At 55.6% G+C, this 57671-nt stretch carries 48 protein-coding genes (1 of these 48 running past the window's edge); 7 read left to right on the top strand and 41 right to left on the bottom strand.

Annotation, left to right across the window (positions count from 1 at the left end):
• From Q0915_RS30200 to lexA, 3 genes are all read left to right on the top strand, one after another.
• On the top strand, positions 1-1574 hold the 3' portion of the coding sequence (locus Q0915_RS30200; protein WP_299484056.1) for an acyl-CoA synthetase. Its footprint begins 7 nt before the window's first position; only the last 1574 of its 1581 coding nucleotides appear in the window; its start codon lies off the left edge, out of view; it ends in the stop codon at positions 1572-1574.
• The gene (locus Q0915_RS30195) at positions 1571-2434 is read left to right on the top strand and encodes a hypothetical protein (RefSeq protein ID WP_299484055.1); all 864 of its coding nucleotides are present in this window, start codon (positions 1571-1573) and stop codon (positions 2432-2434) included. The genes Q0915_RS30200 and Q0915_RS30195 overlap by 4 nt, the downstream gene beginning before the upstream one ends.
• 144 nt (positions 2435-2578) lie before the next feature.
• Positions 2579-3289 carry a transcriptional repressor LexA gene (gene lexA / locus Q0915_RS30190; RefSeq protein WP_299484054.1) on the top strand — a complete coding sequence of 237 codons (711 nt, stop codon included), beginning with the start codon at positions 2579-2581 and terminating at the stop codon, positions 3287-3289.
• Positions 3290-3380: 91 nt separating this feature from the next.
• Here lexA and Q0915_RS30185 read toward each other — a convergent pair whose 3' ends face one another.
• Positions 3381-5741 carry a ComEC/Rec2 family competence protein gene (locus tag Q0915_RS30185; protein ID WP_299484053.1) on the bottom strand — a complete coding sequence of 787 codons (2361 nt, stop codon included), beginning with the start codon at positions 5739-5741 and terminating at the stop codon, positions 3381-3383.
• Positions 5742-5898: 157 nt separating this feature from the next.
• Here Q0915_RS30185 and gltX point away from each other — a divergent pair, with 157 nt between their 5' ends.
• A complete protein-coding gene (gene gltX, locus Q0915_RS30180) occupies positions 5899-7323 on the top strand; it encodes a glutamate--tRNA ligase (protein ID WP_299484052.1) in 1425 nt (474 codons plus the stop codon).
• Between the two features lie 120 nt (positions 7324-7443).
• Here gltX and Q0915_RS30175 read toward each other — a convergent pair whose 3' ends face one another.
• Positions 7444-8175 carry a LuxR C-terminal-related transcriptional regulator gene (locus tag Q0915_RS30175; protein ID WP_299484051.1) on the bottom strand — a complete coding sequence of 244 codons (732 nt, stop codon included), beginning with the start codon at positions 8173-8175 and terminating at the stop codon, positions 7444-7446.
• 538 nt (positions 8176-8713) lie between these two features.
• On the opposite strand from Q0915_RS30175, the gene gltA reads away from it, so the two are divergent.
• Both gltA and Q0915_RS30165 read left to right on the top strand, forming a co-directional pair.
• A complete protein-coding gene (gene gltA, locus Q0915_RS30170; protein WP_299484050.1) occupies positions 8714-10006 on the top strand; it encodes a citrate synthase in 1293 nt (430 codons plus the stop codon).
• Between the two features lie 399 nt (positions 10007-10405).
• Positions 10406-12832: a methyl-accepting chemotaxis protein gene (locus Q0915_RS30165; RefSeq protein ID WP_299484049.1), complete on the top strand. Its 2427-nt coding sequence runs from the start codon at positions 10406-10408 to the stop codon at positions 12830-12832.
• Between the two features lie 92 nt (positions 12833-12924).
• Here the strand turns inward: Q0915_RS30165 and lpxB are convergent, their stop codons facing one another.
• The 19 genes from lpxB to proS form a co-directional block, all read right to left on the bottom strand.
• Positions 12925-14109, bottom strand: a complete 1185-nt coding sequence (gene lpxB, locus Q0915_RS30160; protein WP_299484048.1) for a lipid-A-disaccharide synthase — start codon at positions 14107-14109, stop codon at positions 12925-12927.
• Complete coding sequence (lpxI, locus tag Q0915_RS30155) at positions 14106-14990, bottom strand: UDP-2,3-diacylglucosamine diphosphatase LpxI (protein WP_299484047.1); 885 nt, start codon at positions 14988-14990, stop codon at positions 14106-14108. The genes lpxB and lpxI overlap by 4 nt, the downstream gene beginning before the upstream one ends.
• Positions 14991-14994: 4 nt before the next feature.
• Entirely contained in the window at positions 14995-15792 is a 798-nt protein-coding gene (lpxA, locus tag Q0915_RS30150; RefSeq protein ID WP_299484046.1) for an acyl-ACP--UDP-N-acetylglucosamine O-acyltransferase, read from the bottom strand.
• Between the two features lie 6 nt (positions 15793-15798).
• A complete protein-coding gene (fabZ, locus tag Q0915_RS30145; RefSeq protein WP_299484045.1) occupies positions 15799-16263 on the bottom strand; it encodes a 3-hydroxyacyl-ACP dehydratase FabZ in 465 nt (154 codons plus the stop codon).
• A 51-nt stretch (positions 16264-16314) separates the two neighbouring features.
• Positions 16315-17352, bottom strand: coding sequence for a UDP-3-O-(3-hydroxymyristoyl)glucosamine N-acyltransferase (gene lpxD, locus Q0915_RS30140; protein WP_299484044.1), 1038 nt, complete (start codon positions 17350-17352; stop codon positions 16315-16317).
• An 80-nt stretch (positions 17353-17432) separates the two neighbouring features.
• Positions 17433-19814, bottom strand: coding sequence for an outer membrane protein assembly factor BamA (gene bamA, locus Q0915_RS30135; protein ID WP_299484043.1), 2382 nt, complete (start codon positions 19812-19814; stop codon positions 17433-17435).
• Between the two features lie 163 nt (positions 19815-19977).
• The gene (gene rseP / locus Q0915_RS30130) at positions 19978-21120 is read right to left on the bottom strand and encodes an RIP metalloprotease RseP (protein ID WP_299484042.1); all 1143 of its coding nucleotides are present in this window, start codon (positions 21118-21120) and stop codon (positions 19978-19980) included.
• A 100-nt stretch (positions 21121-21220) separates the two neighbouring features.
• Complete coding sequence (locus Q0915_RS30125; protein ID WP_299484041.1) at positions 21221-22432, bottom strand: 1-deoxy-D-xylulose-5-phosphate reductoisomerase; 1212 nt, start codon at positions 22430-22432, stop codon at positions 21221-21223.
• 16 nt (positions 22433-22448) lie between these two features.
• Positions 22449-23291 carry a phosphatidate cytidylyltransferase gene (locus tag Q0915_RS30120; protein WP_299484040.1) on the bottom strand — a complete coding sequence of 281 codons (843 nt, stop codon included), beginning with the start codon at positions 23289-23291 and terminating at the stop codon, positions 22449-22451.
• 15 nt (positions 23292-23306) lie between these two features.
• Positions 23307-24074: an isoprenyl transferase gene (locus tag Q0915_RS30115; RefSeq protein ID WP_299484039.1), complete on the bottom strand. Its 768-nt coding sequence runs from the start codon at positions 24072-24074 to the stop codon at positions 23307-23309.
• Positions 24075-24106: 32 nt separating this feature from the next.
• Complete coding sequence (gene frr, locus Q0915_RS30110; RefSeq protein WP_299484038.1) at positions 24107-24670, bottom strand: ribosome recycling factor; 564 nt, start codon at positions 24668-24670, stop codon at positions 24107-24109.
• Positions 24671-24781: 111 nt separating this feature from the next.
• Positions 24782-25501 (bottom strand): UMP kinase, encoded by a 720-nt coding sequence (gene pyrH / locus Q0915_RS30105; RefSeq protein WP_299484037.1) that lies wholly within the window; start codon positions 25499-25501, stop codon positions 24782-24784.
• Between the two features lie 68 nt (positions 25502-25569).
• On the bottom strand, positions 25570-26487 hold the full coding sequence (gene tsf, locus Q0915_RS30100; RefSeq protein WP_299484036.1) for a translation elongation factor Ts: 918 nt from the start codon (positions 26485-26487) through the stop codon (positions 25570-25572).
• Positions 26488-26631: 144 nt separating this feature from the next.
• Positions 26632-27504: a 30S ribosomal protein S2 gene (rpsB, locus tag Q0915_RS30095; RefSeq protein WP_299484035.1), complete on the bottom strand. Its 873-nt coding sequence runs from the start codon at positions 27502-27504 to the stop codon at positions 26632-26634.
• A gap of 328 nt (positions 27505-27832) precedes the next feature.
• Positions 27833-28642 carry a Flp pilus assembly protein CpaB gene (gene cpaB / locus Q0915_RS30090; RefSeq protein WP_299484034.1) on the bottom strand — a complete coding sequence of 270 codons (810 nt, stop codon included), beginning with the start codon at positions 28640-28642 and terminating at the stop codon, positions 27833-27835.
• A 305-nt stretch (positions 28643-28947) separates the two neighbouring features.
• On the bottom strand, positions 28948-32406 hold the full coding sequence (gene dnaE / locus Q0915_RS30085; protein WP_299484142.1) for a DNA polymerase III subunit alpha: 3459 nt from the start codon (positions 32404-32406) through the stop codon (positions 28948-28950).
• A 502-nt stretch (positions 32407-32908) separates the two neighbouring features.
• Positions 32909-33637: an ABC transporter ATP-binding protein gene (locus tag Q0915_RS30080; RefSeq protein ID WP_299484033.1), complete on the bottom strand. Its 729-nt coding sequence runs from the start codon at positions 33635-33637 to the stop codon at positions 32909-32911.
• Positions 33638-33648: 11 nt separating this feature from the next.
• On the bottom strand, positions 33649-34953 hold the full coding sequence (locus tag Q0915_RS30075; protein ID WP_299484032.1) for a lipoprotein-releasing ABC transporter permease subunit: 1305 nt from the start codon (positions 34951-34953) through the stop codon (positions 33649-33651).
• Between the two features lie 79 nt (positions 34954-35032).
• Complete coding sequence (proS, locus tag Q0915_RS30070) at positions 35033-36361, bottom strand: proline--tRNA ligase (protein ID WP_299484031.1); 1329 nt, start codon at positions 36359-36361, stop codon at positions 35033-35035.
• Between the two features lie 684 nt (positions 36362-37045).
• Between proS and Q0915_RS30065 the strand changes: the two genes are divergently transcribed.
• Complete coding sequence (locus Q0915_RS30065) at positions 37046-37822, top strand: VPLPA-CTERM sorting domain-containing protein (protein ID WP_299484030.1); 777 nt, start codon at positions 37046-37048, stop codon at positions 37820-37822.
• Positions 37823-37925: 103 nt separating this feature from the next.
• On the opposite strand, the gene Q0915_RS30060 is transcribed toward Q0915_RS30065, so the two are convergent.
• From Q0915_RS30060 to Q0915_RS29965, 20 genes are all read right to left on the bottom strand, one after another.
• Positions 37926-38207, bottom strand: coding sequence for a DUF1467 family protein (locus Q0915_RS30060; protein ID WP_299484029.1), 282 nt, complete (start codon positions 38205-38207; stop codon positions 37926-37928).
• Positions 38208-38210: 3 nt separating this feature from the next.
• The gene (mce, locus tag Q0915_RS30055; protein WP_299484028.1) at positions 38211-38615 is read right to left on the bottom strand and encodes a methylmalonyl-CoA epimerase; all 405 of its coding nucleotides are present in this window, start codon (positions 38613-38615) and stop codon (positions 38211-38213) included.
• 43 nt (positions 38616-38658) lie between these two features.
• Positions 38659-40338 carry a ribonuclease J gene (locus Q0915_RS30050; RefSeq protein WP_299484027.1) on the bottom strand — a complete coding sequence of 560 codons (1680 nt, stop codon included), beginning with the start codon at positions 40336-40338 and terminating at the stop codon, positions 38659-38661.
• 41 nt (positions 40339-40379) lie between these two features.
• On the bottom strand, positions 40380-41153 hold the full coding sequence (locus Q0915_RS30045; RefSeq protein WP_299484026.1) for a biotin--[acetyl-CoA-carboxylase] ligase: 774 nt from the start codon (positions 41151-41153) through the stop codon (positions 40380-40382).
• Between the two features lie 8 nt (positions 41154-41161).
• Positions 41162-42601: an NADH-quinone oxidoreductase subunit NuoN gene (gene nuoN, locus Q0915_RS30040; protein WP_299484025.1), complete on the bottom strand. Its 1440-nt coding sequence runs from the start codon at positions 42599-42601 to the stop codon at positions 41162-41164.
• A gap of 23 nt (positions 42602-42624) precedes the next feature.
• The gene (locus Q0915_RS30035) at positions 42625-44151 is read right to left on the bottom strand and encodes an NADH-quinone oxidoreductase subunit M (RefSeq protein WP_299484024.1); all 1527 of its coding nucleotides are present in this window, start codon (positions 44149-44151) and stop codon (positions 42625-42627) included.
• Positions 44151-46160, bottom strand: a complete 2010-nt coding sequence (gene nuoL / locus Q0915_RS30030; protein ID WP_299484023.1) for an NADH-quinone oxidoreductase subunit L — start codon at positions 46158-46160, stop codon at positions 44151-44153. Before nuoL ends, Q0915_RS30035 begins: the two co-directional genes overlap by 1 nt.
• A 6-nt stretch (positions 46161-46166) precedes the next feature.
• Positions 46167-46475, bottom strand: coding sequence for an NADH-quinone oxidoreductase subunit NuoK (nuoK, locus tag Q0915_RS30025; RefSeq protein ID WP_029063407.1), 309 nt, complete (start codon positions 46473-46475; stop codon positions 46167-46169).
• A gap of 99 nt (positions 46476-46574) precedes the next feature.
• Complete coding sequence (locus tag Q0915_RS30020) at positions 46575-47189, bottom strand: NADH-quinone oxidoreductase subunit J (RefSeq protein WP_299484022.1); 615 nt, start codon at positions 47187-47189, stop codon at positions 46575-46577.
• Between the two features lie 92 nt (positions 47190-47281).
• Positions 47282-47770, bottom strand: a complete 489-nt coding sequence (nuoI, locus tag Q0915_RS30015) for an NADH-quinone oxidoreductase subunit NuoI (protein WP_299484021.1) — start codon at positions 47768-47770, stop codon at positions 47282-47284.
• Positions 47771-47790: 20 nt separating this feature from the next.
• A complete protein-coding gene (locus tag Q0915_RS30010) occupies positions 47791-48027 on the bottom strand; it encodes a hypothetical protein (protein WP_299484020.1) in 237 nt (78 codons plus the stop codon).
• Positions 48024-49085, bottom strand: coding sequence for an NADH-quinone oxidoreductase subunit NuoH (gene nuoH / locus Q0915_RS30005; RefSeq protein WP_299484019.1), 1062 nt, complete (start codon positions 49083-49085; stop codon positions 48024-48026). The genes Q0915_RS30010 and nuoH overlap by 4 nt, the downstream gene beginning before the upstream one ends.
• A gap of 15 nt (positions 49086-49100) precedes the next feature.
• Positions 49101-51164, bottom strand: a complete 2064-nt coding sequence (nuoG, locus tag Q0915_RS30000) for an NADH-quinone oxidoreductase subunit NuoG (protein ID WP_299484018.1) — start codon at positions 51162-51164, stop codon at positions 49101-49103.
• A gap of 26 nt (positions 51165-51190) precedes the next feature.
• Positions 51191-52492: an NADH-quinone oxidoreductase subunit NuoF gene (gene nuoF, locus Q0915_RS29995; RefSeq protein ID WP_299484017.1), complete on the bottom strand. Its 1302-nt coding sequence runs from the start codon at positions 52490-52492 to the stop codon at positions 51191-51193.
• Positions 52493-52501: 9 nt separating this feature from the next.
• Entirely contained in the window at positions 52502-53761 is a 1260-nt protein-coding gene (locus tag Q0915_RS29990) for an NADH-quinone oxidoreductase subunit E (RefSeq protein WP_299484016.1), read from the bottom strand.
• Positions 53762-53842: 81 nt separating this feature from the next.
• Complete coding sequence (locus Q0915_RS29985; RefSeq protein ID WP_299484015.1) at positions 53843-55027, bottom strand: NADH-quinone oxidoreductase subunit D; 1185 nt, start codon at positions 55025-55027, stop codon at positions 53843-53845.
• A complete protein-coding gene (locus Q0915_RS29980; RefSeq protein WP_299484014.1) occupies positions 55020-55451 on the bottom strand; it encodes a GFA family protein in 432 nt (143 codons plus the stop codon). The genes Q0915_RS29985 and Q0915_RS29980 overlap by 8 nt, the downstream gene beginning before the upstream one ends.
• Before the next feature lie 12 nt (positions 55452-55463).
• Complete coding sequence (locus Q0915_RS29975) at positions 55464-56069, bottom strand: NADH-quinone oxidoreductase subunit C (protein WP_299484013.1); 606 nt, start codon at positions 56067-56069, stop codon at positions 55464-55466.
• A gap of 88 nt (positions 56070-56157) precedes the next feature.
• Positions 56158-56736 (bottom strand): NADH-quinone oxidoreductase subunit B, encoded by a 579-nt coding sequence (locus tag Q0915_RS29970; RefSeq protein WP_299484012.1) that lies wholly within the window; start codon positions 56734-56736, stop codon positions 56158-56160.
• Positions 56727-57092 (bottom strand): NADH-quinone oxidoreductase subunit A, encoded by a 366-nt coding sequence (locus tag Q0915_RS29965; RefSeq protein ID WP_299484141.1) that lies wholly within the window; start codon positions 57090-57092, stop codon positions 56727-56729. Before Q0915_RS29965 ends, Q0915_RS29970 begins: the two co-directional genes overlap by 10 nt.
• Positions 57093-57671 lie beyond the last annotated feature (579 nt).

Below are 57671 nucleotides of genomic sequence, written 5' to 3'. Positions count from 1 at the left end.
AGCGCTGTTCGAATCGAGTTCCCAACCTGGCGCACTACCTGACGAAGAATGCCCGGCGTTGGCCGGCGCATTCCTCGATCGTCTGGGAAGACAGGACCTGGACCTGGGATGATCTCGATCAAAGAGTGAGCGCACTCTGCCATGTCCTCGAGCGCAAATTCGGCATTGCAAAAGGCGACAGTATTCTGGTTCAGGCGCAAAACTCCAATCAGATGTGCGAAACCATGCTCGCAGCCTTTCGCCTCGGTGCGGTCTGGGTACCCTGCAATTTTCGTCAGGCACCGGGTGAAACCGCATTTGCTGCGCGCAAGGCCGGAGCGAAGATCTTCGTGTGCGATGCGGACTTTGAGGATCAGGCGAACGCCGTGCATGCCGAAATCCCTGATCTCGCCGGTACAATCAGCATTGGAACCAGCACATTCGGTGCATCGTACGAAGACCTCATTTCTGAACACCTCGGTGAACCGTTTGCCGATGAAGCAGTCGACTACAACGATCCCTGCTGGCTTTTCTTCACGTCCGGCTCGACAGGCAAACCCAAGGCAGTTGTTCTCACGCATGGCCAGATCGGCTTTGTGACCGTCAATTACCTGGCAGATCTCATTCCCGGCACGAGCGAACAGGACGCCTCGCTCGTGATCGCTCCCCTATCCCATGGCGCGGGCCTGCAACAGATCGCCCAGCTTCCTTTGGGAACAACGCATGTTTTGATTCCAAGGGGTGGTTTCAATCCCGCAGTCGCATTTGAGCTGATCGAAAAGCACCGTGTCAGCAACATGTTTACGGTTCCAACAATCGTGAAGCGGCTGGTCGAGGATCCATCGGTCGACCGATACGATCATTCAAGCCTCCGGCACGTGATTTATGCTGGAGCGCCGATGTATCGGGAAGACCAGAAACACGCGCTTGAAAAGCTCGGACACGTTCTGGTTCAGTACTACGGCTTGGGCGAAGTCACCGGAAACATTACCGTCCTGCGCCCGCAGGATCATTTTCTGGAAGATGGCCCCGAAACCAGGATCGGGACATGCGGTACAGAACGCACGGGAATCGAGGTCAGCATCCAGGATGACGAAGGCAACATGCTACCGCCAGGCGAGACCGGTGAAGTGTGCGTGATCGGACCAGCGGTCTGCGCCGGTTATCTTGAAGACGTTGCAGCGAACGAAGCATCGTTTCGAAACGGCTGGTTCCGCACGGGAGATATCGGACACCTTGACGAGAAACGCTATCTCTATCTGACCGGGCGCGCTTCCGACATGTACATCTCCGGTGGCTCGAACGTGTATCCGAAGGAAATCGAAGAAGTTCTTCTGACGCACCCAGGTATTTCTGAGGTGGCCATACTTGGAATCCCGGACCCGCAATGGGGAGAAATCGGACTGGCAGTTTGTGTTGCGGCAGGTGAAAATCGCGACTTGGCAGAGGAGCTGACGAACTATCTCGCCGGAAAGATTGCCCGCTACAAGATGCCGGCCAAATACCTATTCATTGAAACGATGCCGACAAGTGCCTACGGCAAGATCACCAAAAAGCTCGTGCGTGAGTTTCTCGCCGAAGAAGGCTTACTATGAGACGGCCCCCACCAACCAACCTTGCTCAGATCAGGCATCCAGGGCCGGTGAACAGCACCAGACGGCCCTTCGCGCTTTGCAGTGCAAAGCGGATCGATCTGCAAATTCCAGCCGGGGAACCGTTGCTCGACAAATTAGGAGAATGGGCTGAACGCGAAAACTTTTCTTCGGCGGTGTTGGATTTGTCGGGCGTGAAACTCAAGTCCTTTGAGTATGTGATGCCGGACTGCGCGATCGATGACCGGCATGTTGCATGGTACAGCGACACTCAAAATTGCAGATCTGCAACCATACGAGAAGGCGTTGCGATACTTGGCTGGCGAGACGGTCGCTGGTTCACCCATGCTCATGCATACTGGCCTCACAACAATGCCAACCATCTCGGTCACCTGCTGCCGCATACCCTGGTTGCGGAGGATACAAGCAGGATCACCGGCTGGGGGCTAAGCAGTGCGTCCTTTGTAGCTAAAGAAGATCCGGAGACGGAATTCACTCTGTATAGGACTGTACAGAATACCGGCGCTAAGACGGATACCGCGAATGCTCTGATCACAACATTGGCGCCATTTGAGGATCTGACTGCAAGCATAGCCGATCTGGCAAAGCAGCTTGATACCGAAACATATGAAGTGCTCGGTCTCGGCAGTCTAGCAGGAGCGGCTTTCATCGATGGCAAACCCATGACAGGCCTGATTTCCGAGATCCTTCTCCAACCTGGAGCGGTGGGCCGGCGCGACGGGGACGTGAAGATACCGATTCGGTGCGTCGATCTTGATGGAGGCCTCCACAGTGGATACGTCCTTGAAGGTGGAGCGCCGACCCTCGTCACTTGCGAACTGCTTCTCGTGTCAACCAGCTAATTCCCGCAAATTTCAGCGGATTTCGGGACTACCTGACTCTCATAGAGAACAGTAAGAGAACATTTACCCTTGCAGAACACAATAGGAACAGGTAGATTGTTCTTGATTTGTACCAGCCCATTCTGTGGTCAGGGGAAGCTAAAAATGCTCACGCGCAAGCAGTACGAACTGCTCATGTTCATTCACGAAAGACTCAAGGAAACGGGTGTTCCGCCGTCTTTTGATGAAATGAAGGATGCTTTGGACCTTCGTTCCAAGTCCGGTATCCATCGACTGATTACAGCGCTCGAGGAACGGGGCTTCATAAGACGGCTTCCCAACCGTGCGCGCGCGATGGAGGTAGTACGCCTTCCCGACTCCATAGCGCCTGGATTGGGCGCTCCACGGCCCCGGGGCAGTTTTTCGCCCGAGGTCATTGAGGGTTCGCTCGGGAAATTGGAGCCCCCGCGCCCCGCTCCTGAACCGGTGGTACAGGGAACGGAGATTCCGGTCATGGGCCGCATCGCGGCAGGCGTCCCGATAGAAGCAATCCAGACCCACAGTCATTCGATTTCCGTGCCGCCGGAACTTCTGGGAAAAGGCGAGCACTACGCTCTTGAAGTGCGCGGCGATTCCATGATTGAAGCTGGAATTCTGGACGGTGACACGGTTCTGATACGCAGAACCGACAGTGCGGACAGTGGTGATATCGTCGTGGCACTGGTTGACGAGGAAGAAGCCACGCTCAAGCGTCTGCGCAAGAAGGGCGCATCCATCGCCCTTGAAGCGGCCAATCCAGCTTATGAAACGCGCATCTTCGGCCCTGGCAGAGTGCGTGTCCAAGGTCGTTTGGTTGCCCTTTTCCGCCAATACTAACGGTGAGTGTGCGGCACCTGTGAGCCTTTGCGGTAAACGGGTCGGGCCGATGGTCGAATGTAAAGTGGGTGAGCCCTGCTGTTGATTGCGGTCATCGCAAGCTTGCGCGCGTTACCTCACCTTTCCTGTGCCAGGGTCTCGGTATGATCGGGATTGCGTATTGGATCGCGTCAATCTGCAATCGCCCGGTGTCTTTTTCGCGAAGGAATGTGAGTTGACTGTTTTCATCGGCACTGGGATCGGACCCTGCCTGACGGGATAGCCACAAGGATATCGCGCCTCGGCGCTCACGTATGTCGCGATCGATGACAAGTCCTGCCTCACACGTACCGGGCACGATCAAGTCGCTTACGATGAGATCGGCATACCGGCAATCCATGACAAGCGCATCCAGCGACTTTGGCAAGGCGATGTAAAAGGGCCTGTCTGGAGTCGCGGCTTCTGTTTCGACTGGGCTTTTTTCAAAGGCTTTTATGACACATCCAAGCGGATCGCATTCTCTTTGAGGCGATTGCATCTTGCGCGACATGATCGCTTCGCCGGTCAGTCCTTCTGCCTGATACCAGATGTCGGTCTGGAACGACCCCCGCACGCCATTCCAGTTAAGATTTCCACTAATGTCACGTGCCGCAATACGACTGCCGGTAGCGGATATTTGGATATCGGGCGCGGGCGACAAATACACCAGAATACTTCCTGCCAGAAGTGGAAGAACCGCGCCGAGCCGCCACTTTCCCCGCAGCAGCAGAACCGCGAAAAGAGCCGATGTAAATGCAAGTGTTTCGGCCATCGTCAACTGACCGATCGCACCGATGCCGCCATCGAGTTCGGCAACGAACGCGGCAATCTCGAGCAGGAGTGTCAACCCAAACGACATGACAGCGAGTGGAACTGCTGACAGTCCAAGTGGCATGAGCAGCAGCGAAAGAACGCCCATCGGCATGACAAGCAGCGTGAAAACGGGCATCCCGAGCATGTTTCCGATAAGCCCGTATGGTGCAATACGGCCAAAGTGATGCGCAGCGATAATTCCGGTCGCCACTCCGGCAACGAGCGCCGTCACCAGGAGCCCGGCCATCCACCGGGCTGCCGATAGCGTGATCTTGTCAAGAAGCGATTTGCGATACCGCCGGCCAGCTGCGAGCGGTGCAACGCGTTCCCGCCACGTTTCGTAGACGGCAACAAGACAGATCACCGCTGCAAATGACATCTGAAAACCGGGATAGAACAAGCGCTCCGGCGCCAGCACCAGAAGCAAGAGACCGGCAAACGCGACACTGCGTACCGTAAGGCCGCGGCGTCCGACAAGAATTCCCAGAAAGACGAGTGAGATCATCAGGAAAGATCGCTGCGTTGCAACGGAAGCGCCAGAAACGAGCAAGTAGAAGAAAGCCGCCGCCATGGCAGCGCCGGCGGCGAACTTGTGAATGGGAAACCGCAACGCCAAAGGCGGAAACAACGCAAAAATGAAGAGCGCTGCAGCATATGTCCCGCCAGCAAACAGAGCCATGTGCAGACCCGATATTGCGAGAATATGAGCAAGCCCTGCGGCTCTCAGGTTTTCCTGCTGAGTTTCGTTTATGCTGCTGCGATCGCCTACAAGCAGTGCAACGACGAGTGCAGCTTCCTGACTATCAGGTAAACTGGCGCGTATCCTTGAGGCTATGCGATCTCTTAACGCCTGGATCCAGACGCCCGTATTCTGAAACGAAGCTGCATTCTTGGCCGGTAAAACATCTGGCTGCCCGAAACTGAAACCGGTTGCTCCAAGCTCCAAGAAATAAGCGCGAAAAGAAAAGTCATATCCGCCAGGCACGACCGGACCGGCAGGTGGAAAAACGCGTGCCCTGGTGTTTATCCTGTCGCCAACGCCGGCTTGTGTTTCCCCTGGAACACGCAGCCGAACTTTAGCGGGAAACACGATCTCTGAAAGTGCGCGATCATTGACCGTTTCAACCTCGATAACCAATCTTTTTCCATTGGGCCTGTTGGTTGCCTCAAGAACTTTGCCCGTCAGACTGACGTTCATGTCTTCGCCGATCCGCGGGCTGTCTACATACGCTGTTCTAAGGCTCGCTGACGTCAAACCTGCAAAACATGCGAGAACCAGCAGCATCACCGGCGAAAGATGCCGCCGGCGTGCGTGCCAAACGGTAAAGATTACAATTCCGGTGAACAGACATGACAGCAGGAACCAGGATGGTTCTTCCGGCAGAGCCGCGTAAATTCCGATCCCGGCCGCATAAGAAAAACTGATCCAGAGTAAGGCCCGATTTTCCCATTGCGAGTTCGCGGCACTTGCTTTGCCACCTTCTGCAGCGTTTGAATTCGTCGACCAGAGCTGCTTCCGGCCAGACAGGCGGCGTGTTTTGACTGCGGGATCGTCAGACGTCGGATGTCCAATATAGTCTTCGGAATTCGCACCGTTCTTGCGACCGACTTCTTTTTGCAATGTGTCCTGGCGATAAACCAACGCGCATTACTTTCCGTGCCGAAACAAGAAACGGGCAAGGCACTGTTTTGCCCTGACGATGCCTGTGCTAAGACCGCGCCACACGACCGGCGCAGCACGCGCCTTCATTCCAGATGAGACTTTCAAATAAAGCACCATGACACAAGAGATCGTCACGCGCTTCGCACCTTCTCCGACCGGATTCCTGCATATTGGCGGCGCCCGAACCGCCTTGTTCAACTGGCTTTTTGCCAGGCACAGCGGTGGAAGGATGCTGCTCCGCATTGAAGACACCGACCGCGCCCGCTCCACCCAGGAGGCGGTTGATGCCTTGATAGACGGCCTTTCATGGTTGGGTCTTGACTGGGCTGGTGATCCTATTTCCCAGTTCTCGCGCGTGGAAAGACACAAGGAAGCCGTCGATCAGATGCTTGCCGACGGTGCGGCCTACAAGTGTTACTGTTCACCGGAAGAAGTTGAGGCAATGCGCGAAAAAGCGCGCGCGGAAGGACGACCGCCGCGCTATGACGGCACGTGGAGGGACAGGGATCCCTCGGAAGCCCCTTCCGGGATTGATCCCGTCATTAGGCTCAGGGCACCGCAAGAGGGTGAAACCGTTATCGAAGACCTGGTTCAGGGCCGGGTCGTGATTCCCAACAAGGATCTCGATGATCTTGTTCTTCTGCGGTCCGACGGAACGCCGACCTATATGCTTGCCGTCGTCGTGGACGACCATGACATGGGTGTCACACACATCATTCGCGGGGTCGACCACCTCACGAACGCCGCAAGACAGACACTCATCTTTCAGGGACTTGGCTGGGACGTGCCTGCAATGGCACACATTCCACTGATCCATGGCCCGGACGGTGCAAAACTCTCAAAGCGTCATGGAGCAACAGGCGCGGAGGCCTATAGGGCATTGGGTTATCTCCCACAGGCCATGCGAAATTATCTGGCCCGTCTGGGTTGGAGCCACGGAGACGAAGAAATCATGTCGTTAAATGACATGATCGACTGGTTCGGACTTGACGCCGTCGGGCAATCCCCTGCCCGTTTCGATTTCAAGAAACTGGAAAATCTCAATGGACATTATATGCGTTCGACCGAGGACGCGGAGTTGCTCGAGCATTGGAAAGTCTATCTTCAAGCCGCTGAACACGGGGAGAAGGTCCTTTCCTGGCTTTCGCAAGGGGAAAACGAAAAGACGGCATTGAACGCCCTTCCCGGCCTCAAGGAGCGCGCAAAAACTCTGGTCGAACTGACCGAGAGCGCGTCATACCTCTGGCGCGAGCGGCCGCTGGATACGGACGAAAAGGCTCAGAAAATTCTCTCTGAAGACGCCAGGGTAATCCTGGGCGAACTCTCAGGTGTTCTGGAAGCCACTCAGCAATGGACGGCTGAACCTCTGGAAACTGCAGTCAGGGATTACGCGGAACAGAAGGATCTGAAACTTGGAAAAGTCGCCCAACCGCTGCGCGCCGCACTGACCGGACGCGGAACATCGCCGGGGATTTACGACGTGCTGATAGCGCTTGGCCGTGAAGAGTCGCTGGCCCGCATCAACGATCAGGCATCCTGAGAGATCCCGCAACTGTGTGTGAAATAACGACTTTAAGTCACAAGAGGTGGCTTCCGGGCTTTCCGGGAGCCGCAGGTATTCGCAAATCGAGCCAAGCCAACCTGGGTGCCCTCGCTTGCGTCAAGGCTTGATAAGTCCCTCATGAATGGCGATCGCAAGGGCCTGCTCACGCGTCTTGGCGCCCAACCGGTGGCGTGCGTTGCGAACATGCATGTCCACTGTAACGGGTCTGATACCAAGCTTGTAGGCGATCTGATCGGTGCGCATGCCATTGGCCAGCCACAAAAGGCATTCAGCTTCCCGTTTGGTCAACCGAAGGCCCCGATGTTGCGTGCCAACCGAGACCATTTTCTGGTCCGCAAGTGCAGCACATACCTGAAAGAGAGAGCCGGATCTTTGTCTGAGATCTTCCATCTGCTTCCGGTTCAGATCGGAAAGCAAATTCCAGCCTCGGCGCATTTGCGGATCTTCGCTCGGCATCTTCATTGCCAAGCCACTGATCAAACCGAAATCGGACGCGCGATGGATTACGGCTTTTTCTTTAGGTCTCAAAAACGGATAGTCGCAAAGAAACTCAAGACCGGTTGTAAACATCTCGGGCGTATGCTCGCTTCGCGTAAACAGAGGATCTATGAGGTCATCTTCTTCGGAAAAATACGCCGCCTGCCAATCGGAAACCGAGGTTGATAGCCGTGTATCGTCTTCGGTGAGCCTCCCCCCTCCGTTCCTCACGCCGTGCTGTACGCCAATGAACCCCTGGTTCTCGAAAAACTCGCACGTCGCGCTCCAGACAATGTCCATATCTTTGGCAAAAACGATCTTCGTGGCAAAATCTTCGAGCACTCGATTCATTCAAAATTCCTGAGAGACGGCTAAGGTTCGCTCAAAAGCGTATCAGCTAACTTTAGGGAAATCGATAACGCGGCAAAGCCAACTGTTTCTGATACTTGCAGGCAATTCCCTACGTCCAGACACCACGCGAGCATAAGGATTTATTGGTATTTTTAATCCGATTCACTTCACTCGGAGGCGTGCTACGGCAAGATCAGCCGGTACTTTTTCCATGAGATCCATTACCGGAGAATGCTCAAACCTTAATCGGCTTAGGCGGTCAAAGCGGGCTAGCAACAAAGGCGGCTTGACGGAGGGTTATAGCAACCTGAAACGATTTGCGGGCGTCGTACCTGCTCATTCGAACCCAGGCGAGCTGAACCTGGACCGGTAATTCTCGCCTTTGACCAAAGCGTTATATTGGCCAGCTTGCGGCACTGCGGTAAATGGGCTACGCAAGACCCGAAAATTTCTCAGGTGCGGACCGGGATTGAGCACGTAAGCGTGACGGGCAGTCAAAACCGGACAGCACATCAGGATAAACAAAAGGGGTTTCTGTATGGCCGACAACAACGCCAAGCTCAACGTCGGTGGCGCCGACCACGATTTCGACGTTCTTGACGGATCCATCGGACCGTCAGTCGTGAACATTTCGTCCTTGTACAAGGACACCGGCATGTTCACATATGACCCTGGCTTTACGTCAACTGCATCCTGTGAATCCAAGATCACATATATCGACGGTGACGAGGGTACGCTGCTGTACCGCGGATACCCGATCGACCAGCTTGCCGATCATGGCGACTTTCTTGAGTCCTGCTATTTGCTCCTTTATGGCGAACTGCCGACCAAGGTGCAAAAGGATGACTTTGTGAATCGCGTGACCTATCACACGATGATTCATGAACAGATGAACCGTTTCTTCTCTGGCTTCCGCCGCGACGCTCACCCTATGGCCATCATGGTGGGAACTGTAGGCGCGCTGTCGGCGTTCTATCACGACTCGACGGACATCACCGATCCGCACCAGCGCATGGTCGCTTCGCTTCGCATGATAGCGAAAATGCCGACGATTGCCGCGATGGCCTATAAGTACCATGTCGGTCAGCCTTTTGTGTATCCGCGCAACGATCTCGGATATGCAGCAAACTTCCTTCATATGTGTTTCGCTGTTCCCTGTGAGGAGTACAAAGTCAATCCGGTCCTCGCGCGCGCCATGGACCGTATTTTCATTCTCCACGCAGACCACGAACAGAATGCCTCAACCTCGACAGTGCGGCTTGCCGGTTCATCAGGCGCGAACCCGTTTGCCTGCATTGCCGCGGGTATTGCATGTCTTTGGGGCCCGGCTCACGGCGGCGCAAACGAAGCCGCACTGAACATGCTCTCTGAAATCGGGTCCGTGGATAACATCCCCGAGTACATTGAGCGGGCCAAGGACAAGGATGACCCGTTCCGCCTGATGGGCTTTGGCCACAGGGTCTATAAGAATTATGATCCCCGCGCCCGAATCATGCAGAAGACGACACATGAAGTTCTGGGCGAGTTGGGTATCAAGGACGATCCGCTGCTCGATGTTGCAATCGAGCTGGAAAAAATCGCTTTGAACGACGAATATTTCATCGACAAGAAGCTCTATCCCAACATCGACTTCTACTCAGGTATCACGCTGCGGGCTCTCGGCTTCCCGACAACGATGTTCACTGTTCTGTTCGCACTGGCGCGAACAGTCGGCTGGATCGCTCAGTGGAAAGAAATGGTGGAAGACCCTTCTCAGCGGATCGGGCGCCCGCGTCAGATCTATACTGGCGCCACCAAACGGGATTACACGCCGATCGATCAACGGCGTTAAAGTCGAAAAACCTAACGTTCGTACGAAGCACAAGAAAAGATGCCTCCGGTTTGCCGGGGGCATTTTTTTAACGCAACGTTCTCCCGGCATTGTCAATGAACATGCGCAGAGAGAACACGCACCAACGGCTAGTTTTACTTAAAATCCCACAACGAATCTCCAAATTTTAAGTCAAAAATACAACTAATACGAAATTTTTTTCTATGTACTATTTTTTACAGATTCTCTAAAGAATCTTAGCGCGATCTCTCCAATGAAATACGATAAGTGAATTAGGTTATCTGTAATAATACATAGATTCATTCAATAAGCTTGCTTTATACAAAAGTAAGGAATCCCCAACTACCTTCGCTTGAATTTATCAGATGAATCAATCGTTGGCGACTTCGAGGGGGCAAAATGAAAATTCTGAAATTTGCTACCGATCTTAAATTCGGTGTAAAGGTCGGTGGAAGCTTCGCGGCAGTTGTCGCTTTGACGGGCCTTGTTGGCGGTGTCGGCGCCTACAGCGTCATGACTCTTTCAGACAGAATGGAAATTGCCAGACAATCGACCTCCGCGATCGCACAGCTGCAAAACCTGGCAAGCAAACGCGAAGACTTTCTTGCGTCTCAGAACATCGAGGCAGCCAATGCTGCACTCGTTGATATCGACGGACTTGGAAGCGAACTTGCTACGTTGGAAAAGCAGCTTGCCGGTGAGACACTGGCAAAAAATCAGGTGGAGGAAGCAGCTGCGGCAGTCACCGAGTTTCACACCGCCTTCGAAAACGTCGTGGCACTCACGCAGTCGCAATCTGAAAAAAGGACCCGGCTCGAAGAGGCCGTCCGCGAGCTTGAGGCCGCCGCTGCCGACATCCTCGGCAAAGCTATCATTGCGCGAATTGGTATCAGCTCCGACGATACCAACGCACGCAGAACAATGGTAAGCGCCAACAAGGTGGGACAGGCTGCCGCTAGCTATCAGGAACAGGTGCTGACGCTTCAAAATCTGTTCTCGGCAGCAGCAAACAATGCGTCTCAGATTGCTGAGATCAAGACCCGTCTCGACGAACTGGCACCCGCCGCCATGAAAATGGCGTCAAACAGTTTCGAAGGCATTGACCGCGCGGAATTCAAGAAACTTTCTGACAAGACTAAAGACGTCGCGCTGATTTTGGAGAAGCTGTCAGCGACCAAGGATTATATCGAGATTTTCGACCTGACGGACACAGCAAAGGCAGGTTTCGAAGAACTCGTCATGAATGTGAAACAGATACTGACCGAGACGACCGCGGCGATCGACAAGGTCAACGGCGAGGCCGAGCAAATCAGCTACAACTTCTTTGCGGCCGACAATGTATCAAGCACTGTCATGCAGCTGGAGGCGGATGCGCATGCCCTCAAGGCAGCTACATTCTACTTCATGGTGTTTCCCGGCGAGGAAACCCAGAATGCAGTCGTTGAAGGCGTCTCCGCCCTGAAAGAACTGACGTCGAGGCTCGAAGTCGGATCAAAGGATTTCCCGGCGATCTTGGAAATGATCCCCGTAGTCGCTCAGTCGCTGGACACATTCCACGACACTTTTGATGGGTTGGCTTCCAACGAGTTTGCACTTGCTTCCGAAATTTCAGCAATGAAAACGCTCTCTGAGCGCGTCAGATCGCGGATCTCAACAATCTCTGCAGGCCAGAGCGCCACTGCACAGGCTTCAAGTTCCAGAGCCTTGAGCGTTATTAGTTTTGCCCTGTTGGCAGCGGTTGCAGCCGGCGGTGGGCTCGCCTTTGCGCTCAATCTTGCCGTGACCAGACCTTTGCGTAAAACAACAGCGACCATGTCCATGCTCGCGGAAGGCAACACGGCAGTCGAGATTGATGGCTCTGAACGGGGCGATGAGATCGGCGACATGAGTAGAACCCTTCAGGTGTTCCGTGACAACGCTGTTGAACGTGTTCGTCTCCAGTCGGAAACCGAACAGGAACAGCACTTGCGCGCTGCTCGCCAGGCCAGTGTTGAAGAACTCATCGCCGAGTTCCGCGAAAAGGCTTCCGAAGCACTTGGAACTGTTGGGGAGACAGCAAAGACCCTTGATGGCGCGGCGCAGGATCTCAGCTCGCTTGCCAATCGGAGCTCCAGTCTGGCCGACAGCACATTCGGTATTACGGACGAAGCGACCCAGAACGTACAGACAGTCGCCAGCGCTGCAGAAGAACTTTCCGCGTCAATTGCTGAAATCGCCCGCCAGGTAAGCCAGACGACACAGGTTGTGGGACGAGCGACAGAAGGCACTCAGCTCACGAATACAAAGGTCAACAGTCTTGCCGAAGCTGCAACAAAAATCGGCGAGGTCGTCAATTTGATCCAGGCAATCGCCGAGCAGACAAACCTCCTCGCCTTGAATGCGACGATCGAAGCTGCCCGGGCCGGTGAAGCCGGCAAGGGATTCGCGGTCGTGGCGGCGGAAGTCAAGGAACTGGCGACACAGACCTCAAGGGCAACGGAGGAAATCAGCTCACAGATCTCGGAGATCCAAACGGCAACTGAAGACGCTGTTTCTGCCATTCAGGACATTACCGAGACAATGGAAGAGGTCAATGAATACACCGCAACCATCGCGGCAGCCGTTGAGGAACAAGGTGCCGCCACCAATGAGATTTCGGTCAATGTTCAACGCGCCGCCCAAGGCACCGGTTCGGTAAAAACAAATATGTCGGACCTTTCAGACGCGGTTTCCCAAACCAGCCAATCCTCAAGTCTTGTTCTGACAGCATCCGGTGAATTGTCACGCAGGACAGACACGCTGAACAAGGAAGTTGGCAACTTCCTCGACAAGGTGGCAAACGCTTGAGCCGCAGCTGTCTCCGGGCGCTCCAATAGCAGGAGCGTCCGTTCCGGCTGTCACGCCAAGCGGATGCAGCCTTCATGGTCACCTTCTACCGGCTATCGTGCGGAATTCATGGTCCGGATGACGATGCCGACGGCCGCGTCTTTCTGACTGTGACCGTCGGGGAGACGCATAAGATCGTCCAGACGGCTGAGTTCGCTCAGCTGAAACTGCCTCTCCGGCCCATCGGTCAAGAGGCCAATCAACTTCCTGGCCAGAACTTCCGGATCAACTTCTTCATCAAGAAATGCCGGAATCGCTCTGTTTCCCAGAATAATGTTCGGCAAGACGAACGAGTCTACATTGGCGAGTTTGAAGAGCCGGTTGAGTTCTTTCAGTCTGCGGAAAAACCAGTCAACCTTATAGGCAACCACCATCGGAACGCCTGACAAGGCGAGTTCGAGCGACACTGTACCTGAAGCCGCCAATGCGGCATGTGCACGCCGGAAAGCCGCCTGCTTTTCGTCCAGACCGGTCAGTACTTTCGGCTGAAATTCCCAACTTTTGACTTCTTGTCTGATCCTTTGTTCCAGATGCCCGACGGCAGGAAGCAGGACTTCAAGGCCCGGCATTTCTTTCTTGAGGTGTGCAACGGTTTTGCCAAAGTCGGGCAGCAAACGGTCAATTTCGCTGCGGCGGCTGCCGGGCAGCACAACAAGAACACCGTTGTCCTTCAACAGGGGCGCGCGTTCATTCCCTGCCGGACGCAGATCACCCACGTTTTCGACGAGCGGATGGCCGACGTAATGTGTCGGCGGTCCGCCGAGCTTTTTGTGAACCTCTGGCTCAAAGGGCAACAAGGCCAGCAATTGATCGACATAGGCGCTCATATTCTTCGCCCGTCCGGGCCGCCAGGCCCACACCGACGGCGACACGTATCCTACTATCGGTATGTGCGGTGCGCGCTTGCGGACCCGGCGCGCTACATTGTGCGTAAAGTCTGGACTGTCGATGATCACCAATACGGCCGGATCAGCTGCAACGATTGCGTCCACGGTTTGATAGACCCGCCGAATGATGAGTGGCAGCCGTGCGAGCACAGCGCTAAGTCCCATGACCGATACATCCGAGATGTCGAAGAAACTGGAGAGGCCAAGGTTTGTCATGCGCTCGCCGCCGACGCCACAGTAGCGAGTTTCCTCACCAAGCTTGGCATCCAGGGCTTTCATGAGTTCCGAACCGAGCTGGTCTCCCGACTCTTCACCGGCAACCAGGCAAATCGTCGGCCCAGTGCTTGTCATGTCTCGGTTTCCCCGGGTTCCTCCGTCCGCTCGATACCGATTACGAATATATCCATCGCATCGGCTTTTTTAAGCGTCTCATCCTTGTCTGCGATCAGCGCTCCCTGGGCCTCCACGGCGACCCCAGACAGGCCCGCTGCTACAGCAAGCTCAATTGTCTTTGGCCCCACCGTCGGCAGGTCAACTCGAAAATCCTGATTGCGTTTGGCGGTCTTGACGAGCACACCGGAACGACCTTTGGTCCTGACACGTCCACTGCGCTTCAATTCGCAGCAGCGCTCCAGCATTGCGTCGGTTCCTTCTGCTCCTTCAAGCGCCACAACACGGCCTCCGATGGCAACCGCAGCCTGCCCGATATCGAGCTCGCCGAGTTTTTCGGTAGCCTTGAGCGCAAGTTCCAGATCGTGCTGGTCGTCAGAACTTGGCCTCGTCCGACCCAGTACGCCGCTTGAAGCAAGCAGCTGCGGCGCAACATCCTTGATACCCACAACGCGAAACCCCTCGCTCTCAAAAAGACGAATAACTTTCGTCAATAGGCTGTCATCACCGCCGGTCAGCGTTCGAAAAATTGTCGGTAATCTCTGCATGGTCCCGAAGTCGCCAAGGATGGACGTGAAATCGGGTCGTCGGGACACACCACCGATCAGAAGAACATCCCGGCATCCAGTTTTTTCAAGAAAGTTGTAAAGCCTGCCGATTTCGCCCCACCCAAGTTCCGCGCTCGCGCGTTCTCGGGTCGCCGCTTCGGCTTCGCCTTTGATGGCAACAATCTTAACGTCACGCCCGGCCAGCACCAACGCATCAGCGATCTGTCCGGGAAGACTTCCGTTTCCGGCTATCAGGGCAAGGCGCCCGCTTTGCCCCCCGATCGGATCGGACATGGCTTTAGTCTTCGTTGCGCGGCGTGCAAAAACGCCGGTCTTCCTTTTCCAAAATGAAGTCTGTTACAGTCTTCACCAGGGGTTGATCACCCGTTTCCAGTGCAAGCGCTTCTGCTCGACTGCGGAGTGTGCCGTCCTCACCTTCGAACAATGCCCTATAGGCTGCTCGCAGCGCATGAATCTGTTCACGCGGGATACCTTTGCGCTTCAGGCCGATGAGGTTCAGTCCGGCGAGACGTGCTCTGTCCCCAATCACCGAACCGTAGGGAATGACATCAAATTCAACACCTGTCATGCCACCGACGATCGCACCAGTACCGATGCGCGACCATTGCCGAACTGCGCTCAAGCCGCCAAGAATGACGAAATCATCAAGTTCGACATGCCCGGCGAGCGTCGCATTGTTTGCCAAAATAGCGTGGTTTCCAACCTGGCAGTCGTGACCAATGTGAGACCCCATCATGAAGAGACAATTGTCCCCGACCTTCGTCAGACCACCGCCACCCTCGGTGCCCGGGCTCATGGTTACATGTTCGCGGATCTGGTTGTTTGAACCAATCTCAAGGCGCGTGACCTCACCTGCAAACTTGAGGTCCTGCGGTTTGTGTCCGATGCTGGCAAACGGAAAAATATGGGTTCCAGGACCTACACTCGTATGACCGGCGACGGCCACATGGGCTTCAAGGATTACACCTTCCCCGAGGCTCACGTTCGGTCCGACGATTGAATACGGACCAATGCGAGTGCCCTCGCCGATCACGGCCCCGTCTTCAACGATGGCCGTTTGATGTATCTGTGTCATTTGTCCTCACGCATCTATCAGCATCGCACTGACTTCAGCTTCTGCAACCTTTGTTCCGTTTACCTGTGCGACTGCGTCGAATTTCCAGATATTGGAGCGTTGCTTGATTTTTTTGACGTGGAAGTGCACCTGGTCGCCAGGTTCCACGGGTTTGCGAAATTTCGCCTTGTCGATGGTCATGAAGTAGACCAGCTGCGGCGGCGCGTCTACACCACGCGCATGAACGCACAATGCACCAGCGGTTTGCGCCATTGCTTCGATAAGCAGCACCCCTGGAAATACCGGCCTTTCAGGGAAATGACCGGTGAAATGAGGTTCGTTGATGGTGACGTTCTTTATTCCGATACAACTGTTATCGCCATCCATCTCAATGATCTTGTCGATAAGCAGGAAAGGATACCTATGCGGCAGAAGCTTCATGATTTTCATGATATCTGCGCTGGCAAGCGTCTTTTGTTCTGCGTCTTCCATGAAGTGCCCCTTGGCGGATTAACTCCGTAAAGTTCTATTTCATCAGCCCGTTTACGATTCGTTGCCGCGTTCTGCAAGCTTTCTTACAGCAGCAACCTCTCTGAACCACTGCTTTACCGGCTTTGCCGGTGTACCACCATAGCGGCCACCCGGAGCCAGATCTTCGTTGACCACGCTGACGGCGGCAATCTGAGCGCCCATACCAACAGTTACGTGACCTCGCACGCCGCTCTGCCCGCCGATCGCGACAAAATCTTCCAGCGTGCAGCTCCCAGACAACCCAACCTGGGAAACCAGAACGCAGTGACGACCTATGATCACGTTGTGGCCGATTTGGACCTGGTTGTCGATTTTCGTACCTTCACCGATAATCGTATCGCGGTTGGCGCCACGGTCGATGGTCGTATTCGCACCGATTTCAACATCGTCCTGGATAATCACGCGCCCGACTTGCGGCACTTTCAGATGCCCCTGCGGACCCATCGCATACCCAAAACCATCCTGGCCGCAACAAACCCCCGGATGAAGAGCGACCCTGTTTCCAAGCACCGAATGCTGCACGGAGCAATTCGCGCCGATGACGCAATCGCGCCCGATCTTCGTGCCGCGACCGATAACAGCATTCGCCCGAACAACACTGCCTGAGCCGATTTCAACATCCGCGCCGATAACGGCCCCTGGCTCGACGGTTACGTTTTCCTCCAAGACCGCAGTCGGATCAACGACCGCCTGCTCGGATATTCCTGAAAAATGCGCATCTTTCGGCGACATGGCAGCCGGATAGAGCCGTGCCAGAACCTGCGCCCAGGACCGGTAGGCATCCGAACACACAAGGACCGCCACCCCTTCGGGAACCTTGTCCTTGTGCCTCTTGCTAACAAGGCAAGCGGCAGCCCCCGTGGTTTCGAGCTGCTTCAAATAGACTGTGTTGTCAAAGAATACCAGGACACCTTCGCCGGCATCTTCAAGCGGTGCAACCCCGACAATTTCAAGCCCGCCGTCTCCCCGAATGATTTCGGCATCGGCCCATTTTGCGATCGTCTTCAGCGATACAGGATCAGGGACTGCAAAGAACCTCGGCTCGGACATGGTCTCATCCTTTTTGAGAGGCCAACAAAAAAGGCCGCCGTTAGACCCGGCGGCCGTTTTCTAACTTAAATGACCACAGTTTAGAAGCGGGTACCGCCACTCAGTCTGAAGAGCTGTGTTTTGTCTGAGTCTTCTTTTACGAGCGGGTATGCGAAATCCGCACGAATGGGTCCGAAAGGCGACTGCCAGCGAATACCCGCTCCGACAGAAGCCCTGATCGACAAATCGTCGGAGTCGATACGACCCCCATTGTTCTCGACAAGGTTTACAAGATCACTGTCGGCGTCCCACAAGGAGCCTGCATCTGCAAACACAGCTCCGCTCAGGCCCAGTTCCTTTGGAATGAGCGGGAACGGGAACGTGCCTTCGGCTGTGGCGGCAAAGTAGAACCGGCCGCCGATCGCATCGTCTGTCGACGCATCACGCGGTCCGATACCCTGGTTTTCAAAACCGCGAATCAGGTTGCCACCAAGCATGAACTGCTCCGAAACTCTGAGCCGTTCGTCACCGATCGCCATGATATTCCCACCACGGACCCGCAAGCTTCCAACCAAACCGTAATCCGCCAGGATTTCCTTGTAAGCACGCGCCTGGGCTTCCGTCTTGATGTAGTAGCTGTCGCCACCAAGCCCTGCGAATTGCTGACCGAAGGAGGCAAAGATGCCATCTGACGGATCGATGTTCCTGTCCAATGTGTTGTAGCGCAGATCGTACCCGACGAGCGACGTAAGGTAGGTCCCGAGCGAGTCACAGACAGCAAGCGAGAGATTGGACGTGTTACAGTTGTTGATGCTCGTGGACTGATTGTCCGGATCCGAGTTCTCTTCCTGGAAAATATTGTAGAACAGTCGCAGGGTCAGCTCGTCTTCACGCAATGGGAGCGTAAAGCCAAAGCCGCCGCCAGTTTTTTTCTGGTCGAAGGAACGATAATCGTTGGCATCGTCTACACGGCGGTAGATATCGAGATCCAAAGCGACGCGGCGGCCCATAAAGAAGGGCTCAACAAAACGGAACTCATAGGACTGGGTATCCGTACCGCCGCCGACGGAGAGTTTCACGAACTGACCGCGTCCAAGGAAGTTCTTCTCGGTTATGGAGATGTCGCCGATAATACCGTCAACTGTCGAATAACCCACACCAAACGAAATTTCACCGGTTGGCTTTTCTTCCACGCGAACGTTCACGACCACACGGTCAGGAGCACTCCCCTGCTGGGTCGTGATCGAGACGTTCTCGAAAAATCCGAGGTTGCGAAGACGGCGTTCAGCCTTATCCACCAACGCCCTGTTGAACGCATCCCCCTCGACGATATCGAACTCTCGGCGAATGACATATTCGCGTGTACGGTCGTTTCCAATGATGTTGATCCGTTCGATATAGGCGCGCGGACCTTCCTCAATGTAGTAGATCAGAGAGATTGTATTGTCTTCGTAGTTGCGCGAACCACGCGGGCGAACCCGGGCAAACGCATAGCCTTCTTCCGATACCCGCAAAGTGATTTCTTCAACAGACTGCTCGACGCGAAGCGAGTTAAACGTCTGGCCACTGCGTGTGCGAACCAGTTTGCGCAGGTCTTCAGGGTCGACTTCCGCAATCGTCGACACGAGCTCTACTTCGCCGATCTTGTACTTTTCACCTTCATCAACCGTGAAAGTGACATAGAAAATGTTCTGCTCGCGATCGAGATCGGCGCTTACAGAAACAATTCTGAAATCCGCGTAGCCTTTTTTATTGTAATAACGGCGCAGCAATTCTTCGTCAGCGGCAAGACGATCGGGATCGTATGTGTCTGTGCTGCGCAGAAAACTCAGCAATCCGCTCTCGCGCGTCCGGATCACATCCCGCAAGCGGCCGTCACTGAAGGCTTTGTTGCCGATAAAGCTAATGCGCTCCACGCCAGTCTTGGCGCCTTCGTTGATCTCGAACACCAGATCGACGCGGTTCTGACCACGATCGATGATCTGCGGCTCGACGGAAGCGCCGAAGCGACCGGAGCGCCGATAGGATTCCAGAATGTTTTGAACATCGGCTTGAACGCGGGCACGGGAAAGAGTCGTTCTCGGCTGAGAACGAACCGCCGTTTCGAGTGCGTTGTCCTTGATCTTTTTGTTGCCTTCGAAAGAGACCCTGTTGATGATCGGGTTTTCGGAGACAGTCACTATAACGGTGCTGCCACGCGGGGTGATATCTACCGTGGCAAACAGACCTGTCGCGTATAGCGCCTTCAGCGACTCATCGACGTCAAAGGCGCTGTACGAGCGCCCCGGTACGATCGTCATGTAACTGATGACGGTTTCATCCTCGATACGGGTATTGCCCTGCACCTGAATGCTTCGGGCGACGGCTGCTTCTGCAACGCTTACAAAAGACAGTTGCCCCGCCAATTGAGGCACCACCGACCCAATCGAAAAAATGGCCGCTGCAAAAAATACGGCCCGTGTAAGTTTCTGCAATCGCTGCATTATTGCGCTATGCCTTTTTTTAGTACCCCATCCGAAGAACCTGCATTCACCCCAGCAGATTCTTGGAACCGACGAACGTTTTATAGGTTTTTGCCGATAACGCAACTGCCGTTCGAGGCCGAAAGCGATTTAGTCTGAAGACGTTGCGTCTATGTCACGGCTTTCAGGAATCGTTTGATACGAGACGCAAGATATCCCTCCAGGTTACAAAAACCATTAGCATAAGTACCAAGCCCAATCCGATGCGGAATCCGACGTCCTGAACTCGCTCGCTTAGCGGCTTGCCGCGAAGTGCTTCCGCGGCGAAAAACACCAGATGTCCGCCGTCAAGGATCGGCACCGGCGCCAGATTGATCAGCCCGATACTGACGGACAGAACAGCAGCAAGGGAAATCAGAGGTATGATGCCGTGTTCGGCAACTTTTCCCGAAATTTCCGCAACCCGGATCGGGCCTCCCAGCTGATCTGCGGATTGGCGCTGTGTGATCACACCCCAGATATAGCTGACTGTGCCGTCCATGATCCGGTAGGTTTCCTTGGCTCCCTCACCCAAAGCGCCAAGCGGGCTGTATTTGATGCGGACCACGTTTTCAGGATCCGCGCTGCCCCTGAGGCCGATATCCCCGGCCATCTGCCGCTCACCGAAGAAAACTTCCTTTTCCTTGGAATCGGGCGTGACGGTAAGATCTACGAGCTTCCCGCCACGGTCCACTTCGAATACAAGTGGCGTGTTGGCATTCATAAGAACGATTTGCCGAAGCTCTCCAAAGGTGTGGATTTCGCGCCCGTCAATTTGCTTCACGACATCACCGGCAAGAATGCCGCCACGCGCTGCAGCACCATCAGGAAAAACTTCTTCGACGACCGGCACAAGTCCCTGCTTGCCTGCAGAAGCGAACAACGCGCCGAATATTGCAATCGCAAGCAGGAAATTCGCGATCGGTCCCGCGGCAACGATAGCCGCACGCTGCCAGACCGGTTTGGCAATGAACGCTGTTTTGCGTTCTTCTTCGCTCATATTGGCAATGAGTTCGCGGCTGGGAACACTGGCGGCGTTTTCGTCGCCGGCAAACTTCACATACCCGCCGAGCGGGATCATGCACAATTTCCAGCGCGTTCCCTTCTTGTCATTCCAGCCGAAAATTTCTCGACCGAAACCGACGGCGAATGCATCGACCTTGACGCTACACCAGCGTGCGACCGCAAAGTGCCCAAGCTCATGGAAAAAAACCACAATTGTCAAAACAAACAAGAAGGGAATGATCGTTCCGACAATGAGGGAGTAAGCAGAAACTATGAGATCCATAAAGGGGCCCGATCTTACGCAACTAAGCTATTATCGCACCACTCTATTAATAAGAGAATTACGGCGCGTTAATGGTAGGATTACATTTATTGAAGCGGCATCAGTGTGATGACCGCCGTGACGTGATCCATTCTAGGGTTTTTTCCCGCGCTTCCCAATCCAGAGCAATCACGTCGTCAACACTTTTTGAGGCCGACAGTCTGCCTGATGCTTCAAGTTGGTCCAGCACAGCGTCGATCGCCACAGAAATCTCCAGAAAACCGATTTTCCTATTGAGAAAAGCATCAACCGCAATTTCATCGGCGGCATTCATCGCGGCCGGTGCAGCACCGCCTGCCCGCATGGCGTCCAGCGCTGTACGCAATGCCGGAAACCGGTCGGGATCCGGTTTTTCGAACGTCAACGTCCCAAGCTCAGCGAGGTCCAAGCGCTTGACGGCGACCGGCATGCGTTCGGGAAACGCCAGGCAATGCGCGATGGGTGTTCGCATATCCGGGCTTCCCATCTGTGCAAGCAGCGAGCCATCCTTGTACTGCACCAAACCATGTACTGCTGACTGCGGGTGAACCAGAATATCCAACTGGTCATGATCAACAGGGAAAAGATGTGACGCCTCAATCACTTCCAGTCCTTTGTTCATCATACTTGCACTGTCTATTGTAATCCTTGCACCCATGTCCCAGTTCGGATGCTTCAACGCCTGTTCCGGCGTGGCATTCGCCATTTCCGCCTTTGACCAGGATCTGAAAGGTCCCCCCGATGCCGTGAGAATGACTTTCTCGATCTGATCGGCCTGAGCGTTTTCGAAAACCTGGAATATGGCATTGTGCTCACTGTCGACCGGGAGAAGTTCTGCACCCGTCTCACGAATCCGTGCCACAAAAAGATCACCCGCACACACTAGGCATTCCTTGTTGGCAAGAGCAATACGCCTTCCCGGCTTAATGGCGCGAAAAGTCGGCTCCAGTCCTGCTGCGCCGACGATCGCTCCGACGACGAGATCCGTCTCACGGTCCACCGCTTCGTTGACGGCGTTTCGGCCCGTTGCCGTCTCAATACCCTTTCCGTCCAGGCTCTCAACCAATTGGCCGTAGTGTTCTTCCTCGGCAAGAACTGCCAGAGAGGCGTTCAGGCGAATTGCCAGGTCCGCAAGTGCCTGCGCGTTCCTGTTTGCAACAAGGGCAACGACTTCGAAGCGGTCCGGATTTCGTTCGACAAGATCGGCAAGGCTTTGACCGATGGATCCCGTCGCCCCGAGGACAGTTATTTTGACAGGTCCCTGCCCATCCAGCTGCCCGGTTTCAGACGACATCGACATTTCCCCAAGCTCAGCCAAGCCCCATCCCCGCTATTGGGTCCGATATCGAACCGCCTGCAACCAAACCAATGAAAACCGCGAATATCGCCGCAGCAACCAGCCCGTCCACGCGATCCATAATGCCGCCGTGTCCTGGAATGAGCCGACTTGAATCCTTAACGTCGAACCTGCGCTTGATTGCCGATTCCAGCAAATCACCAGCCTGTGAAACGATCGAAAGGATCATTGCCAATACTGCCCAGGCAACAAGGTTATCCGCTCCCGCGAAGGCAACCACCCCCGTACCAAACAGGGTAGCGCAAATCAGTCCGCCGACTGCGCCTGACCAGGTCTTTTTCGGCGACACGCGTTTCCACAATTTGGGACCGCCAAAGGCGCGCCCAGCAAAATAGGCAAAGATGTCCGTTGCCCAAACGACAAACATAAGGAAAAACGCGAAAAGCAAACCATCTGTCCCCTCCCGGATCACCAGAAGGGAAAACAGTGCCAGCCCGCTGTAAAGCACGCCTTCCGCGCCCCATCGGCCGGTCTTGTTGAACCCGCTGACTGCGAATGTTGCAGCCGCGCCCAAAACCAAAGCGACAAGCCCTAATTCGGGCAAATCTGCAAATTCAAGAACGGCGAGTGCAACGAGCGTTACTATACTGATTACGGTTGCCGCATGCGCTTCGCGTGCGCCGGTGATGGTGATCCATTCCCAGAGGAACAAGGTCGCGGCCAAAAGCGTCAACAAGGCAAATGCGGTCCCGCCCCAATAGGTGATGAGCAACACCAGCGGTCCGAGAATGACAGCGGAAATGAGCCGCAGCTTGAGGTCTGCCGTTTTGGAGTTTGATTTTGCAGTGTCAGCCATCACGCAGGCCGAAAATCAAAGCGCCTTGGCATCAAGGGCGCCAAAGCGTCTCTCGCGATTGCCAAAACACTGGAGCGCCTCATCAAACGCTGCTTCATCAAAGTCTGGCCAATTCACGTCACAGAAGTAAAACTCGGAATAGGCCGCCTGCCAAAGGAGAAAGTTCGAAAGCCGCATTTCCCCGCTGGTTCGGATAATCAGGTCGGGATCGGACAAACCGCCGGTGTCGAGATTTTGTGAGAAAATCTTCTCTGAGATATCCTCTACTCGCAGCTCTCCATCTGCAACCTGCTGCGCGAGGTGCTGTGCTGTCCGCACGATTTCCGCTCGCGAACCGTAGTTGAACGCGACAACAAGATCGAGCCCCGTGTTTTTGCGCGTAAGGTCCTCTGCCTCTTCCAGAAGAGTTAAAATTCCCGGCTCGAGATCGCTTCTTCCACCGATAATGCGAATTCGGACATTTGCCTTGTGCAGCTCGCTGAGATCCCGCTGGACAAAGCGCTTCAGCAGTCCCATGAGAAATGAAACTTCGCTTGCGGGTCTGTTCCAGTTTTCGGAGGAAAAACTGTAGATTGTAACGATCTTTACGCCGACATTCCCGGCATGCCGGATCGCGGCACGCAGCGCTTCAAGACCCTGCCGGTGCCCTTCCGTTCTCGGCAGTCCGCGCGCTGTTGCCCATCGGCCGTTGCCGTCCATGATAAAGGCAACGTGATGCGGCAACCGGGTATGAGTACCTTCATCGGCAGGTGCTTGCGGGTTGGGATTCGGGCTGACGCTCATTGGCTCCCCCAATTCACTGGTCCGACAGTCAATCAGACCTGTGCAACTTCCTGTTCTTTTTTCTCTAGCATGGCGTCTACCTCTCCGATCATCTGATCGGTCAATTTCTGGACTTCGTCCGAAGCAACCCTGCTGTCGTCCTGAGAGATTTCACCGTCTTTCTCGGCTTTTTTCGCGTCATCCATTCCATCGCGGCGCACGTGCCTGATCGCTACTTTCGCATTCTCGGCATATTTGTGTGCCACCTTGATCAATTCCTGGCGCCGCTCCTCGTTCAATTCCGGGATTGGTAGCCTTAGAAGCTGCCCGTCAACAACCGGGTTGAGACCCAGATTTGATTCGCGGATCGCCTTTTCCACCGCCGCAACCATGCTCTTGTCCCAAACCTGAACAGCCACCATCCGGGGCTCGGGAACGGAGACGGTCGCAACCTGGTTGATCGGCATCGACTGTCCGTAGGCGTCAACAGAGATCGGATCCATCATGGAGGCCGATGCACGACCAGTACGAAGCCCGGCAAATTCGGTTTTCAGTACCGAGAGAGCGCCTTGCATGCGACGCTTCAGATCGTTCAGATCGACACCTTCTACCGACATTTTGTCCTCACTGTTCTTTTGTGTGTGGCTAAATGGAGTCTCAGCGCGCGCCAACATGGCACAAACGCGCTGAAACACAAGGGCTTGCACAAAAGATGAGGACTAAAAGTTTCAGTCACCCACGACTGTGTAAGTGCCCGTTTCCTGAAGCACACTTACCAGTGCACCCGGCGTGTGAATGGAAAAGACGATGACGGGAATTGAGTTATCGCGGGCAAGTGCAATTGCCGTCGTGTCCATGACTTTCAGGTTCCGTGTGATCACTTCCTCATACCCGAGTGTCAGATAGCGTTCGGCCTCGGGATTGTCTTTTGGATCTTCTGAATAGACACCGTCTACTTGCGTGCCTTTCAAGAAGGCATCGCACTTCATTTCCGCCGCACGAAGCGCAGCTCCGCTGTCCGTCGTAAAGAACGGATTGCCCGTTCCGCCGGCGAAAACGATAACATCTCCGTCTTCCATGTAACGGTCTGCCACACGCTGGGAAAAGGTTTCGCAGATCGAGGGAACCGCGACCGCAGACAACACACGGGCGTTGACCTTCAAACGGCGCAATGCGTCGGCAAGCGTAAGGCTGTTCATGATGGTTGCCAGCATACCCATGTGGTCACCGGTGACCCGGTTACCGCCCTTCGCAGCGACGGCGACGCCCCTGAAGATGTTGCCACCGCCAACCACGACGCCGACCTGCGCACCCAGGGCGACAGCATCTGCAATTTCCTTGGCAATCCTTTGTACAATGGCCGGGTCGATTCCAAAGGCCTGCGACCCCATCAGGGCCTCGCCGGAGAGTTTCAGAAGGATCCGTTTCCAGCGCAAAGAATTGGTCATGAGTTCACCCGTTTTAGAATTGTCTTTCTAAAAAAAAAGCGCCGGTCTTGCCGGCGCTTTCATTGAGCTTACTGCCCGGTGGCTGCCGCCACCTCCGCGGCGAAGTCCTGTTCTTCCTTCTCGATCCCCTCACCCAAGGCAAGGCGGACAAAGCCGGTAAGCTTGACTTCCGTTCCGAGGTCCTTTGCAAGCGCCTCAACTGCCTGTTCAACGGTTTGATCAGGGTTGATGACAAAGGCCTGCTTCACGAGCGTAACTTCCTCGTAGAATTTGCGCAAACGTCCTTCCACCATTTTTTCAATGATGTTGTCCGGCTTGCCGGAATCGCGCGCCTGCTCGGAGAAAACCGCCTTCTCGCGCTCGACGACTGCAGGATCAAGCGCCTCTGTGTTCAGCGCAAGCGGGCTTGTTGCCGCAACGTGCATGGCAATTTGCCGACCCAGGCCGTCGAGCTTCGCAGCATCGGCGGACGACTGAAGCGCAACGAGCACGCCAATCTTGCCAAGTCCATCAGCAACCTTGCCGTGGACATAGGTCGAAACAACGCCCTGATCGACCGAAAGAAGTGCCGACCGGCGCAGCGTCATGTTCTCGCCGATCGTTGCGATGGCGTCAGTGATAGCGTCAGCGACCGATTTACCGTCGAGATCGGCAGCCGCGAGAGCCTCTACCGAACCGTCGGTCGACGTTGCGACCTTCGCCACCTTTGCGACCAGTTCCTGGAAGCCTTCATTGCGAGCAACGAAATCAGTTTCAGAGTTCAGCTCGATAACTGCAGCCTTGTTGCCATCGGATGCGACGCCGACAAGACCCTCTGCGGCAACACGGCCGGCTTTCTTAGCCGCCTTTGCCAGGCCCTTCGTGCGCAGCCAGTCAACAGCTGCTTCCATGTCGCCGCCCGATTCGTTTAGAGCGGTCTTACAGTCCATCATGCCAGCTCCGGATTTCTCGCGGAGCTCTTTTACCATCGCAGCGGTAATGCTCATCGATTGCCTCGTGGATGGGGGTTTCAGATGAGACACGGTTTAGCCTATGGCGTCCCGCGTCTTTATGACGGGACTGCAACAAAGTGCAGTCCGCCTTGCGAATTCAACATGAAACTGCCGCCGGTTACAGCGGCAGTCCCTTAATCAGCTCTCAGCCGCGACCGGCTCAGCATCAGCAACCGCTTCTTCTGCGGGTGCAGCTTCTTCGGCGGGTGCCGCTTTTGCAGGTGCTTCCTCAGTTGCTGCGGCCTCACCAGCGTCTTCAACCAACGCTTCTTCAACCGGGGCTTCTTCCGACTCGCCGATATCCATTCCGGCGGCACCTTGTGCACGGGAGATACCATCGATGGCAGCGCGCGCAATCAAGTCACAGTATAGCGAAAGCGCGCGGCCCGCGTCATCGTTGCCCGGGACCGGATACGTAATGCCATCCGGATTTGAGTTGGAATCCAGAATTGCAGCGACAGGAATACCCAGACGACGCGCTTCCTGGATGGCAATAGCTTCGCGGTTGGTGTCGATGACAAAGATAAGGTCCGGGATACCGCCCATGTCCTTGATACCGCCGAGGTTCCGCTCGAGCTTCTCGCGTTCGCGGTCCATGAACAAACGTTCTTTTTTCGTCAAAGCGTTTGCCGCGTCCGACGAAAGTGTTTCTTCAAGCTTGCGAAGACGCTGGATCGACTGCGAGATGGTTTTCCAGTTGGTCAGCATGCCGCCAAGCCAGCGAGCGTTCACGAAGTACTGGGCGGAATTGCGTGCAGAAGACGCAACGGCTTCCTGTGCCTGGCGCTTCGTGCCGACGAGCAGAACGCGACCACCGCCGGCAACCGTGTCAGACACCGCTTTGAGCGCCTGATGGAGAAGCGGAACGGTCTGGGACAGGTCCATAATGTGAACATCGTTGCGTACACCAAAGATGTACTGACCCATGCGTGGGTTCCAGCGGTGTTTCTGGTGACCAAAGTGAACGCCGGCTTCGAGCAGCTGACGCATGGTAAAGTCGGGCAAAGACATGGCCCTTTAACTCCTGAGTTTTCCGGTTTAACCTCCGCAAGAGGAGTTAGGGCCGTGGGAGTGCTCCCGTCGACCACCGGATGGATCCCGATAAGCTCAGGCTCCGCCCCTTGCGTGTGGAATGGGCGCCTTATAGTTGGCGCAAGATATTATTTCAAGCCCCAAACACCGGCTATATTCGTTGTTATTCAATGTTCAGCCCTGCCTGGCTTCAGAAGCATCTACATTCAATCGCTCTATGTCATGCAGGAACAAAACTCAGGTAAGGGCAATAGCACGGCGCCAGCCGCGCGAGATTGTGTGGCGAGGACTGGAACCTGAGCATTCGTCAATCGATGGAATTGATCCCGTTGGTCGCACCCACGGACCAGTGATCGGGGTGAACACGCACGAAAACCTGCGCGCGGCGGCGCTCACTCACTTCTGCGTTGTCCGCCGAATCTTCAGCACTGCGCAATGCAAGGGCGATGGATCCGACCTGCTGCGCCTGGACGACAACTTCGGACTGAAACAGGGTCAATTCCAGCGTCGCGGTTCTCTTGGGAGACAGGTTCTTTGCCTCCTGCTCACCGGCCGTCGTCGTGTCGATTGCGAGAACGCGGATGTTTTCAAGAATCGTTTCACTGGTGACACCAACGCCGTCGTGCTCTCTGGTCAGGATAAGGTCAACCTTGTCTCCCGGCAGAATGAAGCCACCGGCAGAGGTCTCCTGCTCCACCCGGACAGCGATCGCCCGCTTTCCCTTCGGCAGGATCGTTGCCATGTAACCCTTGTCTGTCTGGATCAGCCTCTCGCTCCGGATCGGTTCTCCGGAGTAGATCGCAGTCCTGGCAATACTGCCGATGACATTCTGCGCTTCGGCCTCGCCGTCCATCTTCGTCAGGGCACCTTCCGGGACAGCATTTTTCGGCCATTCAACCCAGGCAAAGTCTCGATCGGAAATCTTACCGCCTTGCTGGATATCCTTGGCGGCGACCAGAACCCTGGCCTGCGCAACCGGTTCCGGCGGCGGCGGAGCGACAACCACCTCCACTTCAGACTGCGTCACGAACTGGAAGGCCTGATAGCCGGCGCCGAGGGACACGAGCAGTACAAATATCCTAGCGAGTTTCGTCCACAATTTGAATATTCCCAGCACACATCTTGGTTTTCCAAACAAGAATACAGGGAAATTGCCTTGAACTTAAACAACTACTGGAGAAAAAATACTTATACTATTAACAGTTTGCGAAAATTTCTTTTACCCTTCAAAACATTAAGAAATCAAAATATAAAATATCCTCAAATTTGTTTCATATCATTTTATGTATTCTCTAAATCTCTGTCGTATTTTAGAAAATCAGACTGCAAAATCATTCGCAAAACGACTGATGTCTAAGCGGCAATCAGGCATTGATGACACCCATAGGTCGTAGAAAACGCCAAAACGCTTCAGACGCGAAGTTACGCCATCTGAACGTCAGTCACACCGGGCACGGCTTTCAAAGCGCCGGCTATTTCCGGTGAAAGCCGGAACCGTCCAGGGAGTTTAACCTCAACTTCCTGGGCACCGTTCTCCAAAAGAATGACAACGGTCACGTCGCCCTCACCTTTCAGTCTGAGTTGTTTTGCAAGACTTTGGATCGGGCGCTCATCTCTCAAAAAGACGCGCATGCTCTTTTGAAGCCTGGCCGCAACCTTATCAATCGGATCGACTTGCTCGATCCGCAGCGACGGCTCTTCGTCCCTCATATCCGCGCCCACGAGCACGACCACGGAACGTCCGGGCTGAAGCACGTCACGATATTGCTCGAGTTTTTCCCTGAATAGCAGTGCCTCATACTGACCGGTCGCATCGGAGAGCCGTGCAATTCCCATGCGGGTTCCGGTGCGTGTCTTGCGTTCCTGCATCGAAACAACGGTCCCCGCCAGCCGACCATGCGAGGCACCGCGTTTTACTGCTTCGGCAAATTGGCTCCAGGGTTGCGCCCGCATCTTTTCAAGCACAGCCGCATATTCGTCGATTGGATGCGCTGAGAGATAAAAGCCGATGGCTGCATGTTCGCGCTGAAGTTTTTCATCGTTGGTCCAACCGTGGACCTCATCCAGTTGCAAGGGCTCTTCGCTGTCGCTGGCGCCAAAGAGTTCGTCTTGCCCGAGTGTCCGGTTTTCTTCGGTGCGCTGTGCCAGTCCCATTATCCGGTCGATACCCTCAAAGACGCGCGCGCGGCTGGTTTCAAGTTCATCAAAAGCACCCGCCGCAACAAGATTTTCAAGCGTGCGCTTGTTGAGGAATCTCGGTGAAATACGCCGTGCGAAGTCTCCAAGGCTCTTGAACGGTTCGTTGCCGCGCATCTCCACGATATGCTCGACTGCCTGTTCACCGACCCCTTTGATGGCACCCATCGCGTAAAGGATTTTCCCGTCTGCCACATCAAAGTAGACATGGCTTCGATTGATCGACGGCTGAACAATTTCGATACCCATTCGCCGGGCTTCCTGGCGAAAATCGCCCAGCTTGTCCGTGTTGCCGAGATCAAGCGTCATCGACGCTGCCATGAACTCGACCGGATGGTTCGCCTTGAGCCAGGCTGTATGGTAGGACACAAGCGCGTAGGCTGCTGCGTGCGACTTGTTGAAGCCATAGTTCGCGAACTTCGCAACCAGATCGAAGATCGTACCTGCCTGGCTCTTGTTGATGCCGCGTTCGACGGCGCCATTCACAAAACGGGCCCGCTGGATCTCCATTTCAGACGCGATTTTCTTACCCATCGCGCGCCGCAGCAGATCCGCTTCACCCAGCGAGTAGCCGGACAGCACTTGCGCGATCTGCATCACCTGTTCCTGGTAGACGATAATCCCGTTCGTCTCCAGCAGGATCGATTCCAACTGCGGGTGGAGGCAATCGGGATCCTGCTCTCCATGCTTCACCGCATTATAGACTGGAATATTCTCCATCGGACCGGGACGATAAAGCGCAACAAGCGCGATAATGTCCTCGAACCGGTCAGGCTTCATACCGGCGACGGCGCGGCGCATGCCCTGACTTTCCAACTGAAACACGCCAAATGTTTCAGCGCGGGCCAGCATTTCGTAGGTCTTGGCGTCGTCAATCGGCAATCCGGCAACGTCAACCTCAACACCCCGGCGTTTGATCAGCGCGACAGCGGTATCGATAACCGTTAGCGTTTTCAGCCCGAGAAAGTCGAACTTAACGAGGCCGGCGTCCTCAACCATCTTCATGTTGAACTGCGCGACCGGCATATCCGAGCGCGGATCTCGATAAAGAGGAACAAGCTGCTCCAGCGGACGGTCGCCGATCACGACGCCCGCTGCGTGTGTGGAGGCGTGCCGGTAAAGCCCTTCCAGCTTTTGTGCCATCGACAGCAGGCGTTCGACTATTTCTTCTTCTTTGGCTGCTTCACGCAACCGCGGTTCGTCCTCGATTGCCTGTGCGAGCGTAACCGGATTGGCCGGGTTTGCGGGCACCAGCTTGCACAACCGGTCAACCTGCCCGTAAGGCATTTGCAACACCCGGCCGACATCCCTCAGGACGGCGCGCGCCTGCAGCGATCCGAACGTGATGATCTGAGCGACCTGCTGGCGCCCGTATTTTTCCTGAACGTAACGGATAACCTCTTCACGCCGGCTCTGGCAAAAGTCGATATCGAAGTCCGGCATCGACACGCGTTCGGGGTTGAGAAAGCGTTCGAACAGAAGCGAAAAGCGCATCGGGTCGAGATCGGTGATGGTCAAAGACCAGGCGACTAGCGATCCTGCGCCCGAACCGCGTCCGGGCCCAACGGGAATATCCTGGGCTTTTGCCCATTTGATGAAATCGGCAACGATCAGGAAGTACCCTGGAAATTTCATACGCTCGATGATCCCGGTCTCGTAGTCGAGCCGTTCCCAGTAGTCCTTCTCCTCAAGTCCCGGCGCTAGACCGTGCGCGTCGAGACGTGCTTGAAGCCCTTCGCGGGCCTGGCGTTTCAGCTCCTCGGCTTCCGCGCGATCAGCCTCTTCCGGATCCGCTTGCGCGCCCGCAAATCTCGGCAGGATAGGCTCCCGCCGGAGAGGCCTGAAACTGCATCGCCGTGCAATTTCCAACGTCGATGTCAGCGCTTCTGGAAGATCCGAAAACAGGGCACACATTTCGTCACGTGACTTGAAATAGTGCTCCGGCGTCAGTCGCCGACGGTCATCTTCGATAAGCACCCGGCCTTCTGAAATACAGATCAGGGCGTCATGAGCCTCGTAATCTTCCCGTTTGGGAAAAAAGGCTTCATTGGTCGCAACAAGCGGTAGGTTGAACTCATAGGCAAGGTCGATGAAAGCATCTTCCGTCTTGCGTTCCGCTTCCATGCCGTGCCGTTGAATTTCCACATAGCAGCGATCCGGAAACCCGCGTGCCAGCTTCGAAAGGCGAACCTTCGCAAGGTCTTTCTGTCCCGCAAGCAACGCTGCTCCAAGAGGGCCGAAATGCCCGCCGGTCAGCAGGATGACATCCTTTGACTTGGACAGCAGTTTGTCGATGCTCACATGCGGTTTGAGACCAGTTTCCGTATCCAGGAAAGCTCTCGATGTCAGCTCCATGAGATTCTCGTAGCCGGCTTCTGTCATCGCGATCAGAACGACATCGGCTAGTGCCAGCTCGCCCCTGCGGCCGCTGTCGAAACCATCATCGAAAAATATAGAGAGCTGGCACGCCGTGATCGGCTGGATGCCCGCACTCCAGGCCTTGCCAGAAAATTCCTGCGCCCCAAAGAGATTGTTCGTGTCGGCGATTGCAAGAGCTGGCTGCGAATCCGCTTTCGCGAGGTCCAACAATTTTTTGATCGGCAAAGCACCTTCTAGCAGCGAGAGCGCCGAGTGCACCCTCAGATGCACAAACCCGGGGCCACTTCCAGTGCGCTCGCCTGCCATTGAGTGTTCAGAATGCGCGGCGGATACGCCTTCACTGCCGGTCATAAATTGGTCCGTATCACTTCGAGGAATCACCGCCAAGTGAAGCGCGTCTCGAAAGTTGAGTCGACCCTTATGACCGATTGTACCCGCTGTTCTTTTTCTTCAGGAAAACATTTCACACGCATCGTATGCGCAGTGCCAAAAAAGCCGTCGTGAATTCAATCAGTCCACTCAGTTCGGAGAAACGTCCGTAACCTATCCGGCTGCGAACAAAACATCCCCCCACACGGCGATTGTTGTGCAGAAACAGACCAGGGAAGCAAACGCTGCAAAATCACGTGCAATGTGGAACATATCACCCTCCAACGCTCAATCACTCCATGAACGCGACTATGTTCCATCTTTGTTCCTTTTGCAAGCTCTTTTTGTTCCCCTTGTGAGAAACATACAGAAAGACAATTAAACGATAGGTTTGTGATTTGTTCCGCTGCCTCACCAAGACACCCCAAGGGCGCGATCTTCAGTCCTTTGTTTCAAGATCCTTGACGAGGCCGTCTTCGAGCGTGATCGCGCGGTCCATACGTCCGGCTAACTCCAGATTGTGCGTGGCGAACAGTGTCGCAACTCCGGACGCGCGCACCAGCGCTGCCAGCGCATCAAACACATAATGTGCTGTATTGGGATCCAGATTTCCGGTTGGCTCGTCAAGAAGCAGTATGCGGGGTGCGTTGGCGACGGCGCGCGCGACGGCGACGCGCTGCTGTTCACCACCGGACAGTTCTGAGGGTCTGTGGCTTCCCCTCTCCCCAAGCCGCATGTACTTCAACAATTCATCCGCCCGTTCGGCAGCTACCTTACGCGGCAGACCCCGGATCAGTTGCGGCATCATGACGTTTTCCAAGGCTGTGAATTCAGGCAAAAGGTGGTGAAACTGGTAGACGAAGCCGATGTCATTCCGCCGGATCGCCGTTCTCTGATCGTCCGACAGATCGGAACAATTCACCGGTCCGAGAAAAACGTCTCCTTCATCGGGACGTTCCAATAGTCCGGCAAGGTGCAGAAGGGTCGATTTGCCTGTGCCCGATGGCGCGACAAGTGCCACCATTTCGCCCGGCTCTATCCTGAGATTTGCACCTTTCAGGATGTGGAGCTTGCGGTCTCCTTCATCAAAGCTCCTCACGATTGAAGAGAGTTCGATCGCCGCAGGTGCGGCACCGGACGCCCGGCGGGGATCAACTGCCATATTCATCTCCCGCCTCCTCATTCATACCGAAGAGCTTCGACCGGATCGAGACGCGCCGCGCGCCAGGCCGGATAGAGCGTCGCCAGAAGCGATAACAGCAACGCCATCAGCAGGACGGTAATCGTCTCGCCGCTGTCAATTTCAGCAGGCAGCTTGGAGAGAAAGTATAGTGTCGGATCGAAGAGTTGGGTCGATGTCAGCCAGGAAACAAACTGACGAATACTTTCGATATTAAGGCACACAATGAGCCCCAGAATGAAACCCGCCAGCGTGCCGACACAGCCGATACTTGCACCAGTGATCAGGAAGATCCGCATGATGGAGCCACGCGTTGCGCCCATGGTTCGCAATATCGCGATGTCCCTTCCCTTGTCTTTGACCAGCATGATCAGGCCGGAGATTATATTCAGCGCCGCGACCAGAACGATCAGCGTCAGGATGATGAACATCACGTTGCGTTCAACTTCCAGCGCGGAAAAGAACGTGGCGTTGCGTTGTGTCCAGTCGGTTACAAATGTCGGTCTGTTTGCCCCCTCCTCGATCGCATTTGTCATGACTTTGACATTGTCCGGATCAACGACGTAGATCTCGATACCGGTCGCCCTGTCACCCATGTTGAAATAGGCCTGCGCTTCTTCCAGCGGCATGAACAGGAAGGTCGCGTCGTATTCACTCATTCCGATCTCGAAGATCGCCGACACCGGATACGCCTTGACCCGTGGCGTGACACCCATCGGCGTCACGCTTCCCCGGGGAGAGATGATGGTGATATTGTCGCCGACGGTCAGGCCAAGCTGCTGTGCCATCCGCGAGCCAATGACAACGCCTACACCCGCATCGAAACCGTCGATGGATCCTGGATGTATGTTCTCAGCGACCAAAGGCATCCGCCGCAGATCGCTCTCATAGACACCGCGCACCAACGCTCCGAGATTGCCTGCCGGACCGGAAACCAGCGCCTGGCCTTCGATAAAGGGGAACGCCGCAACAACATCCGGCACGCCTTCCAGTCGCTCGGACACTGCATCATAATCGTTCAGAGGCAGGTCGATCGGCTGCACCAGCATGTGACCGTTGATGCCCAGGATCTTGTCGAGCAATTCGGACCGAAACCCGTTCATCACCGCCATGACGATGATCAGGGTTGCAACGCCCAGCATGATGCCGGCGAAGGAAAATCCGGCAATCACCGAAATGAAGGTTTCCCGGCGCCGGGAGCGCAGATACCTTCCCGCGATCATCCACTCGTATGTGGAAAATGGGCGCGTGGGAGCTGCCATCTTTTGGCTTTCGCCAACATCCGCCATATCTGCTGCCGTCATTGTCAATCCACTTCAGCAATGCCCAAGCGCCCGCACAACAAAGCGGCCGAATCCCCAGCTAGAGGATCACCGGACAAGGTCAGTCCGTCAATGCCGCCGTCAATTTGTTGAAGGTGGCTTCCGGGGTTAGCATTTCCTTTTCCCCAGTTGACCGGTCCTTCACCTCCAAAAGGCCGTCTTTCAAACCTCTTGGCCCCGCAACAACCTGGAACGGAAGACCAATCAGATCCATTGTGGCAAACTTCGCGCCTGCGCGTGCGTCGGTCTCATCGTATAGGACTTCCAGCCCCGCTGCCTGAAGCTTTGCATAGAGGTCTTCCGAGGTACTGTCCGTCAACTCGTCACCGGGCTTCAGATTGATCAGGCCGACGTGAAACGGCGCAACTGACTTCGGCCAGATGATGCCCGCCTCGTCATGATTTGCTTCGATCAACGCACCAAGCAGACGCGACACACCAACGCCGTAGGAACCCATATGAACCGGGACCTCCGTTCCCTCAGCCGTCGCGACCTTTGCACCCATCGCATCGGAATACTTCGTCCCGAAGTAGAAAATATGTCCGACTTCAATCCCGCGCGCAGACACGCGATCCTCTTCTGCAATATTTTCAAATGCCGAAGCATCGTGCATTTCATCCGTCGCCGCATAGGGCGTCGTCCAGCCCGTCACAAGCGCAGACAGATCTGAAAAGAAGTCCGTGTTTTCATCGGGAATCGGCATTTCAAGCAGCGACTTGTCGCAAAAGACTTCGCTTTCACCCGTATCAGCCAGGATGATGAACTCGTGGCTCATGTCGCCACCGATCGGTCCTGTATCGGCCTTCATCGGGATGGCCTTCAAACCCATGCGATCAAAAGTGCGCAGGTACGCAACAAACATTCTGTTGTAGGCGTGACGCGCAGCCTCTTTGTCCAGATCGAAGGAGTAGGCATCCTTCATCAAAAACTCACGGCCGCGCATGACACCGAACCGCGGGCGGACCTCATCCCTGAATTTCCATTGAATATGATAAAGGTTGAGCGGCAGATCCTTGTAGGAGCGCACATAACCGCGGAAAATATCCGTGATCATCTCTTCATTGGTCGGACCGAAGAGCATATCCCGTTCATGCCTGTCGGTGATGCGCAGCATTTCCTTGCCATAGGCATCGTAACGGCCGCTTTCTCGCCAGAGGTCCGCCGACTGGATGGTCGGCATCAGCAATTGAATGGCTCCGGCGCGCGCCTGTTCCTCTTCGACGATCCGCTCAATCTTGCGCAACACTTTGAGGCCGAGCGGAAGCCAGGAATAGATGCCAGCGGATTGCTGTCGAATCATTCCGGCGCGAAGCATCAGACGGTGAGAGACAATTTCAGCTTCCTTGGGCGTCTCTTTCAAGATGGGTAGAAAGTAATTGGACAAACGCATGAATGCACTCTCGGTCTGGGCAAATCTTAGTTGTGCGCAGTCAAACCGCATGCAGCGCCTAAAAACAAGCCCTTTGGGAAAACCGTCTAGTCATTTGCGATTTTAGCTGTCGAAATTCGTCAAAGGTGAGGAAATTCCTTTGGTTTGCCGGCTCAATTGTGACGGTTCGCAGCAGCAGTGCGACCAGACTTTGTGGTGCAGGCTATTTAGGCAAGCAAAAAAAGTAGGCTCTTTAAGACAAACAGGTGACAAGGCCGAAGAGTTCGGCTAGGTTTCCGTTCCATAACAACAAGATGCCTCGGCAGAAATGCTTAGAAGCTCAAGGACATCGCGGTCTGAGTCTTGGGAGGAAGGACCCTCTGGCGCATCGTCAGATCTGCAGCCGCCCAGCCGGATTGTTGAACGATCGGTAAGGGAATAGGGTCAGTTTAGACGCGGAACTTTATAAAGGCAGAGCCACGCTCTGCCTTTTTTCTTTGGCAGTTAAGTTTTAGTGCAACTTGTAAGTCGCTTCGTCAATTGTTTCGCAGTTCAGTGAAATAACGCATCAGATAAAAACGGTTTTTGCAATGTTTGCGGGCTAAGAAAAACATGGTTAACTCAAAGTTGACCCCAGCTGTGAATTAGATATAAATTGCATTGAAATTAATACAAAGTCTTGTTCTTCAGGGAGTTCCTCAACCCATGCTACATCGGTTTTTGAAATCTGCGGCTTTCGTGGCAGCCGGCATTTTGTTCTCCGGATCCGTGCAGGCCACACCGGTCAACGGAACCGGATTGGTAACACCGGAAGTTATCTTCGGATCCGGCAACGCAAACGGATCGTTCACCGGCGTGAACACAGGCGATGTCGAATTGGGTTTGCGCGGGAAGGTTCGCTATAACAGCGGCGGCCTGCCGGAACACACGTTCAACTACGACGGTGACCGGACTTACACATTTTCGCCGGCGTCAAGCAACGCACCATCGAATCGCTCTGCATTCAATTTCGAATGGTCCATCAACACAAACACATCCGGCGCCAGCTCGTATTTCCTTGATGACCTGACCTATCTCCTGGAAATCGACCTCAATCCGACGTCGGGAACGAGCTTCGTGTCATTTGACCCGGTTAATCAGCTTTATGTCGACAACGCTCTTGGCGACAACTCCACCGGCAATGGCGGTGGCACAGTCGCTCCGGGTGCAGTTGCCTATGCTCTTGGAATTGCAACTCAAAACGTTGCTCAAAATTCCTGGAACCTTGGCTTCTTCACACCCGGCTGGGTCGATCCTCAGGCCGAGGGCCTTTACACAATCAACCTGTCGGCCGCGTTGAACGGCAACGTCATCGCATCGACGTCGATCGATATCCAGTACGGAATTACACCCGTACCGGTGCCCGCAGCGCTGCCGCTTCTCGCCGGCGGGATCGCAGCTTTTGGATTTGTCGGCTGGCGCCGCAGGAAAACCCAGGCTTAGCGTTCCAGGCGAACACGCTCGAAACGAACAACGGCTCCCTTCGGAGCCGTTTTTTGTTGAATTGAGTAGGCGCCCTGAATTCCTGAAACAGTTCGACCAGGTATTACTGGTTGGAACTGCTGCTTGGTGGCTGGAAAAACGGGATATCATCGAGCCCGAATCCGGACTGCCTCAAAGTAAGGTAAGCGGAAAACACGACAGTCGTGACAACCGTCGTCAAAAGGATGACTTTCAGAAATTTCGGCTTGCTTGGCGCGCTTGGCTCTGTCCCGGGGACAATGTCTCCCGCCTCTTCCTGTGTTCTGTGCAGTCCGAAAGGAAGCATCGCGAACAGAATGATCCACCAAAGCATGAAGAAAATGGCAATGCTAAACGCCACGGACATCGATCAGGCCTCTTCAAGTTCCGTGAGCGTACCGAGGAAATCCTTCGGGTGGAGAAACAGGACCGGCTTGCCGTGTGCACCGATCTTCGGCTCCCCGTTCCCCAACACCCTCGCCCCCTCGGCAACGAGCTTGTCGCGTGCGGCGATAATGTCGTCGACCTCGTAGCAAAGGTGATGAATCCCACCGGACGGATTCTTTTCAAGGAACTTTGCAATCGGCGAATCGTCACCGAGCGGTTCAAGCAGTTCGATCTTTGTGTTCGGAAGATTGATGAAAACCGTGCTTACGCCATGATCAGGCTGCTCTTCCTTTGCCGAAACTTCGGCACCGAGCGTGTCTCTGTAGACCGCTGTAGCAGCCGCGATATCTGAAACCGCAATGGCAACGTGGTTCAACCGTCCAATCATTCCAATACCTCCACATGGCTGGCCTTGCGGGCCGCCCGATGAACTATAGTTGCGTCACCATCACCTTGCAGAGCGTCTTTTTGCCCCATACGTCCAGAATCTCGGAACGAGCGGCTCGGCGCGCCGCTTCAGCAACCAGATCCTTGTCCTTGCGCCGTGACTTCGGAATGCTTCGAACCGCTCCGGTCACCGCTTTGATCACGAGAGCCTCCATCGGCTCACCGTCGTCGTCCGTATCGGGCAGACCAAGCAAAGCAACGTCAGGATCGGTCAGCAGTTCCCCTGCCCGGTTTATGACAAGGGTAACCACCGCGGCTCCTGCAAAGGACAACTTGCGCCGCTCCTTCACGCCAGTGACCTCCGGATCGTCGAGAATGTCACCGTCCTTAACGAGGATCCCCGACGGCGCTTCATCTATGACGGCGGCTCTCCCGGCGTTCAGGCAGATGATGTCTCCATTCTTGCCGCGCACGACCTCAGGAACACCCTGTTCCTTTGCGAACGCTGCATGGGCTGCAAGATGCATCGGTTCGCCATGAACGGGAAGTACGACGTTTGGCTTAACCAGCGCGTATAGTTGTTCCAGTTCGCCGCGACGCGGATGCCCGGATACATGCACGAGCGCATCCTTGTCGGTCACAATCTCAATGTCCTGATCCGCCAGGTTATTGAGGACGTCACCGACCGCCTTTTCGTTGCCCGGAATCGTGCGGGAGGAAAAGATCACCATGTCACCTCTGGACAGGGCAACATTCCGGTGGTCACCCGCCGCAATACGCGCCAGCGCGGCCCGGCTTTCCCCTTGCGAGCCGGTACAAAGCAGAACGGTTTTCTCACGCGGCAAATACCCGAACGCATCCTCATCATGAAACCGGGGCAGCCCGTCCATGTAGCCAAGTTCGCTCGCAACCTCGATGACGCGGTGCATGGAGCGCCCGACAACCACGACATCGCGTTCATTGGCGGCGGCCGCCGACGCAATCGCCTTCAACCTAGCGACGTTGGATGCAAAGGTTGTCACCGCTATCCTGTGTTTGGCTTTGGCGATCACGTTCTTGAGTTCTTCTGCCACGTCCGCTTCACTGGGGCTGACACCATCGCGGACAGCGTTTGTGCTGTCGCACACGAGTGCCATCACGCCTTCCTGACCAAGCTCGGCAAGCCGTTTCATGTCTATTGGAAGGCCAACGCCTGGCGTTGGATCGATTTTCCAGTCCCCCGTGTGAAGCACGAGACCGGCCGCTGTGCGGATTGCAAGCGCGCATGGTTCGGGAATGGAATGCGCCATTGCAATGAATTCAACTTCGAACGGACCGATGGTGTGCCGTTCGCCCTGCTTTGCCACCGTCACGGGCACTTCTTCTGCATCCGGTTCGCTTTCGGTTTTCGCGGCCAGCAGACCTGCAGTAAATGCCGTCGCAAAAACGGGCACCTTCAGATACGGCCAAAGATGCAGGATCCCGCCATAGTGATCCTCATGCGCATGGGTGATGACCATGCCGGCGATATTTTTGACCTCGTCTTCGAGGAATTTGATATCCGGGACGATTACATCAATGCCTGGCAAATCGGGTCCGGCAAAACTCACCCCGCAATCGACGATCAACCACGTTCTCTCCTTCTCCGGACCAAAGCCGTAGAGTCCGAGATTCATCCCGATTTCCCCAACGCCACCCAGTGGCAGAAAAACGATTTCGTTCTTGTTCTTTTTGGCCGAAGCCATGGATTGCTCCTTCAAACCTTTTAGCAGACGGGTTCTGGCGCTTATTCGCCGGATAAAAACACATCGCCTGCGTAGATGGTGCGCAACTGACCATCGTCCTGTTTCAGGACGAGATGACCGTGCGCATCCAGGTCGGCAAAAATGCCGGTAATGTCTTCTCTGGCCGTCTTGACGGATATCTGCTTGCCCAGATGCGTCGCCCGTTTGAGCCAGTGCTTTCGAATGTTTTCAAACCCACCGGGTTTTTGCCAGTTTCGGAAGTGAACCGAAAAAGCAGAAGCCAGCGCTTCAAACAAAGCTTCGACCGGGACCTGGAAGCCCAGGCTCCTGAGATCGGTCGCCTTGTACAGCGAAAGCGGCGGGTGAGAGATACAATTGACCCCGAAGCCGATGACAACAGCCTGCCTGTCATCGGAAAGAACTTCCGCCTCAAGCAGAATGCCTGAGAGCTTTGCCCCGTTCACCAAAAGATCGTTGGGCCATTTCAGTTCCACCAGATGGAGTGTTCCCGCCGCTTTGTCAACAGCGTCCGCAAGCGCGACCGCCGCAACAAGCGGGAGTTCGCCAATCCGGTTCGCAGGTTCTGGATCGATCAGCAGCAGACTGGTGAAGAGGTTTCCAGCCGGTGATGACCATTCCCGGCCCCGGCGGCCCCTGCCCTCCGTCTGTTCGCCCGCGCGCAGCCAAAGCGGCCCCTCATGACCCTGACGCGCTCTGTCGAAACACACTGCGTTGGTCGAACCGACGCTTTCAAGCTCTTCATAGAGAAAATCCGGCGCACCAGGCGCCGGACGTTCAATTGCGTGACCTGTCATGGCTGCTGTCAGAACAGCGATTGCGCTGCAGCGCTGGCTGCATTCACAACCTGTCCAGGCGCCAGCCAGAACAGAACCACGAAGATGCTTGAGAGGCCGAGCACCACCTTCAATTCCATCGGCATGGCCTCAAAACCTTCAACCGGTTCGTCAAAGAACATGACCTTGACGATCCGAAGGTAATAATAAGCACCGACGACCGACATCAGAACGCCAATGATCGCAAGCGGGTAAAGACCCGCCTCCACAGCTGCCACAAAAACATACCACTTGCCGAAAAACCCGACGAGCGGCGGAATTCCGGCAAGGGAGAACATCAGCAATCCAAGCAGAATAGCCATTGGCAGGTTGGTCTGTGACAGTCCCGACAGGTCGTCTATTTCCTCGACCATCCCGTCTTTGCGGCGCATCGACAAGATGCAGGCAAAGACACCAAGCGTCATGCCGAGATAGGCGATCATGTAGAAGATGACCCCCTCGACACCCGTTTGTGTCCCGGCAGCGAGCCCGACCAACGCGTATCCCATATGACCGATCGATGAGTAGGCCATCAGCCGTTTCAGGTTCCGCTGACCGATTGCGGCGAATGCGCCGAGCGCCATGGATGCGATAGAGATAAACACCACGATCTGCTGCCAGTCGCTGGTCACAGGCTGGAACGCTTCGATAACGATCCTGACCAGCATCCCCATGGCAGCGACCTTCGGTGCAGCTGCAAGAAACGCCGTGACCGGTGTCGGGGCGCCTTCATAGACGTCAGGTGTCCACATGTGGAACGGGACTGCAGAAATCTTGAAGGCAAGTCCGGCCAGAATGAAGGTCAGGCCGATCACAAGACCGATATTGCCGCCATCGTGTGACAGGACACTTGCAATACCCTCGAAAGAGACCTGGCCCGTGAAGCCATAGACGAGCGACATCCCGTAGAGCAGCATGCCGGACGAGAGTGCGCCGAGAACGAAATATTTAAGCCCGGCTTCTGTCGAGCGGACACTATCCCTGTTGATCGCCGCGACCACATAGAGCGACAGGCTTTGCAGCTCCAGTCCCATATAGAGCGCGATCATGTCGTTTGCCGACAGCATCAGCATCATGCCGAGCGTCGCAAGAACTATTAGGATCGGGTATTCGAAATGGTCGAACGACTGGCTCTTTGCATAGGCCCAGGACATTGCGATGGCAAAAAACGACCCGGCCAGCACCAGCAGCTTGAGCAGATATGCGAATTCATCCAGAACGAACGACCCGCCAAAAGTTTCGCCGAAACTCGGAACAAGCATGAGCACGAGGAAGGCGGCACCAAGCAATCCCATAGCAAAACCAAAGACCGCGTAGCTCACGCCCTTGCCGCCGAACGCGCCGATCATCAACAGCACCATGGCTCCGACAGCCAGTATGATCTCCGGCAGTACCGGCATGAGATCTGGCAATTGGGTCACATCTGACATAACTCTGTCTCGCCCCCGAACCCTTAGTGCGACGCTGCAGCTGCTGCCGCATGCTGGGTTACCCCGGCGGCCTCAAGCGCTGCAGTGTATTGATTGATGAGATTGTCCACCGACCCCTGGGTCACGTCCAGGATCGCCATCGGATAGAATCCGAAGAAGATCGTCAGGACGATCATGGGGAACAATATGACTTTTTCCCGAAGATTGAGATCCAGCATCGATTTCAGGCTTTCCTTTTCCAAGGCGCCAAACACGACACGGCGGTAAAGATAAAGCGCATAGGCTGCCGACAGGATTACGCCAGAGGTGGCAAAGAACGCGACCCAGGTGTTGACCTGAAACGCTCCCATGAGCGTCAGGATTTCGCCAACGAAACCAGACGTTCCCGGTAGGCCGACATTGGCCATTGTGAAGATCAGGAAGGCAACCGCGTATTTCGGCATTCTGCTGACAAGCCCGCCATAGGCAGATATCTCGCGCGTGTGCATCCTGTCATAGATGACGCCGACACACAGGAAGAGCGCCCCCGACACGATACCGTGCGACAGCATCTGGAAGATGCCGCCCTGAACACCCTGTTCGGTCATCGTGAAGATACCCATCGTCACGTAGCCCATATGGGCAACCGACGAATAGGCGATCAGCTTCTTGATATCCTCCTGGGCGAGCGCCACCAGCGAGGTGTAGATGATCGCAACAACCGAAAGCGTGAAGATGAACGGCGCGAACATGTCCGACGCAATCGGGAACATGGGCAGGGAGAAACGCAGGAAGCCGTAGCCACCGAGCTTCAGGAGAATACCTGCCAGGATCACGGAACCCGCCGTCGGCGCTTCCACGTGCGCATCCGGCAGCCAGGTATGCACCGGCCACATCGGCATTTTCACTGCGAACGATGCAAAGAACGCCAGCCATAACCAGGTCTGCATGCCCGACGGGAACGAATGCGCCAGCAGCTTCTCGATATCGGTCGTCCCAGCATCCCAGTACATCGTCATGATCGCGATCAGCATCAGGACCGAACCGAGCAGCGTGTAGAGGAAGAACTTGTAAGACGCATACACACGGCGCTTACCGCCCCAGACACCGATGATCAGGAACATCGGGATCAGTCCGGCTTCGAAGAAGATGTAGAACACGAACAGATCGAGCGCGCAGAACACGCCGATCATAAGCGTTTCCAGCACCAGGAACGCGATCATGTATTCCTTCACGCGGTTCTGAATGCTTTCCCAAGACGCGAGAATACAGAACGGCATCAGGAATGTGGTCAGGATAACAAACAGGATTGAAATCCCGTCAACACCCATCTTGTAGCTGATGTCGCCACCGAGCCAGTCCCGGCTCTCGACAAACTGGAAGCCCGGATTTGAATAGTCGAAATTGCCCCAGATGAACAAGGACAGAAGGAACGTCACCCCGGTGGTCACAAGCGCGACCATCCGTATATTGCGCTTGCTGCCGTCGTCATCTCCCGGAACCAGGAGAATGAACAGGACACCGAGCAACGGCAGAAATGTCGTGAGTGACAGAATTGGCCAGTCAATCATTAGTGTGCACCCCCGCCGGTGCCGGCACCGGTGAACATCGACCAGGTGATCAGCGCAGCTACACCGATCAGCATCGCAAATGCGTAGTGGTAAAGATATCCGGTCTGGAGCCTGACGACCCAGGACGTCACGTTCTGAACCCGGGCAGAAATCCCATCGGGGCCAAACCTGTCAATGACGGCGCCGTCCCCCTTCTTCCAGAGCATCCTGCCAACCCACAGCGCCGGGCGGACAAAAAGGAAGTCGTAGATCTCGTCGAAATACCACTTGTTCAAGAGGAACTTGTAGAGACCCTGATGACGCTCGGCGAGCTTCTTCGGCATTTCAGGGGAACGGATGTAGAACTGGTAGGCAACCAGGAACCCAACCACCATCATGACAAAGGGTGATACCCTGACCCATGCCGGAACATCGTGCATGGCATGAAGCACATGGAGATCGCCAAAGGCGGGCAATGCCCCGTCCCAGAAGGCCATGTACGCTTCTTCGGAATAGAAGAACGAATTGTAGAAGACCATTCCTGCCAACACTGCTCCGATCGAGAGGAGGATCAGAGGCACGGTCATCACAAGCGGTGACTCATGGACATGTTTCATGACATCGACAGGTGCGCGCGGCTTGCCGTGGAAGGTCATGAAAGTCAGACGCCAGGAATAGAAGGACGTCAGCGCAGCCGCGATCACGGTCAGCCAGAAGCCGTAGAGCGCCATCGGATTTGCGTGCTCACCGCCGCCACCCGCAAAGGCGGCCTCGATGATCCCGTCTTTCGAAACAAACCCGGCAAAGCCGATATGCGTGAACGGAATGCCGACGCCTGTCAGCGCCAGCGTGCCGATCATCATTGTCCAGTAGGTGATCGGAATGTGTTTCCTAAGCCCGCCCATCTTGCGCATGTCCTGTTCGTCGGACACCGCGTGGATCACGGAACCGGCACACAGGAAAAGAAGCGCCTTGAAAAAAGCGTGCGTGAACAGGTGGAAGATACCGATCGAGTAGGCGCCGACCCCAAGGGCGACGAACATATATCCGAGCTGCGAACAGGTCGAATAGGCGATCACGCGCTTGATGTCGTTCTGGACAAGACCGACTGTCGCGGCAAAGAAGGCCGTCGTTGCACCAAAGAAAACAATGACGGCAAGTGCGGTGTGCGAAAGCTCCATCAGAGGTGACAGGCGCGCCACCATGAAGACACCTGCAGTCACCATCGTTGCAGCGTGAATGAGAGCCGACACCGGTGTCGGGCCTTCCATCGCGTCCGGCAACCAGGTGTGGAGCAGGAACTGCGCGGATTTCCCCATCGCGCCCATGAAAAGCAGCAAGCAGACAATGGTCATCGCACCATGCGGGTCGAGCTGGTAGCCAAGGAACGACATAACCGGCTCTTCGCCCTCTATGAAGGACGGCGCGTCGTTGAAGATCGTGGTGAATTCAATGCTCTGGAAGAGATAGAAAACACCGAATATCCCGAGCGCGAACCCGAAGTCCCCGATGCGGTTGACGACAAATGCCTTGATGGCCGCAGCGTTTGCGGACGGTTTCTTGTACCAGAAGCCGATCAGAAGGTAGGACGCCAAGCCAACGCCTTCCCAGCCGAAGAACATCTGCAGCAGGTTGTCGGCCGTCACCAGCGACAGCATCGCAAAGGTGAACAGCGAAAGATAGGCAAAGAAACGCGGGCGATGCGGATCATGGTGCATGTAGCCGATTGAATAGACATGCACCAGCGCGGACACCGTGTTCACCACCACCAGCATGACAGCTGTCAACGTGTCGACACGGATGGACCAGGACACTTTCAGATCGCCCGCATCCACCCACCGGAACAACTCGATGATCTGCAGTTCGGAGCCGCCGAGCCAATAGCCGAAGAAGCTGACCCAAGACAGCAGCGCCGCGAGGATGACAAGACCGCTTGTGACATACTCACAGGCTTTGTCCCCGATGGTCCGGCCAAAAAGGCCGGCGATCAGGAAGCCGATAAGCGGCAGGAACAGAATTGCGGAATACATCAGCTCCTAGCCTTTCATCACATTGACGTCTTCAACAGCGATGGAGCCGCGGTTCCGGTGGAACACCACCAGGATCGCAAGCCCGATCGCCGCTTCAGCGGCAGCCACGGTTAGCACCAGCATCGTGAAAATCTGTCCCATCAAGTCTCCGAGGAACGACGAAAAGGCGACGAAATTGATGTTCACCGATAGCAGCAACAGCTCGATGGACATCAAGATGACAATCACGTTCTTCCTGTTCAAAAAGATCCCGAAGATCCCGATTGTGAACAGGATCGCCGCGACCGACAGATAATGTGACAGACCGATTTCCATGGGCGCCTCGCCGTGCTCCCCTCAATTACCCCAACCGGAAGCCGCACGGAGGAGCGTGCTTGATTCCGGACTTTCCTAAAGTGACGCGTTCCCGCCGCGTCAGATGCCTTTGCCCGTCTCCACCTTGCGGACCTCGATAGCGGTCTCGCGGGTGCGCGCGACCTGATCCGGAATGCTTTGACGTTTGACGTTCGGCTTGTGGCGGAGCGTGAGCACGATCGCTCCGATCATCGCCACCAGCAGCACCAGGCCAGCGACCTGGAAAAAATAGATGTATTTCGTGTAAAGCACCGAGCCGAGTGCCTCGATATTGCTCTTGTCGGCCAGATCCGGTGTTGGCTCCGCGCCGTGTTTGAGAGCCTCGGGTGCAATGATCCACGCTCCCAGACCCAAGAGCAGTTCGACCATCAAAATGAGGCCGACCAGGCCGCCTATCGGCAGGTATTGGAGGAAACCTTGCCGCAATTCGACAAAGTCGACGTCCAGCATCATGACCACAAACAGGAAGAGAACAGCGACCGCGCCGACATAGACCACCACAAGCAGCATCGCCAGATACTCAGCACCCAAAAGCACAAACAAACCAGCGGAATTCACGAAGGCCAGGATCAGGAACAGAACCGAAGTCACCGGATTGCGCGCGGCAATCACCATCAGTCCCGATGCCAGCGTTACGCCGGCAAACAGATAGAAAAAAAGGGCTTCCAGGATCATATCATAGACCTGCCTGTCGAGTGGCCCGTGCGGGCCGGAAATGCGGGGCCCGGCCGGATTGCCGGGCTGATGTGGAGGTGTCGGATATGCTCCTAACGATAAGGAGCATCGATTTCAATGTTGCGGGCGATTTCACGTTCCCAACGGTCACCGTTGGCAAGCAGTTTTTCCTTGTCGTAGTAAAGCTCTTCACGCGTTTCTGTGGCGAATTCGAAGTTTGGTCCTTCGACAATTGCGTCCACCGGACAGGCTTCCTGGCAGAAGCCGCAATAGATGCATTTGACCATGTCGATATCGTATCGCGTGGTCCTGCGTGTGCCGTCGTTGCGCCGCGGACCGGCTTCGATCGTGATGGCCTGCGCTGGACAAATCGCTTCACAGAGTTTGCAGGCAATGCAGCGCTCTTCGCCATTCGGGTAACGGCGCAGCGCATGTTCACCCCTGAAACGCGGACTGACCGGCCCCTTTTCAAACGGATAGTTGACCGTTGGCTTCGGCTTGAAGAAGTACCGCATCGCCAGAAAGAACGCCGATACGAACTCTTGCAGAAACAGCGATTTGACGGCTTGACTAAGTCCCATCGCTTTTTGCCTCTCTTTCCTCAACCAGCCAACAGGCTGGCGGCCCAATATCCGATAATCGGGAAGCCGACTACCGGAACTCCAAAAATCAGTACGCCCAACGGCGCTTTGTACCTGGCGACGGCACCACCGTCGCCGCCAGCCTGCTTGTTTTTCATCTCTGCCGCCTGAAGCATTCCCTTCAGGATCTTGTAGTCGAGCCAGCCGACATAGAGGCCGACACAGGCACCGATTACTCCGGCAAGCGATACACTCACGCTGCGCCCGGCGCCCAACCAGTCGCCATCAGCACCGCTGCAACAACCACGACCATGGCGAGCGACAGCGGCAAGAACACTTTCCAGCCGAGGCGCATCAACTGGTCATACCGGTAGCGCGGCACCATTGCCTTCACCATCGCAAACATGAAGAAGCCGAGCAGGCACTTCAAAATGAACCAGACGATACCAGGAACCCAGGTGAATGGTGCGAAGTCAAATGGTGGCAGCCATCCGCCCATGAAGAAGATAGTCATCAGGGCGCACATCAGGCAGATAGCAACGTATTCACCCAGCATGAACATCATGTACGGGGTCGAGCCGTATTCAACCATGAAGCCGGCAACCAGTTCGGACTCCGCTTCGGCAAGGTCGAACGGCGGGCGGTTCGTTTCCGCAAGTGCTGACACAAAGAACACCACGAACATCGGGAAGAGCGGCAGCCAGTACCAGTTCAGGAACGACAGCCACGGCACGCCGAGCATTGTCGCAAGACCGGTTTGCTGCGCTTCGACGATACCCGTCAGGTTCAATGTTCCGGCGCACAGCAGCACTGTGACAATCACAAAGCCGATGGAAACCTCGTAGGAAACCATCTGCGCTGCCGAGCGAAGGGCCGACAGGAACGGATATTTGGAGTTGGAGGCCCATCCGCCGATGATCACGCCGTAGACTTCAAGCGACGACACCGCGAAGACGAACAAAACACCAACGTTGATATTCGCGATCACCCAGCCATCCGCGACCGGAATAACCGCCCAGGCCGTCAGCGCGAGCAGGACCGAAATCAGCGGTGCGAGCAGAAACAGAATCTTGTTGGAACCGTCCGGAATGACCGGTTCCTTCAGAACGAATTTCAACAGATCCGCAAAACTCTGCAGCAGGCCAAACGGGCCGACCACATTCGGGCCCCGGCGGATTTGCACCGCGGCCCAGATTTTCCGGTCCGCGTAAAGAATATAGGCGACGATCACCAGAAGCACGACCATGAGCAGGATGCTCTGCGCCGCCATCAGGAGGAATTGCCCCAGATAGGTCGTTGTAAAGAACTCAACCATTCCGTCCCCTACCCCTTATTCAGCCGCTTCAGCCGCTCGCGTCTGCGCGAGCGCCGAACACTCGGCCATCGTCTTGGACGCACGAGCGATCGGGTTGGTCAAGTAAAAGTCCTGAATTGCATTCGCAAACCCTGTGCCATCCATTTGCGCGGACGCGTCGGCCAGCTTCTCGACATCGGTGCTGTCACCGGGTTCGATCGCGTCAATCCCGGTCATGTGCGGATGTGCCTCGAACAGCTTCGCGCGCAATTCGGAAAGCGAGTCAAACTCTAACGTCTGGCCGAGACCTGCGGACAGAGCCCGCAGAATTGCCCAGTCTTCACGTGCTTCTCCCGGAGGAAACGCCGCACGATCGGCCATTTGCACGCGGCCTTCCGTATTGACGTAAATTGCTGATTTTTCCGTATAGGCCGCACCCGGCAAAATCACATCGGCGCTGTGCGCACCCCGGTCACCGTGTGTTCCCTGGTATACGACGAAAGCTCCATCGGGAACATCGACTTCGTCAACGCCGAGCAGAAAGAGAACATCAAGCCCACCCGGCTCAAGCATTGCCGCGGTATCTTTGCCGCCCTCTCCGGGGACAAAACCAATATCCAGGGCGCCTACCTGCGAAGCTTCCGTGTGCAGGATGTTGAAGCCGTTCCAGCCGTCCTTGATGACACCAAGCGACTTGGCGGCAGCTGCAATGTTTGCCAGAACGGCAGCCCCGTCGGGTCTGTTGAGCGCACCCTGTCCGACGATGAACATCGGACGTTCGGCGTTTGCCGGCGCATGATCAACAAACTGCTTCAAACTGTCCGGTCCGGCGCCTAGATAAGTGACCGGATAAGTCAGGTCGGCATTTTCCCCGATCAGGCCGATGTGAATATCACCGCGTGACCAGCGCTTGCGGATCCGGGCATTCAGGACCGGTGCTTCCTGGCGCGGGTTCGTGCCAATCAACATGATGGCATCAGCGTCTTCAATACCTTCAATCGTCGAATTGAAGAGATAGCTCGCGCGACCGTTCTTGGGATGAAGCGGCGAACCGGGGAAGCGGCAGTCGATGTTTGAAACGCCGAGTTTCTCCATGAGGCTCTTCAAGGCAAACATGTCCTCGACGCCGGCCAACTGCCCGGCGAGCGCCCCGATCTTGTCTGCAGAGGCTGCCTTGACCTTGTCCGCTATGATCTGAAAGGCCTCGGGCCAGGAAACGGGCTGTAACTTGCCGTTTTTCTTGGCATAAGGCCGATCAAGCCGCTGCGTCTTAAGTCCATCCCAGATGTAGCGTGACTTGTCTGAGATCCACTCTTCGTTGACCTCTTCATTGAGGCGCGGCATCACGCGCATCACTTCCTTGCCACGGGAATCAACGCGAATGGCAGACCCAACCGCATCCATGACGTCGACACTTTCCGTCTTGGTCAACTCCCATGGGCGCGCATGAAACTCGTACGGCTTGTGCGTCAACGCGCCAACCGGGCACAAGTCAGCAACATTTCCCTGCATTTCGGACGAAAGTGCGGCTTCCAGATATGTGGTGATTTCGGCGTTTTCGCCGCGGCCCACCAGTCCCATATCAGTGACACCGCATACTTCCGTCGTGAAGCGAACGCAGCGCGTACAATGAATGCACCGGGTCATGATCGTCTTGATCAGTGGACCGATTTCCTTGTTTTCAACCGCACGCTTGTTTTCGTGGAAACGCGAACCATCGACCCCATAGGCCATCGCCTGATCCTGAAGGTCGCACTCTCCGCCCTGGTCGCAGATCGGGCAGTCGAGCGGGTGGTTGATGAGCAAAAACTCCATCACCCCTTCCCGCGCCTTCTTCACCATCTCGGACTTTGTCTCAACCACCGGAGGTTCGCCATTCGGCCCCGGGCGCAGATCCTTCACGCCCATTGCGCAGGATGCCGTCGGCTTCGGCGGACCGCCTTTGACCTCAACAAGGCACATGCGGCAATTGCCGGCAATTGACAGCCGGTCATGGTAGCAGAAGCGCGGAACTTCGGCGCCCGCTTCTTCACAGGCCTGAAGCAGCGTATAATCCGCCGGGACCTCAACTTCCTTGCCATCGATGATGAGCTTCGTCATCCGTTGCTCCTCGGTTCCCGTTCCGCTTACTCAGCCGCAACCATGGTCGAAGAAGTCTTCGACTTGGCGACATAATCATCGATTCGCTGCTCGATGACCGGCCGGAAATTCTTGATCAAACCCTGAATTGGCCACGCGGCCGCATCCCCAAGCGCACAAATCGTGTGGCCTTCGACCTGCTTTGTCACCTTGAAAAGCATGTCGATCTCCTCGTAGGAGGATTCGCCTTTGACCATGCGTTCCATCACGCGCCACATCCAACCCGTACCTTCGCGGCACGGCGTACACTGGCCGCAGCTTTCATGCTTATAGAAATAAGACAGACGCGCGATTGCCTTGATGATGTCGGTGGACTTGTCCATCACGATCACCGCGGCCGTGCCCAGACCTGATCCCATACCGCGCAGGGTGTCGAAATCCATCGGCGCATCCTTGATCTCGTCCGCCGTACAGCAAGGCACGGAAGAACCACCCGGGATTACAGCGAGAAGATTTTCCCAGCCGCCGCGAATACCGCCGCAATGCCTGTCGATCATCTCCGAAAACGGAATGCCCAACTCTTCTTCGAAAGTTGCCGGTTGATTGACGTGCCCGGAAACGCAGAAAAGCTTTGTCCCGGTGTTGTTCGGACGCCCCAACCCAGAGAACCATGCAGCTCCCCGCCGTAAAATTGTCGGCGCGACGGCAATTGATTCCACGTTGTTCACGGTGGTGGGACAACCATAAAGACCAACATTGGCCGGAAACGGCGGCTTCAGACGCGGCTGCCCTTTTTTGCCTTCCAGGCTTTCCAGCAATGCGGTTTCTTCACCGCAAATGTAAGCGCCTGCGCCATGATGAACGTAGACGTCAAAATCGTAGCCGTTCTTGTTGTTTTTGCCGATAAGACCGGCATCGTAGGCCTGATCGATTGCTGCCTGAAGCCGTTCCCGTTCGCGAATGAACTCGCCGCGCACGTAAATGTAGGCGGCAATGGCGCCCATTGCGAAGCCCGCAACCAGACACCCTTCGACAAGCGTGTGAGGATCGTGGCGCAGGATCTCGCGGTCCTTGCAGGTTCCCGGCTCGGACTCATCCGCGTTGACAACCAGATAAGCCGGACGGCCGTCAGACTCCTTGGGCATGAACGACCATTTCAGTCCCGTGGGAAAGCCAGCGCCGCCGCGGCCACGCAGACCTGAATCCTTCATTTCCTGAATGATCCAGTCGCGGCCCTTGTCGATCAGTGCCTTGGTATTGTCCCACTGGCCACGCTTTTTCGCGCCGTCCAGGCCCCAGTCATGCAGACCGTAGATATTGGTGAAGATCCGATCCTGATCTTTCAGCATCTCTTCCCCCTAGTCTTCGCTCTTTGAGGAGGCCACTTCGCCGGCATCCACACGCTTGGAAAATTCGGTATCCTCACCAGCAGCAAGGATCTTGGCCTGTTCGATCCAGCCGTCACGCTCAATACGGCCCTTGAACTTGAGGCGACTATCCACCCAGGCAACTTCCGCAGGTCCCCAGTTCGCAACCTGATCGAAATGGTAGAACCCCAGCTCATGAAGTGTTGCTTCAAGTTTTGGTCCTACGCCCTTCAATTTCTTAAGATCGTCGGCCTTGCCTTCGCGCGGCCCCGTTAAGGTTTCCGGAGCTTTCTCCTCGACCGTTTCGCCGCCGGCGGGCGCCGAGGGTTCTTTCGGCTTGGCAGGAGCAGCTTTCTTCGCCGCTTTGGCGGATTCCGCGTCTTCTTGCTTCGCAGCTTCAGGCTTATCCTTTTCAGGTGCCTTCGCCTTCGCAGGCACTTTGGCCGGTTTTTGAGGCTCAGTATCAGCTTTCGTCTCGGCCTTGGCCGCGTGCTCTGCCACGACTTTTGCGACTGCGTCCTCGGCGGGTGTCGGCACACCGTCGTAGTCTTTGCCACCGGTATTGATCGCGGCACCAGCGAACGCGTGCGAGGCCTTCTCGGCGCCGTAAACAACATGGGGCAGCGGAAGTGCGCCCTCGGTGTCGTCATTCAGTTCGGTCAGGCTCGTCAAGCCGCCCTCGGCCATCGCAAAGCGCCGGCCATTTTGCGGTCCCGGCGTTACCTCATTCCCCGCGGAGATGTCGTCGAGCAGCTTTTCAAAGCTCTCCGGCGTCAGGTCTTCGTAAGTATCCTTGTAGATCTGTACCATCGGTGCGTTGACGCAAGCACCGAGACACTCGACCTCTTCCCAGGAGAACATGCCGTCTTCGGAGATCTCGTGCATATGTGTGGCAATGCGCGACTTGCATATCTTGATCAGATCTTCAGACCCGCGCAGTTGACAGGGTGTCGTACCACAAACCTGGATATGGGCTTTCGTGCCGACCGGCTGCAGCTGAAACATCGTGTAAAACGTGGCCACTTCGAGGACGCGGATGTTCGGCATTTCGAGCAAATCGGCAACGCAGCGGATTGCAGGTTCACTGACCCAGCCATCATTCTGTTCCTGCGCGCGCCACAACAGCGGAATGACCGCGGAGGCCTGGCGGCCCGCCGGATAACGGTCAATGAGCTTCTTTGCCCACGCGAGATTCGTCTCGGTGAATTCGAAGCTCTCTGGTTGTTCCGCGGCAAGTCTGCGAACTGCCATGGTGTTATCCCCGTTTTGTCACAGTGACCGGAGCCGGAATGGCGGCTGCCGAGGTCAGTATTTGACGATGATTGTGCCGCATCAGCGGTCCACTTCACCGAAAACGATATCCATAGACCCCAGCACGGCCGAAACGTCGGCGAGCATGTGGCCCCGGCACAAGAAATCCATGGCCTGCAAATGCGCATAGCCGGGAGCCTTGATCTTGCACCGGTAAGGTTTGTTGGTTCCGTCGGACACGAGATAGACGCCGAACTCGCCTTTCGGAGCTTCAACAGCGGCGTACACCTCGCCTTCCGGGACGTGATAGCCTTCCGTATAGAGTTTGAAGTGATGGATCAGCGCTTCCATAGAGCGCTTCATCTCACCGCGTTTGGGCGGAACGATCTTGCCGTCCACCGACGAAACCGGTCCCGTTTCAACGGTCAGCTTTTCAAGACACTGTTTCATGATCCGGATCGACTGGCGCATTTCCTCCATCCGGATCAGGTAGCGGTCATAGCAGTCGCCGTTCTTGCCGATCGGAATATCGAACTCGAGTTCCGGATAACACTCATAAGGCTGGGACTTTCGCAGATCCCACGCTGCACCCGACCCGCGCACCATGACACCGGAAAAACCCCAGGCCCAGGCATCGTCCAGATCGACAACGCCGATGTCGACGTTGCGTTGCTTGAAGATACGATTATCGGTCAAGAGACCTTCAATATCGTCCAGAGTCTGCAGGAACGGATCACAGAAGTCCCAGATATCGTCGAGCAGATCTCGAGGCAAATCCTGATGAACGCCGCCGGGTCGCACATAGGCAGCATGCATGCGTGCTCCACATGCGCGCTCATAAAACACCATCAGCTCTTCGCGCGGCTCAAAACCCCAGAGCGGCGGCGTCAGTGCACCAACGTCCATCGCCTGTGTCGTCACGTTCAGAAGATGAGACAGGATGCGGCCGATTTCGGAATAAAGGACCCGTACCAGCTGCCCGCGCTTCGGCACTTCAATGCCGATCAGGCGCTCAACCGCCATGGCGAACGCGTGTTCCTGATTCATCGGCGCGACGTAGTCCAGACGATCGAAATATGGGATCGCCTGCAGGTAGGTTTTCTGTTCGATCAGCTTTTCGGTTCCACGATGCAAAAGCCCGATATGCGGATCGACACGCGTCACGACTTCGCCGTCCAGTTCCAGCACAAGGCGCAGGACGCCGTGCGCCGCAGGATGCTGTGGCCCGAAGTTGATGTTAAAATTTCGAACCTGAGCTTCAGCCATGTTGCGGCCCCTGTTGAGATGCATAGAGTTCCATCACCTGTGCACCTGTCAGTTTCTTGGTCGGGTTGGAAAATGCGAAATTGTCCGGCTTTTCGTCAATGAAGATCTCGGACATAAACTCGAATACTCCGGGATCATCGAATGCGCCGACGGCGACACCGGCGTGCGAACCGTCCTGCATCTTCCAAAACAGCGTGGTTCCGCACTTCTTGCAGAATTGCCTCATGCCCCAGTCCGACGATTCAAATGTTCCGAGCTGCGCCTCATCCTCGACTTTAACGCTCTTGCAGTCCACTTCCATGAACGCGCCACCGCTCCAACGCCGGCACATCGAGCAATGGCAGACACCCATTTCCATTTTGCTCGGGATCGCGGTAAATCTCACCGCGCCGCAAAGACAACCACCTTTCAGCTGCTTGCTCATCCCGGCTCCGCCTCAGTTGGTCGTTGCTTTTTCGTCGCCAGGCAACACGTAGTCCGTGCCTTCCCATGGCGACAGGAAGTCGAACGTGCGCATTTCCTGGTTCAGACGAACCGGCTCATAGACGACCCGCTTTTTTTCATCATCGTAGCGAACCTCGACAAAACCTGTCACCGGGAAGTCCTTGCGAAGTGGATGACCGTCAAAACCGTAGTCCGTCAGAATTCGGCGCAGGTCAGGGTGGCCGGTGAACAGGATGCCATACATGTCATACGCTTCGCGTTCGAACCACTCTGCCCCGGGAAAGAGCGGAGTGAGCGATGCAACTGGCGTATTCTCGTCGGTTTCCAATTTCACGCGAATTCGTTGGTTCTGAACCGGCGACAGCAGGTGGTAGACCAAATCGAAGCGCTTTTCGCGGGCCGGATAGTCGACGCCGCAAATGTCTGTCAGATTCACGAACTTGCACGAGCTGTTGTCACGCAGAAACCGGATCACATCGAGTATGTCGGTCGCATTCGCGTTGAGCGTCAGTTCGCCATAAGCAACCTTCCAGGACACCAGGGACTCACCCATGCCGAGCTCGATATGCTCGGCGAGTTCCGTAAGCGTCTCGTCCATCGTGTTCGACCTCACCCCACAGGAGCCTATTCAGGAGCGCGCGGCGCGCGCTTTCTTGCAAATCTGCCGCCATTCGGCGGCAAATCTCTTATCGTTCAATTGTGCCTGTACGGCGGATCTTCTTCTGAAGAAGAAGAACGCCGTAAAGAAGAGCCTCGGCTGTCGGAGGGCACCCCGGCACGTAAATGTCCACCGGGACAACGCGATCGCAGCCGCGAACAACCGAATAGGAGTAGTGATAGTAGCCGCCGCCATTCGCACATGATCCCATAGAGATCACATAACGCGGTTCGGGCATCTGATCGTAAACCTTACGAAGGGCCGGCGCCATCTTGTTGGTCAGCGTTCCAGCCACGATCATGACATCGGACTGGCGCGGAGAAGCGCGGGGCGCAAACCCGAAGCGCTCGGCATCATAGCGAGGCATCGACATCTGCATCATCTCGACAGCGCAACAGGCAAGTCCGAAGGTCATCCACATCAACGACCCGGTGCGCGCCCACTGAATGAGATTGTCGGTTGACGTCACGAGAAAGCCCTTGTCGGCCAACTCGTTGTTCACTTCCAGGAAAAAGGCGTCGTCTTCGCCAACCGGCTTGCCCGTGTTGGGGTCGATAATACCTTTGGATTGCGGTGCGACGAGCGGTTCTGTTGTGGTCAATCCCATTCCAGGGCTCCCTTCTTCCACTCGTAAATAAATCCGATGGTCAGGACGCCAAGGAAAACCATCATCGACCAGAACCCATACCAGCCAAGCTCACCGAAGACAGCCGACCACGGGAACAGGAATGCGACTTCAAGATCGAAGATGATGAAGAGGATGGCCACCAGGTAAAAACGGACGTCGAATTTCATGCGCGCGTCATCGAACGCGTTGAAACCGCACTCATAAGCTGAGAGCTTCTCCGGATCTGGATTTTTGTAAGCCAGTACAAAGGGCGAGATTAGCAAAGCAAGACCAATCACCAGCGCAATGCCGATGAAGACGACTATCGGGACATATTCCCGCAGCAATTCTTCCATGTTCTTCGCGTCCTTGCATTTGGAACCGGACCGGGAGGCGATCCTGAACCTGGGCTGCGTGCTCATCGCCCCCTGCCAGAAGATTGCGCTGAGCCCGTCGGCCGATTGAACCAACATGCGAGGGCACGCTTATCTTACGACTTGGTGCAACGCAAGACCCCCACGTGGTCAAACTCTTGCCACACTCAAACCCAATTCGCAGCAGGCCCCGTGGACTCGGCCATTTCCGCCAGTTTGCACCAAGATAAAAACTCTTCACAAGTGGCTGGCAATATTGCCGCACCTGCTCTGTCTTACCATGTTCATCCATCAATCCGTAATGAATCGCACGCGGCCGTAAAAGTTCAATGATTTGAGGAAACTGCTTACCGCGCTGCGCCACAGCGCGTGCCCGCATGCGCTGGATCAAATCACCACAGCCAAAGTCCAAGCCCGGGACCGCAACGAGGCGGCCAGCAGACAGACCCAAAAAACAGAAGTCGATTGAAGATAAGAAAACCGTGAGTGGCGCGAGTGACGGGGCTCGAACCCGCGACCTCCGGCGTGACAGGCCGGCACTCTAACCAACTGAGCTACACC

Origin of the sequence: uncultured Roseibium sp. (assembly GCF_947494555.1) — a bacterium.
Taxonomy (GTDB): Bacteria; Pseudomonadota; Alphaproteobacteria; order Rhizobiales; family Stappiaceae; genus Roseibium.
Note: the sequence above shows the minus strand (reverse complement) of the source record. Positions and strands in the feature narration are given on the sequence as shown.

Excerpts from the sequence above, each read along its gene's own strand:
- Q0915_RS30195 (WP_299484055.1), top strand. The coding sequence starts at position 1,571 with ATGAGACGGCCCCCACCAACCAACCTTGCTCAGATCAGGCATCCAGGG.
- lexA (WP_299484054.1), top strand. The coding sequence starts at position 2,579 with ATGCTCACGCGCAAGCAGTACGAACTGCTCATGTTCATTCACGAAAGA.
- gltX (WP_299484052.1), top strand. The coding sequence starts at position 5,899 with ATGACACAAGAGATCGTCACGCGCTTCGCACCTTCTCCGACCGGATTC.
- Q0915_RS30175 (WP_299484051.1), bottom strand. The coding sequence starts at position 8,175 with ATGAATCGAGTGCTCGAAGATTTTGCCACGAAGATCGTTTTTGCCAAA.
- gltA (WP_299484050.1), top strand. The coding sequence starts at position 8,714 with ATGGCCGACAACAACGCCAAGCTCAACGTCGGTGGCGCCGACCACGAT.
- Q0915_RS30165 (WP_299484049.1), top strand. The coding sequence starts at position 10,406 with ATGAAAATTCTGAAATTTGCTACCGATCTTAAATTCGGTGTAAAGGTC.
- lpxB (WP_299484048.1), bottom strand. The coding sequence starts at position 14,109 with ATGACAAGCACTGGGCCGACGATTTGCCTGGTTGCCGGTGAAGAGTCG.
- lpxI (WP_299484047.1), bottom strand. The coding sequence starts at position 14,990 with ATGTCCGATCCGATCGGGGGGCAAAGCGGGCGCCTTGCCCTGATAGCC.
- lpxA (WP_299484046.1), bottom strand. The coding sequence starts at position 15,792 with ATGACACAGATACATCAAACGGCCATCGTTGAAGACGGGGCCGTGATC.
- fabZ (WP_299484045.1), bottom strand. The coding sequence starts at position 16,263 with ATGGAAGACGCAGAACAAAAGACGCTTGCCAGCGCAGATATCATGAAA.
- lpxD (WP_299484044.1), bottom strand. The coding sequence starts at position 17,352 with ATGTCCGAGCCGAGGTTCTTTGCAGTCCCTGATCCTGTATCGCTGAAG.
- bamA (WP_299484043.1), bottom strand. The coding sequence starts at position 19,814 with ATGCAGCGATTGCAGAAACTTACACGGGCCGTATTTTTTGCAGCGGCC.
- rseP (WP_299484042.1), bottom strand. The coding sequence starts at position 21,120 with ATGGATCTCATAGTTTCTGCTTACTCCCTCATTGTCGGAACGATCATT.
- Q0915_RS30125 (WP_299484041.1), bottom strand. The coding sequence starts at position 22,432 with ATGTCGTCTGAAACCGGGCAGCTGGATGGGCAGGGACCTGTCAAAATA.
- Q0915_RS30120 (WP_299484040.1), bottom strand. The coding sequence starts at position 23,291 with ATGGCTGACACTGCAAAATCAAACTCCAAAACGGCAGACCTCAAGCTG.
- Q0915_RS30115 (WP_299484039.1), bottom strand. The coding sequence starts at position 24,074 with ATGAGCGTCAGCCCGAATCCCAACCCGCAAGCACCTGCCGATGAAGGT.
- frr (WP_299484038.1), bottom strand. The coding sequence starts at position 24,670 with ATGTCGGTAGAAGGTGTCGATCTGAACGATCTGAAGCGTCGCATGCAA.
- pyrH (WP_299484037.1), bottom strand. The coding sequence starts at position 25,501 with ATGACCAATTCTTTGCGCTGGAAACGGATCCTTCTGAAACTCTCCGGC.
- tsf (WP_299484036.1), bottom strand. The coding sequence starts at position 26,487 with ATGAGCATTACCGCTGCGATGGTAAAAGAGCTCCGCGAGAAATCCGGA.
- rpsB (WP_299484035.1), bottom strand. The coding sequence starts at position 27,504 with ATGTCTTTGCCCGACTTTACCATGCGTCAGCTGCTCGAAGCCGGCGTT.
- dnaE (WP_299484142.1), bottom strand. The coding sequence starts at position 32,406 with ATGGCAGGCGAGCGCACTGGAAGTGGCCCCGGGTTTGTGCATCTGAGG.
- Q0915_RS30080 (WP_299484033.1), bottom strand. The coding sequence starts at position 33,637 with ATGAATATGGCAGTTGATCCCCGCCGGGCGTCCGGTGCCGCACCTGCG.
- Q0915_RS30075 (WP_299484032.1), bottom strand. The coding sequence starts at position 34,953 with ATGACGGCAGCAGATATGGCGGATGTTGGCGAAAGCCAAAAGATGGCA.
- proS (WP_299484031.1), bottom strand. The coding sequence starts at position 36,361 with ATGCGTTTGTCCAATTACTTTCTACCCATCTTGAAAGAGACGCCCAAG.
- Q0915_RS30065 (WP_299484030.1), top strand. The coding sequence starts at position 37,046 with ATGCTACATCGGTTTTTGAAATCTGCGGCTTTCGTGGCAGCCGGCATT.
- Q0915_RS30060 (WP_299484029.1), bottom strand. The coding sequence starts at position 38,207 with ATGTCCGTGGCGTTTAGCATTGCCATTTTCTTCATGCTTTGGTGGATC.
- mce (WP_299484028.1), bottom strand. The coding sequence starts at position 38,615 with ATGATTGGACGGTTGAACCACGTTGCCATTGCGGTTTCAGATATCGCG.
- Q0915_RS30050 (WP_299484027.1), bottom strand. The coding sequence starts at position 40,338 with ATGGCTTCGGCCAAAAAGAACAAGAACGAAATCGTTTTTCTGCCACTG.
- Q0915_RS30045 (WP_299484026.1), bottom strand. The coding sequence starts at position 41,153 with ATGACAGGTCACGCAATTGAACGTCCGGCGCCTGGTGCGCCGGATTTT.
- nuoN (WP_299484025.1), bottom strand. The coding sequence starts at position 42,601 with ATGTCAGATGTGACCCAATTGCCAGATCTCATGCCGGTACTGCCGGAG.
- Q0915_RS30035 (WP_299484024.1), bottom strand. The coding sequence starts at position 44,151 with ATGATTGACTGGCCAATTCTGTCACTCACGACATTTCTGCCGTTGCTC.
- nuoL (WP_299484023.1), bottom strand. The coding sequence starts at position 46,160 with ATGTATTCCGCAATTCTGTTCCTGCCGCTTATCGGCTTCCTGATCGCC.
- nuoK (WP_029063407.1), bottom strand. The coding sequence starts at position 46,475 with ATGGAAATCGGTCTGTCACATTATCTGTCGGTCGCGGCGATCCTGTTC.
- Q0915_RS30020 (WP_299484022.1), bottom strand. The coding sequence starts at position 47,189 with ATGATCCTGGAAGCCCTTTTTTTCTATCTGTTTGCCGGCGTAACGCTG.
- nuoI (WP_299484021.1), bottom strand. The coding sequence starts at position 47,770 with ATGGGACTTAGTCAAGCCGTCAAATCGCTGTTTCTGCAAGAGTTCGTA.
- nuoH (WP_299484019.1), bottom strand. The coding sequence starts at position 49,085 with ATGGTTGAGTTCTTTACAACGACCTATCTGGGGCAATTCCTCCTGATG.
- nuoG (WP_299484018.1), bottom strand. The coding sequence starts at position 51,164 with ATGACGAAGCTCATCATCGATGGCAAGGAAGTTGAGGTCCCGGCGGAT.
- nuoF (WP_299484017.1), bottom strand. The coding sequence starts at position 52,492 with ATGCTGAAAGATCAGGATCGGATCTTCACCAATATCTACGGTCTGCAT.
- Q0915_RS29990 (WP_299484016.1), bottom strand. The coding sequence starts at position 53,761 with ATGGCAGTTCGCAGACTTGCCGCGGAACAACCAGAGAGCTTCGAATTC.
- Q0915_RS29985 (WP_299484015.1), bottom strand. The coding sequence starts at position 55,027 with ATGGCTGAAGCTCAGGTTCGAAATTTTAACATCAACTTCGGGCCACAG.
- Q0915_RS29980 (WP_299484014.1), bottom strand. The coding sequence starts at position 55,451 with ATGAGCAAGCAGCTGAAAGGTGGTTGTCTTTGCGGCGCGGTGAGATTT.
- Q0915_RS29975 (WP_299484013.1), bottom strand. The coding sequence starts at position 56,069 with ATGGACGAGACGCTTACGGAACTCGCCGAGCATATCGAGCTCGGCATG.
- Q0915_RS29970 (WP_299484012.1), bottom strand. The coding sequence starts at position 56,736 with ATGGGATTGACCACAACAGAACCGCTCGTCGCACCGCAATCCAAAGGT.
- Q0915_RS29965 (WP_299484141.1), bottom strand. The coding sequence starts at position 57,092 with ATGGAAGAATTGCTGCGGGAATATGTCCCGATAGTCGTCTTCATCGGC.